The sequence below is a fragment of the Ruminococcus flavefaciens genome, from assembly GCF_900143025.1.
GTDB classification, from domain to species: domain Bacteria; phylum Bacillota; class Clostridia; order Oscillospirales; family Ruminococcaceae; genus Ruminococcus; species Ruminococcus flavefaciens_I.
The window spans coordinates 1-57,671 of sequence record NZ_FRCT01000008.1 but is presented as its reverse complement, the minus strand read 5'-3'; the positions used below and the strand labels follow the sequence as shown (position 1 = coordinate 57,671).

The following is a 57,671-nucleotide window of genomic DNA, read 5'->3' as shown; positions in this document are numbered from 1 at the left end:
CTCGGCGTGGCGTCTTCCGCGGTAGACTATCTCAGCAAGCACCTTGTCGTCGTTCTCAAAGGGTATGCTCTCCTCGCGGACTATGATTATATGATTTCGTGAGGCTGTATCGGGAACGAGATATGGTCTGCCGTCCTCGAATTCGATCTTTCCCGTAAGCTGTGAGCTGCCGAATTCAAGTATATCCAGCACTTCGCCTTCGGGTTCGCCCGAACGTGAAGCAATAGGGGAGATGAGCACTCTGTCGTTTGGCATAGCTCCAAGCATACATTTGCCGGGGATAAAGTATTCAACGCCGTCGTCGGTCATAGCAAAGCCGAAGGTGCGGCTCAGCCTTGTGACAGTACCCGGATATACCTTTACCCGCGAACACAGAGCCACCTTCATGCCCTTTTTCATCATCAGTACGCCCTCTGTGCGGAGCTGTGAGAAAGCCTCGGTGAAGTTCTCTCTGCCTGATTTCTTGGTCTTGCACTTGGACTCAAGCTCGCTCAGCGGCATGGACTTTTTGCCGTATGCCTTCAGGAAGGTGACTATTTTATTTTTATAGCTCTCCACCGAAACTGTGGAGCCGCTCTTTTTTACGATCTGCTTCTTTTTACTTTTTTCAGACATATATGTCTCCTTTTGCAGTTTATCCCATAAAAATTTAAGCCCCATGACTTTTAGTCACAGGGCAGCTTTTCTTACTTTGTGAAGATCGGAACGATATTGACAGCGAGTACAGCAATGAAAAGGAGTATCGCAAGAGTTCTTGTTATCTTAGCGAGAATAGCTTCCTTTGTTCTGCCCTCGTTCTTGCCGTAGAACGAATCAGCACTTGCGCCTGTGAGAGCGGCTGTCATACTGTCCTGTGATTTCTGCTCCTGTGAAAGGCAAAGTATAATTACAAGAAGGCTTATCACGAGTATTGCGATTCCGCCTACGATTTCTAATGTTGACATAAAAACTACCTCCGAAAATTCAGTTATGGATTACGGCATAAGCCGATACATTTCAATTAGCTATACTATTATATCACAGTCGAAGCCGATTTGCAAGGGTTTTCACTGAAAAAGCAAGACAAAAATTGCAGCCAAAATTGTTGAAATCATACAACTTATTGGCATTAGAATAAAAAAAGCAGCTCCGAAGAGCTGCTTTTCGATGTTCGATTTAAGATCAAACGTTATCTGTTGGTAACATAACAAGACCGAGGAGGTACTTCTGGATAGCTAATGCATCGTTAGAAGTTACACCGTTGCCTCTCTTGTGAACGTCAGCGTTTGTCCAGCCCTGTGCTGAGATGTGGTGACGATCTGTACCCTCAACGCCGTACTTGTTTGGATTTGCAAGTGCCTGCATGATGATAACAGCGTCTGAAAGGTCGATAGTACCGTCGTTGTTAGCATCGCCGAGGATAGTTGGATCAAGAGGAGGATCTGTTACTACATATGGCTGTGTTACAACAGGAGCTGTTGTAGTTGTAGTAGTAACTCTCTGAGTTGTAGTTGTTACTCTCTTGGTTGTTGTAGTTGTCTTTTCAACAGTAGGTGTGCTGCTGCCGTCCATGTGGAGAACGATCTTCTCGATAGTAACATCGTCATCGTGTGGCCACCAAACCATAGCCTTGATTGTTGCACCTACGTTTGAAGGAACCTTATAGTCGATAGCTACAGTCTTGTCAGAGCCTACCTTAACGCCTGAGAACTCTTCCTGCTCCCATTCGCCTGTCCATGTACCGAAACCGCCTGATACCTCAGTATCGCTTGAATTTACCTTGAGGTACATTGTAACTGACTTAGCACCCTGTGGCTTGAACTCAGCAACATTGTTGATAGCGCCGTCAGTCTGGCTCTCTTCCTTCTTAGCGTTGAGGCTTGAACCCTCGAGAACGATATCCTTGCCGTTTGTTGAAGGTGTGCTTGGGTTATACTTTGTTGTAGTTGTAACTACAGGAGGATTTGTCTTTGTAGTTGTTGTCTGAACAGAAGGTGTGCTGCTGCCGCTCTTGTGGAGAACGATCTTCTCGATAGTAACATCGTCATCGTGTGGCCACCAAACCATAGCCTTGATTGTTGCACCTACGTTTGAAGGAACCTTATAGTCGATAGCTACAGTCTTGTCAGAGCCTACCTTAACGCCTGAGAACTCTTCCTGCACCCATTCGCCTGTCCATGTACCGAAACCGCCTGATACCTCAGTGTCGTTTGAGTTTACCTTGAGGTACATTGTAACTGACTTAGCACCCTGTGGCTTGAACTCAGCAACATTGTTGATAGCACCGTCAGTTTGGCTCTCTTCCTTCTTAGCGTTGAGGCTTGAACCTGTGAGAACGATATCATCGTCGTTTGTTGAAGGTGTGCCGGGATTATACTGTGTTGTAGTAACAGTAGGTGTGCCCGGATTGTACTGTGTTGTAGTTACAGTAGGTGTAGAAGGACCGGGTGTGCTGCTGCCGCTGTAGATCTTTGTTACACCTGGGATAGATTTTTCGATAGAACCTGTCTTATAGAAGTGGTAAAGACCTGCTGCTGCACCAACGAAACCTGCGTTATAGTCAACAGCGACCTCGTTGCCCTGATAGTCGGAACGGATATCCTGATATGTTCCGTTAGCATCTAAAGGACCGCCGCAAAGAGCGCCTACGAGGAGGTTTGCATTTGGTGTTCCGTCGTTCTGCTTGCTTGCGTCTGCGTTAGGAGAAGCAGCTCTGTGGTGTGGGTTCTTTGAAGAATTTGACTTGAAGCCAACTACGAGACAGTGTGTCTGTCCGTTAGCGAAAGCCTTGTCACCTGTGAGGTATTCCATCTGACCCTTAGCCCATGAGGAGTCTGCCTTATTGTACTTAGCAGCTACGAGAGAACAGAGCTGAGCTGTTGCATTGTGTCTTGCGCTGCCCCACTCGTTAGCGAAGTAGTAGTTGTTGCCCTGGAACTTGCCGAGCTCTGCTGCGCTGCCCCAGTCGCCTGTGATCTCACCCTTGAGGATAGCAGCACCGAGCTGTACGCTTTCCCATGAGTGAACTGAATAAGCTGTAGGACAGTTCTTCAGGTCGTTGAGGTAGCCCTGATCCTTTGTAGCAAGGTAGAGCCAGCCTGCTGCCCAAGCCATTTCGTCTGATGAACCTGTCCAGTGAGCATCATAGAAAGTACCTGCTGAATAATAGCCTGTATCCTTCTTTGAGAACTCATAGAGAGCCTTAGCGTACTTGAGGTCCTCTGTGTTGCCGAAGTTTACGTAGTTAGCTGCGAGAGCTGCTGCGTATTCAGCAGTAACGTTAGCTGCACCGCCGCTTACCCAGAGCATACGGCCTCTGCCGTTCTGATTTTCGGGAGCGCCCCAGTAGCTGTGGTCGATGTCGCCCTCACCTTTTTCGATGAGTACCTGTGAAACTGTATTTCCGTTGAGCTTTGTAGCTTCACGGAAGAACTTAGCGAATTTGTCTGTTATAACTTTAAGATGAGCACCCTGTCCTGTAGCTTCATAAGCGTCCTTGAACTCGTAGTATGACCAGCCGAGAGTAGAAGCTGCGTAGCCCTGTGGCTGACCGAACATTACGTGGTCGCCTGCGTCATGGAAGCCGCCCGGAACGTCATCGTTCATATGGCAGTTGCCTCTCCATGAGATAGCGCAGTCAGAATTGTCGCCGCACATATTTGCGTCATAGAAATAGAGGGAGTACTGAAGGAGCTTTGCGTAGTTATCACTGTCTGCCGCTGTTGCTGAGAGAGAGGGAGCAACCATCGAAGTGAATGGGGCAGCAAGTGATGTGAGAGCTACAGCTCCACCGATCAATGCAGATTTAAACCTATTGAGTTTATGCATATTATCACACTTCTTTCATAATACTTTGCCTATAATATGTCTCATAGAACATTATACAGGGTTTAAACACAAAAGTAGTTACAAAACGATGACGAAAATATTACAATTTGGTAAAATATGACTATAAATGGTCAAATTCAGCATAGTGCGCAAAAAATGCACGTTCCCATTGGTTATAATCACGATGATTTTTTGCATTTGCAGGTGGACAAAAGAAAGGAGCAGGATAGTGATATCCTGCTCGCGATTTTGATATAAATTTTTATTTTCCTCTGTAGGAGTAAGGTATGCTGTCGATACTGTGGAGCAGATAGAGCTGCAATACCATAGCATCGTTGACGGTTATGCCCTCCGAAGAGATGTCAACGTCGGCATTTGCCATACCTGTTTCTGTGATATGCGTCGGGTCTGAACCGTTTTCGCCGTATTTATTCGGATTAGCCAGAGCCTGCATTATAAGTACAACGTCCGAAAGGTCTACCTGACCGTCGCAGTTTGCGTCGCCGGGGTCAACATATGTTATAACAACGACCCAGAGGAACTTTGTCTCGCCTGTAGGTGCAGTGAAGGATACCTTTGTATTGCCCGTTTTCAGTGCCTTGATAGTAAAGGTATTATCCGCATTCTTATCCATTGAGATGATATTTTTGTCGTAGTCGAAGTTGCCGAAGGGGATAAGGTTTGCGCCCTTGGAGAAGGAAAGTGTAGCAGTTTCGCCGATATAAAGCTTATCGCGGTTTATGCTCAGTTCAAAATCAGAGCCGTTTAAGCCTGTTGTCGGAGTTGTGACTACAGATGTTGTAGCTGTGGTAGTAGTTACAACAGGAGTGCTGTTACCGAATTTGAAGTCTGCATTTATCTCGTTTGCGCTCTTTGCAAGTGTCGGCATTGCAGTTGCGTCGCCGCCGTAAAGATTTGCAATACCTGCGCAGGCGATAGCGAAGCAGCCATTGTAATCGAGAGCACCCTCTGTGTACTGGTACTTGTCTGTCTGATCCTGATAGCCGCTCTTGTCGTCACCGCCTACGAGGAGACCGTAAGCTGTGTACTTAGCGGAAGGATTTCCTGAAGCACCTGTGCTGTCCGTGCCGGGGTTAGCTGCACGGTGGTGTATATGTACAGGCCACTTGTCGCCGTATCCGAGGAGGAAACTATAGCCTAAGCTGTTGTCTCCGAGGATGTGATCCATCTGATACTTTGCAGCCTTTGCGTAGCTCGACTCAGGGTCGCCCTTTGCAAGAGCGAGTGCGTCCATCTGCTTAGCGCAGTTGTAACGTGAAGCTCCCCAGCCGTCAGCGTTGTAGGTGCCTACTGTAAGGTCACCCTGCTTCTTGAGCTCGGTAAGAAGTTCGTCTGCAAAAGCCTGTTCGCCTGTTTCCTTATACATAAGTGCTGCATATCCCTGCCAAACCTTGTTCCAGCAGTATATCCAGCCGTCATACTGATTGTCGCCGTAGTTTGCGTCCTTTGGTACGCGGGTAGGCTTGTCAGCTGCGCCGTTTATCCAGAGCCATGCGTTTGCCCATGCTTCCTCGTCCTGATACTGAGCTTCGGTATCGTAGAATGGGGATAGACCGCTGGTGTTGTTTCCAACGTTTTTCTTGCCGAACTCATATATAGCCTTTGCGTATTTCAGGCACTTTTCGGCATAGGTGGGGTCGGACTTCTTTACAACGTAGGCGGTACCTGCCAGAGCCGCAGCCATTTCGCCGCATACGGCGGAATTGTTATTGCCTGCTGTAAGCCAGTAGGCAGGTCTTTCATATGTCTGAGTCTCAGGCGGACCCCAGAAATCGTGGTCATTGCCGCCTGCTACAACGTGTGCGATAGCAGCAACATTTCCCGAACTGTCGAGGAATGTTGTTTTCATAAGGTAATCTGCGCCCCATTTGAGCTCATAGATAAGGTGGTCCTTGCAGCCTGCCTTTTCGTAAACTCCCGGGTTGAGGTAATCGGAGAGCGCAAGGCTCGACATACCGAAACCTATGGTGAGATTGAACTTGATGTGGTCACCTGCATCGTGGAAACCGCCCGAAAGGTCTACCTTTCCGTCACCGTCAGGGTCGACGATGGATTTTGCAGAGCCGTCGAGGGCTCCGACAGCGCAGGTGCTGTCGTATGTATGACAGTCGCCTCTCCATGTAAGAGGACCGTCGGTAATTCCCTTGCCGCAGGCATTGGCGTCGTACATATACAGCGACATTGCCAGGGCTTTGTAGTAGTCCTTATCCTCGGCGTTTGCTACGGTCGGCACTGATACTCCCAGTGAGGTCAGAGCCATGACAGCTGATGCTGCCGCAGCAGTCAGCCTTTTGGATAGCTTCTTTAAATTCTTCATTGTTAAAAACTCCTCTCATAAATACGTCTTTTAAAGAAGGCGTAATTCCTCATCTATCATTATAACACTTTTTACATCGTTTTTGTGAACAATTTGTGTAATTTCTCACAAAGGGCGGCAACTTTGGAGATTTCGATAAAAAAGGTATTTGTTAATTGTTGGATTTTACTATCATAAAAAATTGATATCATGTATATACTATTGTAAAAAGAAGTCCCCGAAGTTATCGGGGACTGAAATGTCATTATTTTCTTATTAATTGTTGTATTGTGCTATCTGCTCGTCGATGACGGGAGAGAATGTATTCTTGATAGCCTCCCAGTCCTTGCCGACTTCGGTATCGGTTATGCGGTACATAGCGCCTCTGGTGTCATTGGTGTATGCTCCGTAGCCGGTCATAGCGTCGCCCATGCCGTATCCGTAATCGAAAACGGGAGTTACCTTTGAAAGGTCGGTGTACTCCATAAGTGCGTCATACTGCTCCTCGGTAACGAAGCTCCTGAAGGTTCCCGACTGATTTTTATGGACTGTTGTAGCGTATTCCTTTGTCTTTTTCTTCATGGTCTCGTCTGAGGCGGCAAGACGCTCACACTTGATATATGTAGCCACAGCATTGCTGTTGTCGGAATTCTTTACCAGCATACGGGCGTCAAAGTTGCAGGAGATGTAGTTCTTGTCTGCATTGGGCTCTTTGGGGAATGGCACTATCATAAGGTCTGCCTCGGGATTTGCTGCGTTGGATATAGGGAGAGTCCAGTCGGTAGACGCCAGGAACAGGGTATTGAAGTCGGTAGGGAAGGTATCGCGCCAGTTTGCGCTGTACCAGCCGTTGAGCAGTATATCGTTGGTAAGACTTACGGCGTTTGCTATTTCGGGGTCGTATATATTGTTTTTCAGTGTATTGCCGTCAAATTCCACTACTCTGTGACCTGTTGATGCAAGTGCAGCCTGTCCGTACCAGCCGTTTATACCTATTCTATAGGCACCGGGATTGTTTGACTTGAATTTCTCGATCATGGACTTCAATGCGTTCCAGTCCCATTTGCCCTCCTGCCAGAGCTTGCGCGGGTCGTCTATGCCCTCTGACTGCATGAGCTTTCGGCTGTATGTCAGCACGAACGGGTCTGATATCGAATAAGGCATTACATAGTGCTGACCTTTATAGGCAAACATATCTATAACGCCCGACATTTCGTCCCAGATGCCGCTGTCCATGCCCAGATCCTCGTAGTACGGGTCAAGCGGGGCAAAGAGGTCGCGCATAACGCCGTCGGGGAATACCTTTGCGTCGTAGGGGAACATATCCACTGCCGCACCTGCGTTTATCTGTGATGCAAGCTCGTTGTACTTGTCCTCGGCAGTTGTGGGAAGATATGTGACCTTTCCGTTGTAAACGTCCTCGAAAAGTGAAAGAGCTGTGGACCTTTTTTCGCCCTCCGCAGGGTTGATATCATAATCTGAGAGCCAGTATATCTCCATTGAGGTATCGGGCTTGCCTGCTGAGTCGGAAGTATCCTTTGCAGTTGTGCTCTCTGCGCTCTGACCGGCTTCCGTGGCTTTTTCTTTATTGCTGTCCTTCTTTTTGCTGCTGCATGAAACGGCAGTTGATATTACAGCCGCAGCGGCGATTACAGCCGCAGTCAGCCGTTTGAAATCTTTCATGTGCTTAACTCCTTTCATGACCGCTGTTGTTATCCTTATGCGGTATGAACCACTCTATATTATACTCGTTCGCAGACAAACTGTCAAGGCGGCAGCGAGGCTTGGTCTGCAAGCGAAAAAAATTGCTCTTTTGCAGTTAAAAGGGCGGATATTGCGGAGTGCTTTGTTAAAAAATGACAAAAATGAGCGGCGTTATATGTCAAGTTGTTAAAAAATTGCGGAATTGAAGTAAAATTGCGTGACATTTCAATGCTGCTATGCTATAATGTTAATAAGATTTTTATGCGGACATGAAGTTTATCCGTACTATTTATACAGAGGAAGGGATTTTATAATATGGACAACAACAGATACGATAGATATGATAGATATGAGTCACATCGTCCCCGTAAAAGAGTATCCCGCAAAACGCTGAGAAGAAGACAGCTCACTGCACTTTTCATTCTGGCATCCCTTGTGCTGATGTTCGTTATTCTCGTTGCCAACGCTTGCAAGGGCGATCCAAAGAAAGATGAAAAGGGCAAGGCTAAGACAAATGTCACTACAACGACTACGGTCGTTACAAATACAGACGCTCCTATAGTTACGACCGTTACCACTACGGCAACTCTCTCTGATCCCGTAAACAAGAGCGATTTCAAGCTTGACAAGTACTCTGTTTTCATTGAGGTCGGCGAGACCGATACACCTATGGTACAGCAGTACCCAGACGGTGCTTCCGAGGCTGATGAACGCTGGTCATCAGGCGACTATACTATTGCTACGGTAGACGATTACGGTCACATCAAGGGCGTTTCCCCCGGAACCTGCTACGTTACCCTGAGATCTGCAAAGGATCAGACACAGGAGGTAATGATAAAGGTAACTGTCCGCGGTGACGGAACTTCAAACAACGATACAGCTTCGCCTCAGTCCAACAGGACTGAGGCTCCAGAGCCCCCTGTTTATGATACAGAGGGGCTTACTTATGTAGACGGGGTTTTGATAGCGAACAAGAGCTACAGCCTTCCGTCAACTTTTGATCCCAAGCTTGAACCGCTGGTATATGAGCAGTTCCAGAAGCTTTCGGGCGACGCTTCAAAGGAGGGGCTGAAAATATATGTGGGTTCGGGCTATCGTTCATACAGCGATCAGGAGAAGATCTACGACAACTACGTACAGCAGGACGGCAAGGACGCCGCTGATACCTATTCCGCCCGTCCCGGATATTCCGAGCATCAGACAGGACTTGTTATCGACGTGAATACGATAAACGATGAATTCGGATATACTCCCGAGTCAGCATGGCTTGCAGAGCACGCTCACGAGTACGGCTTCATAATCCGCTACCCACAGGGCAAGGAGGCTTATACAGGCTATCAGTACGAGCCGTGGCATATAAGATATGTAGGCTCAAAGCTTGCAACAAAGCTCTATAACAGCGGTCAGTGCCTTGAGGAATATCTTGGCATAGACTCGAAATATAAAGAATAATTGCTCCCCTGTCAGTCGACGGGGGTATTTTTATTGACTAATCTGCTGATATGTGTTAAAATCAGAATACAGACTGAAATATAAAGGCGGTGCAGTATGCCAAGATTTTTTACGAATGAGCTTGATGAGAATAATATAGTGCTGAGGGGCAGCGACGCAAATCATATAGGACGTTCTCTGCGCATGAGAGCAGGGGAAGAGGTCACAGTCTGCTGCAACGGCATAGACCATCATTGCGTTATAAGGAGTATAACTCCCGATGAGGTCTATCTTGACCTTGTGGACAAGCAGATATGCGCAGCAGAGCCTGATATCGAGGTCACTTTGTTTCAGGCTGTGCCAAAGCTGGACAAGCTTGAATATATAATCCAGAAAAGCGTTGAGCTGGGCGTGTCGAGGATAGTTCCCGTGCTCACAAGACGTTGCGTTTCGCGTCCTGATGAAAAGGACTTTACAAATAAGAAGTTACCCCGACTTAACAAGATTGCTGAGGGAGCTGCAAAGCAGTCGGGCAGAGGCATTATCCCTGAGGTAACATCTATGGTCAGCCTTAAAGAAGCTCTTGAAATGATGAAGCAGCTTGACCGTAATATCCTGCTCTATGAGGAGGAGGGAGGAGTGCCGTTCGGCGATGTTGAGCTTGACGGCGCAAGAACAGTTGGACTGTTTATAGGCAGCGAGGGCGGCTTCGATAAGGAAGAGGCGGAAGCAGCGGTAAATATCGGTGCTGCGCAGGTCTGGCTGGGCAAGAGAATACTGCGTTGTGAAACTGCACCAATAACAGCCCTTTCAATTTTGATGTTTTTAACAAATAATATGTAAAGAGTTGAAATCAGAAAAAAAGTATGATATAATATTTATAGATTATCGTAATCCGGTCGCAAGCGGTTCGGTAAGTACTAATTCTTGCGGAGAAAAGAGGAAAATAAAATGAATAAATTTTTAGTTGCTATTTTAGCTGCTACTGCAGCAACCGCCGTTGGATATGTCGCAGCACAGGCTCTCAAGGATAAGAGCTCGGGAAATGATTATGATGATGACGATTACGATGATTTCGATAATTTCGATACAGATGAGAGCATCGACTTCGAGATCAATGATGATGCTGTAAGCGACGCTGCTGAGGAGATCAAGGACAAGGCAGAGGATATCAAGGACGCTGCTGAAGATATTGTTGACGATATCAAGGACTAATGACTTTGGAGGGAGCTTGAAGCTCCCTTTTTTGTCACTTTGATAATATATACGCGGAATAGTGTTGAATATTGTGCAGTTATACAAAAACTGAAATTTAGTCTTGACAATCCCATATTGCTTTGATATAATATAAAAGCTGTTTATCACGGATACAGCTTCTGAGTGTCCGAGGCGTAACTCAGTTTGGTAGAGTGCTTGCTTTGGGAGCAAGATGCCGCAGGTTCGAGTCCTGTCGCCTCGACCAGAATTTTTTTGAAAAAACTTCAAAAAAGTACTTGACAACTCGGAAATAATGTGATATAATAATTAAGCGTTAAACGCTGGTGTAGCTCAGTTGGTAGAGCAGCTGATTTGTAATCAGCAGGTCGGGGGTTCGAGTCCGTCCACCAGCTCCATTATTTTGCCTTGATGCAAAAACAATCTAATCAATGGGAGAGTTCCCGAGTGGCCAAAGGGGGCAGACTGTAAATCTGTTGCTTTTCAGCTTCGATGGTCCGAATCCATCCTCTCCCACCAGAAGCGCCCCGAAAATTCGGGGCTGTTTTTGTTTACGACTATTCACCACACCAACCTTGCAAATTCCCTGCAAGGGCTTTTTTATGCCCGAAAAAAAAGAGGAATTGCACGGAAACACAGCGGCTTTGTTAAGAATTTTATAAGTAATGTAGGAGGGTTCAATGTGAAGATCGAAGTAAAAAATTATGATATCAAGCATTATTCTGCCCTTGTAAAGAATGCGGAAGTATTTAAAAAAATGAAAAAAGTTACTGTGTTTGCAGGTGCCATGTTTGTTCTCATAGCTGTATTAACTATATTGGTAACTCTTTCGACACGCTCGGTCAACGGAATAATGCTGACCTGTCTGACGATCATATTTGCAATGTTTATGTCTTTGGGCTACAGGCTCAGAAAGCTCGATCCTGTAAAGGGCTTCAAGCTCTTTTGCAGCAAAAATCCTAATTACGGCATAAATGTTTCATTTGAGGAAGATGATATCGTTCTTGATACACATACTGATGTTTCCGAGTCTCACAGCTCATATAAATACGTCCGCGTTGTCAGTGCTGAGGAGAAAGAAGGCTTTTTCAGCGTGTTGATCGACGGCTCGGGATATATCGTTTTCAATGAGAGCGAGATAGTTGAGGGAACAGCAGAGGAATTCAGAGCTTTACTGCGCAAGAAAATAGGAACAAAGTATAAGGAGAAGTAATATGACAGTATGCAGATTAGACGATGCCGACAGAATTGATGCCACATATCAGCAGAAAATGTCGGGCGGCACAGGAATTACAATAATTCTTTCAGTTTTGATATTATTTGTCGGACTTGTAGTGTACGGCTTTATCGCACTTTCAGACAACGACATAAATCCATTGTTCATTCTTATATTGATACCTGTACTCATCGGACTGATTTTGGTTCTGAGAACAATTAGAAAGATAAAGAATACAGGCTATTTCATGGCTTATGTTATTGACGAGTCGGATATATATCAGATAGATATACTCAAAGCCTGTACAAACGATACCCTTTTCGGTTCGCAGTACAGCTTCCTTGTGGGCGGAAGCCTTGCCCGTGCAAACCGTATAATAAAAAACCTGAAAAAGCTTCCCTCTACTTCATATGTTGAGGAATTCGTCTGCAACAGACAGGTAGCCGAGTACAGCGGAAGCGTCATAGATAAGGTCTTTTCGATCAATGAGGGAAAGGAATTCCTCACAGTAAAGGCACAGCTTACTGTCGTGAACAAGAATTCCGCATTAGTTCCCACACGCAAGAAAACACTCTATATCCCGCGAACATTCACAAATATAGATACACTTCGTTCGCGTCTGGAATATCTTATGTAAAAATCGGCGCTTTTGCCGTTTACATATAAAGAAACAAAGTTAATGATAACTTGGAGGAAAGAAAATATGATAAGAGAAGATTTAAGAAACATCGCCATTATCGCGCACGTTGACCACGGTAAGACGACCCTTGTTGACGAAATGCTCAAGCAGGGCGGCGTGTTCCGTGAAAATCAGGCAGTTGCCGAGCGTGTAATGGACTCAAACGACATCGAGAGGGAAAGAGGTATCACTATCCTTGCGAAGAATACCTCGGTAATGTACAACGGAATAAAGATCAACATTATTGACACCCCAGGCCATGCTGACTTCGGCGGCGAGGTAGAGCGTGTACTTGAAATGGTTGACGGTGTTCTCCTGCTTGTTGATGCAGCAGAGGGTCCTATGCCTCAGACTCGTTTCGTACTTTCAAAGGCTCTTGAAATGGGTCACAAGATAATCGTAGTCGTAAACAAGATAGACCGTCCCGATGCCCGTCTTGACGAGATCGGCGATGAAGTATTAGAGCTTCTTCTTGATCTTGATGCAAACGAGGATCAGCTCGAAAGCCCGCTCCTTTTCTGTTCGGGCAGAAGCGGTACAGCTTCTCTCAGCCAGTACGAGGCAGGTACAGACCTGAAGCCTCTTTTCGATACTATCGTAAACTACATCGAGCCGCCTAAGGGCGAGGAGAACGATCCTCTCCAGATGCTCATTTCCTCTATCGACTATAACGAGTACGTAGGACGTATCGGTATCGGACGTATCGTAAGAGGTAAGATATCCGTAAACCAGCAGGTAACTGTCTGTGATTACACAGGCTCAAAGAAGAACTACAACGCTAAGATAGTTTCACTTCTCCAGATACAGGGACTTAACCGTGTACCCGTACAGGAAGCTCAGATGGGCGATATCGTATGGATATCGGGTATCGAGAATATCACTATCGGCGATACTATCTGTGCAACAGATGCTCCCGATCCGCTCCCGTTCGTAAAGATAAGCGAGCCTACAGTTGAAATGACATTCTCGGTAAACGACAGCCCCTTCGCAGGACGCGAGGGTAAGTTCGTTACTTCCCGTCAGCTCCGCGAGAGACTCTTCAAGGAGCTCCTCAAGGACGTTTCTCTCCGTGTAACAGAAACAGATTCCACAGATGCGTTCCGCGTTGCAGGCAGAGGAGAGATGCACCTTTCTATCCTTATCGAGAATATGCGCCGTGAGGGCTATGAGCTCGGCGTATCAACTCCAAGAGTACTCTTCAAGCAGGACGAGAACGGCAGAAAGCTCGAACCGATCGAGCGTCTTGTTATCGACGTTCCCGAGGACTGCGTTGGCTCTGTAATGGAGAAGATAGGCGCACGTAAGGGCGATATGGTTGATATGCACCCACAGGGAAGCCGTATGCGTATCGAGTTCCTTATCCCTGCAAGAGGACTTTTCGGCTATAAGAGCGAATTCCTCACAGATACAAAGGGCGAGGGCATCATGAGCCACGTATTCGACGGCTATCAGCCATACAAGGGCGATATCGAGCGCAGAAACACAGGTTCTCTCGTATCCTTCGAGACAGGCGAGGCTGTTACATACGGTCTTTACAACGCTCAGGAGCGCGGACAGCTCTTCATCGAAGCAGGTACTCCTGTATATGAGGGCATGATCGTCGGTGCTTCACCAAAGACAGAGGATCTCGTTGTTAATGTCTGCAAGAAGAAGCACCTCACAAATACCCGTGCAAGCGGAAGCGATGACGCTCTTCGTCTTGTTCCTCCGAGAGTGCTCAGCCTTGAGGATTGTCTTGAGTTCCTTGCTGATGATGAGCTCCTCGAAGTAACTCCCGAGTCACTCAGAATAAGAAAGAGAGTGCTCAGTAATACTCAGAGAGCTAAGGACAGAAGTAAAAAAGCTTGATTTTTTCACAGAATGAACACATATAAACCATATAATTTGCAGATTTTGAGGTTATAATATGAAAAAGTTTGTTTTGACATCGCTGACCGCGGCTATGATCATAGCTTCAACAGGGTGCGGAAAGAAAGTCAGCGGCAACGAAAAGCCGTCACAGAAAGAAACGACTTCCGCATCTGCTGCCGAAGATACAATTGAAGCAGATTCAGATGAAGAACTTGCTACAGTCCGTGAACGTGATATAGTTTCGTCAGATATCCTCGATTACGAGATATACAACGGCGGAGTCATTATAACAAAGTATAAAGGCAAGGAATCAGCAGTAGAGATACCTGCCGAGATAGAAGGGACTCCTGTCAGGGAAATAGGCTTCTTTGCATTTGAAGCCAATGAGAAGCTCACCTCTGTGGCTCTCCCTGAAAGTGTCCAGACTATCGGTGAAGGCGCGTTTATCGACTGCACCTCGCTGACAGAGATAAATTTACCCGCAGGACTCACCGTAATAGAGAGAGGTGCTTTTGCAGGCTGTACATCTATAACGGAGATGACCATACCTGAGGGAGTACAGAGCATACATAACGGTGCTTTTGCAGGCTGTACTGCTCTTACTGCAATGACGGTGCTCAGCCGCGAACTTAAATATGAGAACTGGGGATTGGAAGAACTTCCGAATTTGGTGATATATGCACCTGAGGATTCAGCAGCTGCTGAATGGGCAGGCGCAATGGGAAAATACACCATATACTAAATTTTTTTAATCTGGGAGGAAAACCATGAAAAAGATGAAGATTACAGCAGCAGTTCTTGCAGCAGCAGCAGCACTCCAGTGCTTCGCAGGCTGCGGAAAGAAAGATGAGATCAAAGTTCCTGATACAACTAATTCAACAGCAGACGGAGAGAATGTAAACAACTTCGATGCTGAGGGTTACTACAACAAGGTGCTTGAAAAAGTTCAGAGCGCAGAGGTAGGCACAGACGCACCTCAGCTCGGAAGCCTCGGAGATGTTGTAACACCTGAGGCTGATTCTGCGGAGTCTAATTTAGGCACATACCGCGTAAGCAGCAATGGTGTTAAGCTTTATTTCAACGAAGAGGAATATGCAAGCAATCTTCTGCTCACACTTGAGCAGTACTTCCTTTCATATCAGAATGCTGACTATACTAAGTATACAAGCTGTGTGTTCCCAAGCTTTATTGACGAAATGGGAACATATCTCCAGAAGGATTACGGTTATGATTTCAAGACCTCATTCGCAAAGCAGTGCGCAAGTCTTGCAAATATAATGCACGGTGATTATAAGATAACACGTATCAGAGTTGAAAAGCCGAAGCAGCATACAGAGGGCGTAGATAACCTTGACAGCTACTTCAAGGGCATGGACGAGCATTTCGGCAAGGCATACCACGAGCAGGTAAAGGGCGAGTGCAATAATCTTATCGACGCTTGCTTCTATGTAATGGGCGAGGATTCAAACGGAAACGAGTCTGTAATAGTAAACGGATACGAAATCGTTTTTGCTGAGAAAGACGGCAGATATTATACATTTGGTTAAGAGGCGACCATTTAATGAATAGGTTTATTACAAGTGCGGCAGCTCTTACATTGGCTGCGTCAATAGCATTTTCAGCCGTATCATGCGGCAGCAAGAAGGACGAGCATGACCACCACGATCATAATATGGTAGGTGTAAATGTACCCGATGATGTTGATATTAGCTCAGATGAACTGGGCTACGGTGCAACACAGAAGGACGAAAAGCCTGAGGACTCAGACGTTCCCATAGGTGTCAGCTATGACCCGAGGTATATGACCCATGACGAAGCAGTCAAGGTAGTAGATTACTTCTATTCGCTGTCAGCAAGAGATGCAAGCAGGCTTGAAAATGCGGTATATCCGCCTGTTCTTAAATATGATCTTGAACATTTTGAAATAGCTTCATCGCAGGAATTCCTTAACAGTCTGTATGATATGTATAAGGAAGATCTCCAGACTGATTTCGAGTTCACCTATGTGCTCGTAGAGGATATACTGGAGAATGAAGATAAGAATGCAGAATGTGCGGTATTTGATGAAATACTGAAAAAGGCTGCACCTGACGCAAATGTTACTGACAAAAAGCTGTTTAAGGTAAACTGCACATACAAAAAAGCAGGCGGTCACGGCTCACTTTTACTTTATAAAAATGAGCAGGACGATGCAACCGTAGCAGTATATACCATAGACGGTGTACCCTATATTATCTCTTAACATTACAAAAAGGACGGCATTATGCCGTCCTTTAAAACTTTATTTACCAATAAAAAGGCGGACATTAAGTCCGCCTTTGTGTTATATCTGAGTTGAGTAGTTAGGAGCTTCCTTAGTGATATAAATATCATGTGGGTGGCTCTCTTTAAGACCTGCGCCTGTGATGCGAATGAACTTAGCTTTTTCGTGGAGAGTCGGGATATCCACGCAGCCGCAGTAACCCATACCCGAACGGATACCGCCAACGAGCTGGAAGATAGTATCAGCAACAGGACCCTTGAAAGGTACACGACCCTCAACGCCCTCAGGAACCAGCTTCTTAGCGCCTTCCTGGAAATATCTGTCCTTAGAGCCGTTTGCCATAGCACCGAGGCTTCCCATACCTCTGTATACCTTGAACTGACGACCCTGATATATCTCTGTTTCACCTGGAGCTTCTGCACAGCCTGCAAGGAGTGAGCCGAGCATTACAACGTTGGCGCCAGCAGCCAGAGCCTTAACGATATCGCCTGAGTACTTGATACCGCCGTCAGCAATAACAGGGATACCGTACTTCTGAGCAACACAGGCAACATCATAAACAGCAGTGATCTGAGGAACACCGATACCTGCAACTACACGGGTAGTACAGATAGAGCCTGGTCCGATACCGACCTTGAGGCAGTCTGCACCTGCTGCGATAAGAGCCTCAGCAGCCTCAGCAGTAGCGATATTACCTGCGATTACCGGTATCTCAGGGAATGCTTCCTTGACCATTTTCAGGCACTTGATGATGTTTGCACTGTGACCGTGAGCAGAGTCGAGCACGAGAACGTCAGCCTGAGCGTCGATAAGAGCCTTTGCTCTTTCGAGTACGTTAGCTGTTACGCCGATAGCAGCACCGCAGAGGAGTCTGCCCTTGCTGTCACGAGCGGAATTAGGATACTGAACTGACTTTTCGATATCCTTTATAGTGATAAGTCCCTTGAGGTAGCCTGCCTCATCAACGAGAGGGAGCTTTTCGATCTTATGTGCACGGAGAATTTCCTGAGCCTGTTCCAGAGTAGTACCAACAGGAGCTGTAATAAGGTTGTCCTTAGTCATTACCTCAGAGATCTTAGCCTTGAAATCTGTAAGGAAGCGCATATCTCTGTTAGTGATGATACCAACGAGCTTGCCGTTTCCGTCAACTATCGGAACGCCTGAGATCTTGAATTTACCCATAAGCTCGTCAGCGTCGGCAACGATATGATCCTCGGTAAGTGAGAATGGGTTAACGATAACGCCGTTTTCGCTTCTCTTTACCTTGTCGACCTCTTCTGCCTGCTGTTCGATTGACATATTCTTGTGGATAATACCGATACCACCCTCACGAGCGATAGCGATAGCCATACGAGAATCTGTAACTGTGTCCATAGCTGCGGTCATTATAGGAGTATTAAGACGGACGGTTTTTGTGAGCTGTGTACCGATCTGGATCATGTTGGGAGTAACATTGGACTCAGCTGGTATCAGCAGCACGTCATCGAAGGTAAGACCTTCCTTCTGAAATTTGCTGTTCATGTCGGTCAGCATAATAAAATTCCTCCTTGCATTGATATTAACTTTAATGATACTATTTTTCGCGCTCTATGTCAATAGTTTGGACGATTTATGAACGTTAAAAATTTATGGTCAAATATGGTCGGGTTTTGGCGAAAAAAGCAATGCGTTATATTAAAGTAACAGGGTGTTAAAGCGTCTGCACTCTTGCGTACTCGGCAAGTATGGCAGAAGCGTCCACAGAGTCCACCTTTTCATCACCGTTCCAGTCCGCAGCCTTAGACTGCGCCTCGGTAAATCTGCCCTTGCCCTTCGATGAGAGCAGAGCATATTCAGCAAGTACAGCGGAAGCGTCAACGGAGTCTATTTTACCGTCGCTGTTCACATCTCCTCTGCTGTCCCTGCCTGTAAGGAAGCTTATTTTCTGCTCGGAGGCGTACTTTTCCGCAGCCGAGCCCTTTTCTCCTCTTATCTGAAATCCCGAGATATTTTCGGAGGCATTGGAACGGGTATCGTATCTTTTGCCGATAGCGTCCCTGCCGATAGTTTTTACAGCAGAGGGGATATAAATACCGCTTATGCCTGCACAGCTGTAAAAGGCATCATCACCTATAGAAGTGACATTATCCGTAAATGATACTTCGCTGAGAGAAGTGCAGGAATGGAAGCAGTTTTCGGGTATCTCGGTCACTGATTTTCCGAGGTTGACGCTTTGCAGGGAGTTGCAGCTCATAAAGCAGCCCTTTCCCAGCTTTGTCACAGAGTCGGGGACAGTTATCCTTTTCAGAGAGAGACAGCCCGAAAAAGCGTGGTCATCTATAGTTTTAACGCTGTTCGGCAGAGTGACCGAGGTTATATCAGCCTTGCCGAAGAAAGCGCCCTTGCGTATAGCAGCGGTCTTTTCGTATATTTTCGCGTTCTTATCACCTGCGTACAGCAGAAGTGTGTCGCCGTTTTCGTAGAGACAGCCGTTTATGTTGCTGTAGGTGGGGTTTTTCTTGTTTACGTCGATATACAGCAGCGACGGGCAGGCAGTAAAGGCGTAATCGTCTATTTTTGCGACATTGCTGCCCAGAGTGATAGTAGTCAGGTTAGGGCAGGCGCTGAAAGCTTTTGCACCGATAGCCTTTACGCTGTCGGGTATCATGCAGATGCTTATATTTTTATTGCCCTCAAAGGCGTTTTCGGCAATGGAAGTAACGGGGCAGCCCTCAAGCTCAGAGGGTATCTGAAGCATGACATCATTACCCTTGCAGCCTGTTATGCTGACCTCTTTGTTGCTTACGGTATAGCTGAGAACGAAGCCTTCGTATATATTTTCTGCATGAGCAGGAGCCGCCGTGCAGACTGTGCTGAAAACAACAGCAGCGGCAGCAAAAGCAGAAAACAGCCTTTTCATATCATACCTCCCTGCGGCAGATATCGCCGCTCACCATTACGAGTACGGGTTCGCTCATAAGGTCGAGAGGATTTTCGCCCTTTCGGTAGAGCTGCAAGTCAGCGTCCTTGCCCTCTCTCAGCGAGCCTGTTATATCGTCGATGCCGAGTATCTCGGCAGGGTATACGGTAATAGTCTTTACTGCCTCATCGAAGCTGAGACCGCCCTTTATCGCAGCCTGAGCCGAAAGGGGCAGATACTGTATTGGTGTAACAGTATGGTCTGTGCATATAGCTATTTTAACGCCGTTTTCATGGAGTGCGGAGGCGTTTTTCAGTTCAAGCCCGCGCATTTCGGGCTTGCAGCGGTCGCACATTACGGGACCGCATATCACGGGAATCTTTTCCTCTGCGATTATATCGGCTATCTTGTGACCCTCCGTGCCGTGGATTATAACTGAGTCAAGGGCAAATTCCGAAGCAATACGCATAGCCGTGCAGATATCATCTGCGCGGTGGCAGTGGAAGAAAGCCTTTATCTTGCGCTCCAGCAGGGGCATAAGAGCCTCGCACTTGATATCGTATTCGGGTGGATCGTAGTTTTCGCTGTCGGAGTAGTAACTGTCCATATCGTGAACGTAGCGGCGGGCCTTGTAAAGTCCCTCGCGTATAAGAGCGGTTATCGCCATTCGCGTAATGGGAGTCTCCTCGCGTCCGTTGTATACGTTCTTTGGATTTTCTCCCAGAGCGAATTTGATGCCGCATTTCTTTATGAGCATATCGTCAATGCGCCTGCCATTGGTCTTTATGGCAGCTATCTCGCCGCCGCAGGGGTTTGCGCTTCCGGGGCTTGAAGCCGCAGCGGTTATGCCGCGCATACGTGCTTCCTCGAAGCAGCGGTCAAAGGGATTGATACCGTCGATAGCTCTCATCTGAGGAGTAAACGGGTCTGTTGACTCGTTGCAGTCATCGCCCTCAAAGTCCAGACCGTCCTCGATTATTCCCAGGTGGGTGTGAGCGTCGATAAATCCCGGCATGAGAATACCGCCCTCAGCGTTTATGCTGTCCTCAGGGATAAGGTTTGGAGTACCTTCGCCCATATTCTTTATTTTGCCGTTTTCGGTATCTATCCAGCCTTTTGCGATGACTCCGCGGGAGTCCATAGTATGAATTTCAGCATTATAGATAAGCATATCCTGCTCACTTTCTTATGACTTCGACTATCCTGTCCGCGTTTTCAACGGGACTGCCTGTGCAGTCGAGCCTTACGGTAGAATGTCTGAGGTATATCTCTTTTCGTGAGTTGTAAAGTGTCTCAAGCTCTTCCTTTGTTGACTTTACAACGATAGGACGGTTCGTGTCGTCCTTAATGCGCTGATAGCAGGTCTCAAACGGGACATCGAGGAATATGACAGCCGCACCTGCGTCCTTTGCCGCCTTTGCGGTATCGGGATTGAGCATGGCACCGCCTCCGCAGGCAGCGACAGTAGTCTTGCCGCAAAGTGATTTTACTATCTCCGCCTCGGTCTGACGGAAGAAGGGCTCGCCCTTTTTCTCGAATATCTCGGGGATAGTCATTTCGAGAGTCCTTACGATTATGTCATCGGTATCACAGAAGCCGCAGCCAAGCTTTTTAGCCGCAAGCTTGCCTATAGTTGATTTTCCGCAGCCCATAAAGCCGCATAAGAATACAGTCATATTTTACTCCTTTTTATTTCTGAGCCTCAAAGAATTCGAGCACCAGTTCATTTGCATCAAAGCCGTTGTATTTCTCGGAATACCACGAATGGCTGCCGCCCTTTACGGTAAGCTCCCACACCTGTTTGTGAGTATCAGAGCATTCGTACTTATTCAGCACCGAGCCGCCTTTCAGCTCACAGCTTTCCGATATATCTGCGTTTATGGAGCTTATGCGGTACGCCATTACCTTTTCTATGGACGGAGCAGGATTAGTTTCCGCGGTACCGTCGCTGTCCTTTGGTACAAAGTCGTCTTTTTCACCTGTAAGCTGGAAAAAGCTGACATTGCTGCTTTTTCTGCTGTCCCAGATGCTTTTCTGCATATATCCCGCATCACACACAAGAGCGGAGAAGGTATCATCAGCTTTTTCGGCAAGAGTATGCATCATGCAGGCACCGCTGCTGAAGCCTGCGGCATATATCCTGTTTTTGTCCAGGGAATACTTCTTTTGCAGATATTCCGCAAGAGCTGTGAGAAACTCCGTATCCTTGTTGTCGTCGGGAAAAGCAGCCGAATTCCAGCCGTTTGCAGCTGTCCTGTCCTTTTTTGAGGCAGCTCCCGTAACGTATACAACGGCATATCCGAGAGGATTTGCAGCCTCCTCGAAATGGATACCGTTCCGCATACCTTCGGCGGAATCTCCGTAGCCGTGAAGAATTATCACAAGGGGAGCATTTTCGGTATTATCGGGCATATCCAAGATAAAATCATGCTTTACACCGTCGAATGTGCAGGAAAAGCTGCCGCCGCCTTTGAGCATTACATTTTTTAACTGAAGCTTTTCGGTATCTTTTTTTACACAGCCCGAAAGCAGAAAAAATGAAACTGCGGTCAGAGAAACGGCTTTTTTAAAGGGGTTCACGGTTTTGCACTCAGTGCCATTTTAGAAAGTGGCACCTTTTCGTCATCTATTATTTTTTCTCCCGTAAACTCGAATCCGTGATGCTTATAGAAAGCCTTTGCACGGATATTATATTCAAGCACCCAAAGCCATGTTGCGCCAAGTTCTTTTACTGCATAGTTGAGAAGAGTCTGTCCGATGCGGAGATTCTGGAATTGCGGTTCGACAAAGAGCTTTTCTATCTCGCCGTCCTTTACGCGGACAACGCCCTTGACTACGCCGCAGTCATCGTAGACCCATGTATTTTTCAGAGCTTCCGAGCCTGCTTCGTATTCCGAAGCCATATCAACTACGTTCAGCTCATTGAAGTAGTAGTCGTCGTTAAGAAAGTAGGGATAAAAATTCACGCGGTAGTTAGTGATTATTATTTCAGCGATTCGTGAAGCATCGCAGGCTTTTGCAGGTCTTATCATATTATTTGTTCATGCTTTCAACAGCATTCTCCACATCGGTGATTATTTTTGCAATGTCCTCAGCTGCAAACTTCCCGCCGTACCATATCTCATGTGCCTTTACAGCCTGATATACAAGCATGGAAGCGCCGCCTACGGCAGTTTTTCCGAGAGCACGAGCCTTTTTCATAAGCAGGGTCTCGATAGGATTGTAGATAACGTCGAATACGCTGCCGCTGTTTTCGATGACAGTATCGCTTACTGCGCAGGCATCTGTCTTTGGATACATACCTACGGGAGTTGCATTTATGAGCAGATCAAAGCTGCCTTCAAGTGTGGATATCTCGACTATCTTGATCGAAGCACCGCTGCACTTTGACATTATCTCAGCCATAAGGAGCTGAGCGTTTTTGAAGTCCTGAGGGATAACTGCGAGAGTGATATTGCCGCCGTGACGGGCTACCTCTATCGCTATCATTCTGCCGACACCGCCGCAGCCCAGTATAGCTACATTTCCGCCGATAGGGAGATTTTCCGCAGAGCGCAGGAATCCGTCGCAGTCGGTATTGTAGCCTGTGAGCTTTCCGTTATCGTTGTTTATGCAGTTTACGGAGTTGTAACGGAGAGCGCTTTCGGCAAGCTCGTTCAGAAGCGGTATTACTGCCTGTTTGTGGGGGATAGTTACATTGAGTCCGCGGAGACCTTCAAGAAGTCCGCGGCTGTTTGCCATATCCTCGGGAGCTATGTCTATAAGCTCGTATGAGCTGTCTGAAAGTCCGCTGAGAGCGAACAGCTTTTCGTGGATAAGTGGAGACATCGAGTGTCCGAGGGGGTGACCTATAAGTGCAAATTTATTCATGATAAAGCTCCTTCGAGAGTTTCAAGATTTTCTACATTTACGGCTGTTATGTCTTTAAGAGTCTTTTTTACGAGTCCTGTGAGAGTTCTTCCGGGGCCGAATTCAACGAACTTGTCCGCACCTGCTTCCTGCATAGCAGCAAGCTCTGATGTGAAGCGTACAGGAGAAACGATGTGCTTTGCAAGCATAGTTGCCATATCCGAGAAGTCAGTGAGCTCGCCGCCTGTGAGATTTGAGTAATACTTCACCTGCGGAGCCTTGAAGGTTATAGTCTTTGCGGTCTCATAGAATTTATCGGCAGCAGGCTGCATGAGCTTTGAATGGAAAGCACCTGCAACGTTGAGAGGGATAACTCTTGCCTTCATGCCTGAGAATATCTCGCTTACCTCTGCGATACCCTCGGGAGTTCCTGCGATAACTGTCTGTACGGGGGAATTGTAATTTACGGCAGTAACGTATTCCTTAGCCTCGCCGCATACTCTTTCTACCTCCTCGGGAGCTATCTTCATTATAGCTGCCATTGCGCCCTTGGTTGAAGCTGTAGCCTCCTCCATAGCGGCTGCTCTTGCCTTGATAAGGCGGAAAGCGTCCTCAAGGCTTATCATTCCCGAAGCGTACATTGCAGCGTATTCGCCCAGAGAATGACCTGCAACGCCGTCAAATGCAAAGCCCTTAGCCTGAGCTGCTTTCAGACATACGATAGATGTAGCCATGATAGCAGGCTGAGAGTTTATGGTTCTTGAAAGCTCGTCAAGGGGAGCATTGAAGCATATATCCTTCAGTTCAATGCCGAGTATATCCGAACCTGTTTCGTAAACTTCTCCAAGTTCAGGCATAGCTTCCGCAATATCCTTTCCCATGCCTTCATACTGCGAACCCTGTCCTGAAAATAGTGAAATTGTCATAATTGATAACATCCTTTCTGTGTGGTATACACAAATCAATGGTGAAAATATCTGAATGTCATATTGCAAATTTGTGAGAAATGACGATATTTTGTTTTTGGATTGTCAAAGTGACAAAATATCGTTGCAAAAAAACTCAAAATGCTTTACAATATATTATGTGTGGTATTATGTCCATATAGGGGAGAGTTCCCTTTGTTCATGTACCAACACTACTACTATAACACAAATTTTTGGTTTTTACAACCATGTTCACATAATTTTTATTGATTCTAAGGAGCTTTTTTAATGGGTATCAGCATTTTGGGAATGGGCAGATATGTGCCCGAACAGATATTGAAGAACGACGATCTCACCCGTTTTATCGAGACCGACGATGAGTGGATAAGAACAAGAACGGGCATAACAGAGCGTCCTATGGCTGGCTGGGAGCCCACATGGTACATGGGAAAGCAGGCATCTCTGAAGGCTATAGAGGCAGCAGGCATTGACCCTGCTCAGATAGGTCTGGTAATATCATGTACGATCACCTCTGATTTTCTTACTCCGAGCATGGCAAGCGTTATACAGCATGAGATAGGTGCTGTTAACGCAGCAGCCTTTGATCTTGGTGCTGCCTGTTCGGGCTTTGTTTACGGTGTCGATACCGCAAGACGCTTCCTTGAAACGGATAATTCGCTGAAATACGTGCTTGTTGTTGCAAATGAAGCTCTTTCACGCTTCCTTGATTTCAGTGACCGTACTACCTGTATACTGTTCGGTGACGGTGCGGCAGCTGCTGTACTCGAAAGAAGCGACAAGCTCTTTTCATCTGCACTTTTCTCAGACGGCAGCGGTGCAAAGCATCTTTTCGCAAGATCGCTCCGTCCTGTTCCTGAGGTTGCGATAGAGCATGATTTTGAGGATCCTATCCCTGAGGGACCAACGAATAAGCTCTGTCAGAACGGTAAGGAAGTATACAAATTCGCTACACAGGCACTTCCGAAGGCATTTGAAAGTGCAGCCGAAAAAATCGGCATTACAAAGGACGAGATAGACTGGTTCATACCGCATCAGGCTAATATAAGGATAATCGAGACAGCTGCAAAGAAGCTCGATGTTCCTATGGAAAAATTTATCATCACCCTTGACCACTACGGAAATACTTCCAGTGCGTCTATACCGCTGGCTCTTTCCGAGGGCATTGAAAAAGGACTTATCAAACGCGGACAGAAGCTTGCTCTCATAGGCTTCGGAGCAGGTCTTACCTACGGCGGAATAATACTTGAATACTAATCTTAGCCGTCAGCCATTAGCCGTTAGGCAATGTGCTTTTTGATAGATGTCCGTAAGGGCATACCTCAGGCTAATAGCTAAAGGCTAAGGGCTATATAACAAAAGGAGAACTATTATGAAAACACGCATTACTGAACTTCTCGGCTGCGAATACCCTATAATACAGGGCGGTATGGCTTGGGTAGCCGAGCACACACTCGCTTCCGCTGTTTCCAACGCCGGCGGTATCGGTCTTATCGCAGGCGGCAGCGCACCTATCGACTATCTTCGTGAGCAGATACGTCTCTGCAAGGAAAAGACAAACAAGCCCTTCGGCGTGAATATCATGCTTATGAGCCCTAATGCCGATGACCTTGCTCAGCTCTGTATCGACGAGGGCGTAAAGGTCATAACAACAGGTGCAGGAAATCCCGGTAAGTACATGGCTGCATGGAAGGAAGCAGATATAAAGGTAATGCCTGTTGTACCGTCAGTAGCTCTTGCAAAGAGAATGGAAAAGGCAGGGGCTGACGCTGTTATCGCTGAGGGAACAGAGTCGGGCGGTCATATAGGCGAGAATACAACAATGTGTCTCGTACCGCAGGTAGTTGACGCTGTTGAGATACCTGTTATCGCAGCAGGCGGTATCGCTGACGGCAGAGGTATGGCAGCAGCCTTCATGCTGGGCGCAGTTGGCGTTCAGATAGGTACACGCTTCCTTGCTTCCGAGGAATGTCAGATACACCCGACTTTCAAAGACCTCGTAATAAAGGCAAAGGATACCGATAATATCGTAACAGGAAGATATACAGGTCACCCTTGCAGAAATATCAAGACAAAGTTCGCAAAGAAGCTGGCTATGGGCGAAAAGGACGGTACACTTACTCCCGATGAGTTTGAGCAGCTCACACTGGGCGCACTCCGCAGAGCTGTAGTTGACGGCGATGTGGACAGCGGTTCATTCCTCTGCGGTGCTATTTCGGGTATGGTAAACGACATAAAGCCATGTGCCGAGATAGTTAAGGAGATAAACGACGGAGCAGAAAAGCTTCTTAAAATATGAACTATAAGTACATGAGAATGAAAGCGGCTATCGGAGGTGTCTATTACTGTGATATCGAGGACAGGAAACTGTCTCCCCGTCAGGTGATAAACGAAATGGCTGCTCTCGGATACAGATATGCGGGAAATGTTCCCGTAAAGCTGGGGGCTTACGGTGCCCTTATAGAGTACGACATGATATTTGAGGCTTGAGACAGAAAAAAGTTACATTTGTAACATCGAAAGTGACATTTCTCACGTTAACAAAACATGAGAAAGATGATAAAATAGAGATACAAAAAACAACATAACGGAGGTATGCAATATGGCAACAGCAATAATTACAGGCGCATCACAGGGTATAGGTGCCTGCATCGCAAAAAGACTTGCACAGGACGGTTTTGACGTAGTTATAAATCATTATCCCAGTGACGGCGACAAGGAAAAAGCTCTTGCAGTTGCTGAGGAGTGCCGCGCTTTAGGCGTAAAGGCTGAATGTTATGCGGCAGACGTTTCAAAGTTTGACCAGTGTGAGGCTATGGTAAAGCAGGTAAAGGCTGATTTCGGCACTATAGACGCACTTGTAAACAATGCGGGAATAACAAAGGATAAGCTCCTTGCAAGAATGAGCGAGGAGGAATACGATGCAGTTATTGCTGTAAACCAGAAGAGCGTTTTCAATATGACAAAGAACGTAACAGCTGTAATGATGAAGCAGAGACACGGCAGGATAGTAAATGTGGCTTCTGTTGCAGGACTCTACGGAAATCCCGGACAGATGAACTACTCTGCATCAAAGGCAGCTATCATAGGTATGACCAAGACAACAGCAAAGGAGTTCGGCTCACGCAATATCACCTGCAATGCCGTAGCTCCGGGATTTATACATACCCCGATGACAGATGTGCTTTCTGAGGAGCTCAAAGCAAAGATGATCGAAGCTATCTCTCTCAAACGCTACGGTGAGCCTGAGGAGATCGCTTCAGTTGTATCCTTCCTTGTATCCGACAATGCTTCTTATGTTACGGGGCAGGTCATCGAGATATCAGGCGGACTTGCTATGTGATATCGGTAATATTCGCAGTATGGAGCACAGGCTCTGATCACACTAAATTACAGAGAGGTTAGGAAAGGAAATAATATGAGCAGAAGAGTTGTTATAACAGGTATGGGAGCAGTTACTCCTCTTGGAACAGGAGTCAAGAAATTCTGGGAGGGCATCAGAGCAAACAAGCTGGGCATCTCCTTTATAGATATGTTTGAAACAGAACGTATAGGCGTTAAGATAGCAGGAATGGTGCGCGACTTCAATGAAGAACAGTATTACGACGTAAATGGCTGCTTCGACAAGAAGGAAGCAAAGCGCATGGATACATTCACAAAGTATGCCGTAGTTGCTGCACACGAGGCTCTTGAAGATGCGGGAACAGACTTCAAGGACATTGACCCTTACAGAGTAGGCGTTCTTGTAGGCTCGGGCATCGGCGGCGTAGACCTTACTCTTACAGAGCATAACAAGTATCTTGAAAAAGGTCCGGGAAGAATGTCTGCATTCTATATCCCTATGATGATAAGCAATATGGCAGCAGGCACTATCTCCATGAAGACAGGCTTCAGAGGGGCTAATTACGATGTTACGACTGCCTGCGCTTCGGGTACACATTCTATCGGTGAAGCCTTCAGAAAGATAAAGGACGGTTACCTTGATGCTTGTCTGGCAGGCGGTACAGAGTCCACAAGAGTAGAGTTCACATTCGGTGGCTTTGCAAATATGAAGGCTCTTACAAAGAGCGAGGACCTCACAAGAGCTTCTATCCCCTTCGACAAGGAGCGCAGCGGCTTCGTACTGGGCGAGGGAAGCGCAGTTCTCGTGCTTGAAGAATATGAACACGCAAAAGCAAGAGGCGCTAAGATATACGCAGAGGTAGCAGGCTATGGAGCTACCTGCGACGGTTACCACATGACATCACCTATGCCGAGCGGTGAAGCCGCAGGCAAGGGCATGAGCCTTGCAATGGAGGAAGCAGGTCTCACACCTGCTGACATAGATTACATAAATGCACACGGCACATCAACAGGTCTCAACGACAAGTATGAGACAGCCGCTATAAAGCTTGCTTTCGGCGACGAGGCAAAGAACGTGAAGATAAGCTCGACAAAGTCCATGATAGGACATCTTCTCGGTGCAGCAGGTGCAGTTGAGGCTGTAGTCTGCGCAAAGAGCATAGAGGAAGGCTTTATCCACGCAACAGTCGGCTATAAGGTGCCTGACGAGGAGTGCGACCTTGATTACTGCGGAAACGGTAATATCGAGCAGGAGGTAAACGCTGTTCTTTCAAATTCACTGGGATTTGGCGGACACAATGCTACTCTTTGCTTCAAGAAGGTAAAGGATTGAGGAGGACATTAAATGGAGAAATTATACGGTCAGTTTGACCTTGAAACAATAGAAAAGCTGGCAGACATAATCAATAAGAAGGAGCTCTCGGAGCTTACTATTTCAAGCGGTGACAATACTATCACTATCAAGGGCAAGAAGAGTATCCCTGCAATGCCTGTTCCTATGGCAGTAGCTGCTCCTGCTCAGTCAGCACCTATCGACAGCACACTTGCTGCAAGTGAGGCTTCAATGGCTGAGGAAGTCAGCGGAAAGATAGTTAAATCACCTATCGTAGGTACATTCTACTCTTCACCTTCACCTGACAAGCCGCCTTTTGTAAAGACAGGCGACGAGGTCAAGAAGGGCGACGTTATCATGATAATAGAGTCCATGAAGCTTATGAACGAGATACAGTCGGAATACGACGGCGTTGTTGAGCAGATACTCGTATCAGACGGTCAGGCAGTAGAATTCGACCAGCCTATCATGGTCATAAAATAATGGAGTATAAGTACATAACTCAGGACATTATAGATTCGGGAGGAAGGAATATAACCTCTCCCGAAATGTTCGCGGAAGCCCGTGTATATAACATCGAGGCCATGAAGAACAACATTAAACGCCGCCGTGTACACGCTCTGTTCAATACATGGGTAATAACCCAGTATGTTCTTGTTATCTGGTTCATGTTCTCGCTTATAGCGGTATATAGCAATGATTATGTACCGACCTGGCGTATAATTCTGGCAGCGTTAGGATTTCTGGGATATCTTATACTGGTAACGTATTTCATATACATTAAGAACTGCCGTGAAAGGTATGTATTATGCCTTGTATCGCTGCCTGCCATACTGGTATCCTTTATCTTCCTGTTATTCCCTGTGGCGAATTTCGGGATTGGCTGGTATTACAACAACGAAGAGAACAAGCTCTCAAAGGAACTGGGGTATCCCTCCTTTCCGAGACTCCTGATAACTACTGTAAACAGCGATGCTGACAGCGTAACGAACCTTACTTACGACAGCATACGCGAAAAGGCTAAGAGAGACCACCCTCACGACGGTACATTTCTTTGATACTATGGAACTTAAATACATAACTCAGGACAATATAGACGAGTCGCACATCAATATCACTTCTGCTGAGATGTATACGGAATTCAAGGAATACAATCAGCATATGCTGGATATGCAGAAGAAACGCTGGGCATTCCTCCGCGATTTCTGGGCGTTATGGATAATGAATGCCATACTTCTCCCTGTTGGTATAATGACTGCTTTGATGTGGAAGGGCTCACTGATATACATGGCAAGCGGAACGTTCATGCCCTGTTGGCCGCTTATAGTTTTTTACCTGTTTCTGATGATATACTTTATAGGTATACGCAAGCTGCACAGCTGGAAGGCAGGACTTCTGATATCCGCTGTACTGATACCTGTAAACCTTTCGTTTATAGCCCTTGCTGTTGCAAATGCCGTTGTTATCTATTTAATGGAGAAGGAGGACGGCAGCATCAGGAACGAGATAGGCTATCCCCATTTCGCACAGCTTGTAGGCTCGTTCAAGAGCTTCGTCAAGGACGGCGAGGTCTACGGAGTAGAAGAAGGCGTTGTTTACGGAGCAGGACTTCAGTCCGAAAGCGCAGAGCAGGTACCCGAGGATCCCTTTGCAAAGTACAGGATAAACCCCGAAGACGATATGGGTATGCTTGCAGATAACGATATAAATAAGGAGTAATCAAAATGGCTGATATACTTATGAATAAAGAACAGATAATGGAAATAATCCCTCACCGCGATCCGTTCCTTCTCATAGATGAGATAGTGGAACTGGAGGTAGGCGTGAAGGTACACGCAAGAAAGTACATCAAGGAAGAGGATTTCTGGTTCAAGGGACATTTCCCCGGATATCCTGTAACTCCCGGTGTGCTTATGATAGAGATGCTTGCACAGGCAGGAGCTGTATGTATGCTCTCAAAGCCTGAATTCAAGGGCAAGGTAGGTCTTTTCGGAGGCATCGACAAGGCTAAGTTCCGCAGACAGGTAGTTCCGGGCGATGTGCTTGATCTTGAGGTCGAGATGATACGTCAGCGCGGACCTGTGGGAACAGGCAAGGCTCTTGCATCGGTAGGCGGAGAAAAGGCTGTATCATGCGAGATAACCTTTATTGTTGCAGATAATAAATAAGTGACACAGGAGATCAGTATAAATGTTCAGAAAAGTTCTTATCGCCAACAGAGGCGAGATAGCTGTACGAATAATAAGAGCGTGCCGTGAGCTGAATATACGCTGCGTGGCAGTTTATTCCACTGCCGACCACAATTCGCTCCATGCTCAGATAGCAGACGAGGCTGTATGTATAGGACCTGCTGCGACAAAGGACAGCTACCTTAACATGAACGCTATTGTACAGGCGGCGTTGAATACGGGGGCTGACGCTATCCACCCGGGCTTCGGATTTCTTTCGGAGAATGCAGAGTTTGCAAAGCTCTGCGAGGCAAACGGAATAGTTTTCATCGGTCCGTCATATAAGTCTATAGAAATGCTTGGCGACAAGGCTGCTGCAAAGGAAACTATGGCGGCAGCAGGAGTGCCTGTTATACCGGGCTCAAAGGGCGCAGTAAAGTCCCTTGAGGAAGCCCGTGAGATAGCCGATAAGGCAGGCTACCCCGTACTTGTAAAGGCTTCGGCAGGCGGCGGCGGACGCGGTATACGCCGTGTTGACAGCGCAGACGAGCTTGAAGCTCAGATGACAGCCGCACAGCAGGAGGCTAAGAACTTCTTCGGCGATGATGCGGTATATATCGAGAAATTCCTCATAAATCCGCATCATGTTGAGATACAGATAATCGCCGACAAGCACGGCAACTATATACACCTCTGTGAGCGTGACTGCTCTATGCAGCGCCGCAATCAGAAGATGATAGAGGAGTGTCCCAGCCCTATCGTGGACGCAGAGCTCCGTGCTAAAATGGGCGCAGCAGCAGTTACTGCGGCTAAGGAGTGCGGCTATTACAACGCGGGTACTATCGAATTTCTCGTTGACGAGAACCATGATTTCTACTTTATGGAAATGAATACCCGTATACAGGTGGAACACCCTATAACCGAGGAAGTTACGGGATTTGACATAGTAAAGGCACAGATAGAGATAGCAGACGGCAAGCCTCTGGGTGTAAAGCAGGAGGACATAGTTATGCGCGGTCACGCTATCGAGTGCAGAATTAACGCAGAAGACCCTTCTCACGGCTTCAGACCGTCACCCGGTACTATCACGGCACTTTATATGCCGGGCGGTCCCGGAATAAGAATTGACGGAGCCGTATATCAGGGCTATACCATAACTCCTTTCTACGATTCTATGATAAGCAAGCTCATCGCTCACGGCTCTGACCGCGAGGACGCTATCAACAAGATGAGATGGGCACTTTCAGAGTTTATCGTAGAGGGCGTTGATACAAATATAGATTTTCAGCTTGAAATGATAAGAAATGCTGATTTCAAGGCAGGCAATTACGATATCGGCTTCCTTGGAAGGTACATGGAAGAAAAGAAGAACTAAGAGTGAATGGGGAGAAAACAATTGTTTGAAGATTTTTTTAACGTTGTAAAGAAACGCTTCAATGACGGTGAGGAAGAATACAAACCGCCTATGTTCAAATGCCCGCGCTGTCAGGATACAAGTCCTCTGTCGAAGTACGAGGAGCTTCACAGAGTATGTCCTAAGTGTAATTACCACGGCAGACTGTCATCAGCAGAGCGTATAGCTATAACCGTTGACAAGGGAAGCTTCAAGGAGCTCAACGGCGGCATGAAGAGCGCAAATCCGCTGGATTTTCCTGATTATAGCGAAAAGCAGGCAGAGCTTCGTGCGGCTACAGGTCTCAGCGAGGCAGTCATCACAGGTACGGCTACTATCAAGGGCTCGCCTGTGGTCATCGGAGTTATGGACTCACGCTTTATGATGGGCTCTATGGGAAGTGTAGTAGGCGAAAAGATAACACGCGCCTTTGAGTATGCCACAGAAAAGGGACTTCCTGTAGTTATGTTCACAGCTTCTGGTGGTGCGCGTATGCAGGAGGGCATAGTTTCTCTCATGCAGATGGCTAAGACATCGGGAGCAGTTAAGCTCCACAGCGATGCAGGCGGACTTTATATAGCAGTAATGACAGACCCGACAACAGGCGGCGTTACCGCAAGCTTTGCGTCACTTGGTGATATAATCATCGCAGAGCCGAAGGTGCTTATCGGATTTGCAGGCAGAAGAGTTATCGAGGGAACTATCAAGCAGAGACTTCCCGAGGACTTCCAGCTTGCCGAATTCATGTACGACAAGGGCTTTGTGGATATGATAGTAGAGCGCAGAAAGATGAGGAGCGTACTCTCACATCTGCTGAAGATCCACGGATTTTACCCTAAGGAGGCGTGAGCATGGAAGACAAGAGAACAGCGTGGGAACGCCTTCAGCTCATTCACACTAAGGGCAGACCCACAATAAAGGACTATATACCACAGGTATTCACAGACTGGTACGAAATGCACGGCGACCGTCTTTTCGGCGACGACAGAGCTATTATAGGCGGTCTCGCAAGACTCGACGGCGAGCCCGTTACAATAATCGCAGAGGTAAAGGGCAGAGACCTTAATGAGAACAAAGCCTGCAACTTTGCAATGCCGCACCCCGAGGGCTACAGAAAGGCTCTCAGGATAGCACGTCAGGCTGAAAAGTTCCACAGACCTATCATATGCTTCATAGATACACCGGGCGCATTCTGCGGAGTTGCGGCTGAGGAGCGCGGACAGGGCGAGGCTATCGCCAAGAATATCGCGGAGTTTATGACTCTCCGTACACCTATTATATCAATAGTTCTGGGCGAAGGCGGAAGCGGCGGCGCACTTGCTCTCGGCGTATGCGACGAGCTTGCAATGCTTGAGAATGCAGAATACTCCGTATTATCGCCAAGAGGATTCGCAAGCATACTCTGGAAGGACGCTTCACGCGAGCAGGAAGCAAGCGAGATAATGAAGATAACGGCTGAGGATATGGTGCGTTTAGGTGTTGCAGAAGCCATAATCGAGGAGCCTCTCGGAGGCGCACATAACGATTTAGACAAAATTTCAGAAAATATACACGAATATTTGTCACAGAAAATCCCGGAAAAATGTAAAAAAGATATTGACGTTTTGCTTAAAGAACGCTATACTAAATTTAGAAAAATCGGAGCGTTCACAGAATGAGCCGATTTTGAGAAAAAATAAAGAAAAATGGAGGACCTTGTAATGATTTTTGAAAAACTCAAAGATATTATTGCAGAACAGCTCAGCGTAGAGGCAGATGAGGTTAGCCTCGATTCTAATATCCAGGACGATCTTGGTGCAGATTCACTCGACGTTGTTGATCTTATCACAACTATCGAGGACGAATTCGACATCTCTATCCCTGATGAGGCTGTAGAGGAGATAAAGACAGTAGGAGACATCGTTAACTACATTGAAAAGAATACAGACGCTGAATAATTGAGCGTATAGCTTCCCCTGACTTTATAGTCAGGGGATTTTTTCATTATTGCGGCATTATAAAAAGTATGGTATTATATAAAAAGAAAAAATTTTTTGTTTTTTGCAGCACTTTCGTTTTTTTCGGCGAATGTTATTTATGAAAGGTCGATCTTCACTATATAGAAAAGGAGGGAAGAACATGACAGGGAATGAGCTGAGAGAGCTTCTCGGTACCTCTCCTGCGGAATGTCACAGGAGACTGATGAAGGAATACGGCAGATACGTATATGCGATAGTATTCAACAAACTGAGAAGCTGCGGCACAAAAGAGGACATAGAGGAGTGCTTCTGTGATGTGTTCACGGATATATTCCTGAAGTTTGATTACGATGAGAAATACACAAACGATATCAAGGGATACATAGGAACTATCGCAAAGCGCACGGCAATAGACCGCTTCAGAAGGCTTTCTGCCGAAAACAGCCATAATGCATATACAGATGATGAGGATATGGCGGAGCTTGTTTCCGATTTCAGCGTGGACGACCACGTTGACAGTTCTGAACTCCGCATCATACTCCTTCAGAAGATAAAGGAGCTCGGTGAGCCTGATTCGACCATACTTATGCAGAAATTCTATTATAACCGCAAATCGTCGGAGATAGCAAAGACTGTTTCCATGACGGCATCGTCCGTCCGCTCACGATGTACAAGAGCTATGGAGAAGCTTCGCGGAAAGCTTGCCGAAGTCGGTATCACAAAGTAAAGGAGGAGCAGCTGTGAAAAAGATAGATCTATTTGAGACATTTGAAAACGCAGAGGACGAGCTTATGGAAGATCTTACTGATATGAGCCCCGAGATAAGCGACGAGAAGCTTGAAAAGCTGCTCGCGGTGAGCGAAAGGAACTACAAAATGAAAAAGGAAGAAACAGAAGGAACAAGGAAAGAAAAATATAAAGAGGACGAGAGCACAGTAAGCGGAGTTGAACGCGTAAAGAGAACTGTGTGGCTCAGACCTCTTACAATGGCTGCATCACTTGTGCTGATAGGAGCTACAGTGGCAGGCAGTGTTGCCCTGCTCAACAGGGGCAAAATGACCAAGACAGATGAAACAACAGCGTCAGACATAGCCGGCGACAAGGAAGCCCTTAAAGAACTCTGCTCCAATGCGCCAAGTCACTATGACAAGCTGAAGGCTTCATACAAAGTCGTTCGCATATATGACGATATTACTGATGTCCTTGATGCTCAGGTGGAGTATGATACAAAGGAAGACAGCGTTTTTGTACATAGGCAACAGGAAAACAGCAGTGAAAGCGGATATGACAGCTGGAACATGAAGGAATTCATTTACAAGAATAAAATTGCGACTATTGATCTTGATAATAACTGGTATGACGTTTTGCCGTATGACATAAGCAATGAACATCTGGTAGCCGTAGAGAATTTCTGGGACCCGAAAGGCGTGTTTGATCTCGATTATCCCTGGTTAGGAATTGCAGAGCGTCTATGGAGCGACTGGGATATAATCGGAAAGGATACGGTATGCGGCAGAGAATGTACAGTAATAGAACAGCTGACCGATAATGGCAAGCTGACAGCTTATTTTGATGCCGAGACAGGAGTAGAGCTTAAATATTCATACGAAGGCATATCGGTTCTGGGCGATTCGGACGGAATAGAAAAAACGCATACAGCAAAGACTGAATTTGAAGTAACAGATATAAAATATGATGACGACGCAGGACACCTTATCACTCCCCTTGAATTCAGACAGATGATAGAAGAGGGCGGATACAGAAGCGAGATCAGGGAAAAGGACAGATACGGCAATGATGTAGACCCTGAAAGTGCAAATGACCTCAGCTATCTTGGCGTTTCTGATATATCGGTCACAACAACCACTGTTACCTCAGAGCAGACAACAATGACAACAACAACTGATGATACAGAAATTATTTTTACAACTCCGGTCTTTGAAGAGCCTGATGCGGAGAATATGTCATTTGACGCGGAACTTGGCAAGATAGCGCTGGCAATGGTCAAAAAAGAAGAAGCAGATGTAAAGTTCAAGATCAATATGGCGGCTTTAAATCTTGCGGACGAATATCTCGAATTTTCTGTTGATCCTGAAATAGCAGAGGAATGGGATGGTATTCTGTGCTCTCCTGTAGACGGTTCTTCGGGATTAACCGATAAGGTGTATTATTTACTCGTGGATGAGCCGGAGTTTTCTAACATTAAGGAAATGAGAAGATTTGGAAGGAGCGTATACTCAGCAAATAGCATTGATTTGAAACGTTTAAACAAAATGACAGCATATCTGCCTGATGATCTGGAGCAGGGGGATATGATTAGCAGGGAACAGCTGCGGAAAATAGTCGAATACAGAGGAAAGCTCTATAAATTATACTATTATTTGGGCATAGGTCATCTGTCCCCTGTATATTTCGAGGATTATCCTGTTATAATAGCTGACAGGACAAATACCTCATTCAGAGCATTTATCCCCTTCGACATTAATTACAATATTGAGCCTGCAACAGAGGAAGAGCTGCAATTCCAGGAAGTATATTTCGTGTTTGATACGGAGTATAACGACTGGCGAATAGAAAGAGAATATGATCGTTATGACGCAGGAGTGTACAAGAAGCTTGCCGACAAGGTAAGAGGTCAGTAATAAAATAAATACTTCGAAGCCCCGATTTATGTCGGGGCTTTTGCCTGCTTTCACAAAAATCATATCGTTGAATGTTAAAAATTCCACTTGCAATTGATTGTTTAAAGTGGTATAATATAAGTTGTAGGATTTTTCACAAATGAATCAAGAGGATATTTATGAAGAATATTAAGATAATCACAGGTCACTACGGAAGCGGAAAGACCAATTTTTCGGTAAATCTTGCGGTAAAAGCCGCAGCTGAGGGAAAGTCCGCAGCCATAGTCGATCTTGACATAGTAAACCCATATTTCCGAACAGCGGATTTCCGCGATCTGTTCGAGGAAAAGGGCATAAGGCTCATAGCTCCCGATTTTGCAAGGAGCAACCTCGATATCCCGTCAATACAGTTCGATGTTGTCGAGCTGGCAACTGATGAGGACTGCCTTATAATAGATGTTGGCGGCGATGACGCAGGTGCGGTGGCACTGGGACGCTATGCCGACGATTTAGAGCAGTTCAAGGACAGTATCGAGATGTATTATGTCATCAATCAGCGCAGATACCTCACCAATACAGCAGAAGAGGTAACAAAGCTGATGTATGAGATAGAGGCTGCATCACGCATGAAGCATACCGCTATCATAAACAATACAAATCTTGGAGTTGAGACAAGCCTTGAGATAATCGAGCAGTCCCGCAGCTTTGCTGAGGAGACTTCAAGGCTCACAGGACTTCCTGTATTATATACTGTATATCCCGAGGATATCGCTGTGCTTTCGGATAAGCCCGATGTATTCCCAGCTAAGATATACGTAAAGCCCGTCTGGGGCTGATAATGTTGATTCGGAATGCGGAATTCGGAATGCGGAATCGAGCTTTAAATGCTTGATCTCGGATTCCGAACCCCGAATTCCTTATTATACCATAGTATTAATCAATCTGAAAGGAGCGAAAGGTGTATGGAAAAAATGACAGTAATTACTGAACGCTGCAAAGGCTGCGGACTGTGTACAGCTGCCTGTCCTAAGAAGATCGTTGTTCTTCAGAAGGAGCACCGTAACAAGAAGGGCTATTTCTATGCAGAGTGTACCGACCAGTCAGCTTGCATAAGCTGTGCAATGTGCGCAACAATGTGTCCTGACTGTGCTATCGTTATTCAAAAATAATTTATATTCGTTGAAAGGAGCTGTTTAGCTTTGGAAAGAAATCTTATGAAGGGTAACGAAGCACTGGCAGAGGCTGCTATCAGAGCAGGCTGTAAATGCTTCTTCGGCTACCCGATCACTCCTCAGACAGAGCTTGCCGCTTATATGGCAAAGCGTATGCATAAGGCAGGCGGCGTATTCTTACAGGCAGAGTCCGAGATCGCTGCTATCAATATGGTACTCGGCGCTGCATCAACAGGTGTTCGTGCAATGACATCATCATCTTCACCCGGAATTTCTCTGAAGAGTGAAGGTATATCATATATCGCAGGTTCAGATCTTCCTGCTGTAATCATCAACGTAGAGAGAGGCGGCCCTGGTCTCGGCGGTATCCAGCCATCACAGGCTGACTACTGGCAGGCTACAAAGGCTCTCGGCCACGGCGACTTCCAGCTCCTCGTATATGCTCCTGCATCAGTACAGGAAATGGTAGACTACGTTGTAAAGGCTTTCGACCGTGCTGACAAGTACCGTATGCCTGCAATGATCCTTGCAGACGGACTTCTCGGACAGATGATGGAGCCTGTTACATTCCCTGAGATCAATCCTGAAGCTTACGATAAGAGCGGCTGGGCTGCAAACGGTCATAAGATGAAGAGAGAGCACCACATCATCAACTCACTCTATCTTAAACCTGACGAGCTCGAAAACTCTATCATAGAGCGTTATAAGAAATACGATATCATCAAGGAAACAGAGACAGAGGCTGAGTCATACCTCACAGAGGACTGTGACATACTCGTATGTGCATTCGGCGCAACAGCAAGAGTCGTAAAGTCTGCTGTAAACGATGCAAGAGCACAGGGCATCAAGGCAGGTCTCTTCCGTCCTAAGACACTGTGGCCATTCCCTGTAAAGGAGATCAACGAGGCTGCTAAGAACGCTAAGAAGCTTCTCAGCGTAGAGATGTCAATGGGACAGATGATAGATGATATCAAGCTTGCTATCAACTGCTCAAAGCCTGTAGAGTTCTTCGGAAGAACAGGCGGCGTTATCCCTTCACCTGCTGAGGTACTGGGCGAGATCAAGAAACTGGGAGGTACTCTCTGATGGCTGTAGTATTTGAAAGACCAAAGTCACTTATTGACGTTCCTACACATTACTGCCCCGGCTGTACACACGGTATAGTTCACAGAATACTCTGTGAAGTCATTGACGAAATGGGCATCGAGGGCGATACAATAGGCGTATGTCCTGTTGGCTGCTCTGTAATGGCATATGATTACTTCAACTGCGATATGATCGAGGCTGCTCACGGCAGAGCACCTGCTGTAGCAACAGGCGTAAAGCGTACAAATCCGGATAAGTTCGTATTTACTTATCAGGGCGACGGCGACCTTGCTGCTATCGGTACTGCCGAGACAGTTCACGTTGCAACAAGAGGCGAGAATATCGTCGTTATCTTCATCAACAATACTATCTACGGAATGACAGGCGGTCAGATGGCTCCTACAACACTTCCTGGACAGGTAACACAGACAACACCTTTCGGAAGAAGCCCTGAGCTTGCAGGCTATCCTGTAAAGGTATGTGAGATGCTTTCACAGCTCACAGGTACAGCTTATGCTGAGCGTGTTGCAGTTGACAGCGTACCTCACATCAAGGCTGCAAAGAAGGCTATCCGCAAGGCATTCGAGAACCAGAAGGCAGGAAAGGGCTTCTCTATCGTAGAGGTACTTTCAACTTGTCCTACAAACTGGGGACTTGCTCCTCTTGACGCTATCAAGAGACTTCAGGACGAAATGATCCCATACTATCCTCTCGGCGTATACAAGGACGTTGAAGAGGGCGTATTCCCAAAGACAGAAGGAGGTAACGAGTAATGGCTACTACAGAGATCCTTCTTGCAGGCTTCGGCGGACAGGGTATCCTTTTCGCAGGTAAGATCCTTGCATACTGCGGACTTATGGACAATAAGGAGCTTTCATGGCTCCCTTCATACGGTCCTGAGATGAGAGGCGGTACTTGTAACTGTTCAGTTACTATTTCCGATGATCCGATCGGTTCACCTCTCGTACTCACACCACATCTCCTCATCGCTATGAACCAGCCTTCATTTGACAAGTTTGTAAGCTGTGTACGTCCCGGCGGTAAGGTATTCTTTGACAGCACAATGATCGAGCCTGAGACTGACAGAACAGATATCGAGCTTTTCGGTATCCCTTCACAGCAGATGGCTGATGATAACAACCTCAAGGGCGGTTCAAACATCATTCTTCTCGGCAAGCTCCTCAAGGAGACAGGTATCTGCTCACTTGAGACAATGCAGAAGGCTATCGAGAAGGTCGTACCACCTAAGAAGGCTGCACTTATCCCTAACAACTTCAAGGCTATCGACCTTGGTATGAACGCATAAGATAACAAAAAGCTCCCGATTTATCGGGAGCTTTTTTGCAGCCGTCTGCCATTAGCCGTTAGCTTGTAGGGGCTGGCGTCCTCGACAGCCCAATGATTTACAATGAAATATGGGTTTATTGACAAACTAAGGGCACACTGTAAAAAGTGTGCCCTTTTTTAACATTCGATCTTTCGCAGGATCATCTGTGATGAACACCGCCGCCGTGGCTTCCGCCATGGAAACCGCCGCCGCCGCCGCCGCGTGAACCGCCGCCACCGCCGCTGCTGGTCTCGATCTTGTGCTTTGTCACGTATGAACGTATAAGGGTATCCGATTTTTCTGTGAACCTGACATTATCCGGTGTAAGGTATATGCTTGGGTTGGTCTTGTTCTTGAATTTGTAGTTGTTCTTTGCCACAAAGTAGGTTATAAGACCTACAATACCTCCTATAGCCAGACACACAAGGAATATGTACATCCAGAGCATGAGCGGCTTTTTAGTGGTTATCATCAGTTCGCCGTCCTGATAGTAGATATATCTGCCTGTATTCTTGTCGTGGTAATAGGTGAAGGAAGACGGCTGATTCTCGGAATAATATCTGAGCTGATTTAAAAACGAGTCTACAGCGTTGTAGATATCGCTCTCATATATTGCCTGTTCCGAGGACGGGAGGTAGTTGTCAAGGTGATCGAAGATCTCGTCCTTGCTTTTCTCATAAAGCAACATAGCCTTTCCTGCGGTAGAGATACAGTCTCTTGCAGGCGACTGACCCGAAAGGTCTATATAATAGAGTATACCGTCGGTATCATTTCCGAATGTCATGTCATAGGTGTCATTGCAGAAGCTCTGAACTGCGTCATCGCTGTAAAAAGCGTTTCCGCCTATGTATACGAGGATATTCATTTCAAGGTCTTTTGCGCAGGTTTGGATCTTCTCCTCGAGAGTATCCCTGTTATCCTTTGAAAAGAGTCCCGAGCCTCCGTATTCTTTATCCACAAGCTTTGAAGCTCTCCAGTTGCCGTCCCAGCCCTGATAGTCGTTGTCGGCAGCGTGAGCGTCGAGCACCGAAAGCGGCAGGAGACACATACATATAACGAAGGCTGCTATAAGTGAAAATAGTCTTTTCATCATAGGATAGCACCTCCGATAAGAGTGAGTATGCCTGCGACAATTATTCCTATGCTTGCGCTGAACAGAGCAAGCTTACCCTTTGAAAGGGGCGGAGTACCCGCAAGCTTTCCTGTCTGACCGTTTACAGCGAATTCGTATACCTTGCCCTTGTAGTTGTAGGATAAGAACCACACAGGCAGCATGGTGTAATTCCAGTCGGTGCTGGTGATATTATACTGCTGAACAGAGGGCATAACAGAGGAATAGCCGCTGATAGTGCTGTTTATGAGAGAGGTGCAGGCTTGGGTTGAGCGCACACGTATACGCGGAAATACCGCAGCCTTGTCCACATCGTATTTATCTGCATAGAAGCCGCTGAGATAGGACATGGAGAAGTCCTTCATCTCGCGGTAGTCAAAAGGTTCGATAGCCTCCATGAGCAGGTCCTCTATCTTGGTCTCGCCGTCGGCAGGAATACCTTTTGTGACCATATTGCCCTGACGGATAACGCGGAATTCCTTTGTTTCCGTGTATCTGTAGCTGCCCGAGGTCCAGCTTCGTATCTGTTTGCCGATAGCGCGGTAATCTGCATTTACATGGCAGTCAGCCAGCCAGAAGGGAACGTACAGACCCGTTAGCTTTTCCACCTGCTGCTCCGATTTGAAGTCTGTGGGTACGAACCAGCGTTTGCCCACCCATTTCTTGAAGCAGTTGGTAGCGTCTTCTTTAGTGAGCTTGAAGCCGATGACCTTATCCGGCTTGAATTCACCGCCCATTTTACCCGAAAGGATAACGGGGTTATGGCAGTAATAGCAGAAAAGAGCGGTCTGCTCGCTGTCAGCCATTATTTCTGCACCGCAGCTCTTGCAGCGGTAAAGGTGAGTGTTATTTTCAAAATCCTCTTTCAGCTGTACAGCCTCGGGAGGGATACTGTTTTCTGTATTTGCGCAAAGCTGCTGAACTTCTTCTACAGTGAAGGAACTGAGGCAGTATTCACAGTCCAGCTTTTGTGTCTGAGGGTTGAATTTAAGGTCCGCGTTACAATTGGGACATTTGTATTCTACAGCTTCCAAATAATCATCTCCTTATCATAAACGGTCAGTGACCGACAAATATATATTACCATAATGCGCATGATTTTTCAAGAGAAAAGGGTGAATTTTGTTGATAAAATAAATATTTTGTTTTGTAAATACAAATAACATTTTGTAGAGCCTTGACAAAATTATCAAAATCTAATATAATTGTAATATGCATATTTATTACTACAAATCGTAAAAGAAAGGGATGACGATACATGAGATACAAATTTTCAGAACTTACTCCGGAAATAATCCGACTTGCTGATATGTCGCTTGACGGCTACAGAATTGACCCGGAGCTTTACACTCAGTATGACGTAAAGCGCGGATTAAGAGATATAAACGGCAACGGCGTAGTAGCAGGTCTTACAAATATAAGTACCATAAAGGTCCTTGATATGGGCGATGGTATGCCAAATCACGGCGACGGCAAATTATACTACCGCGGAATAGATGTAGAAGATATTGTAGCAGGCTTTATAAAAGAGAAGCGTTTCGGCTTTGAAGAGACCGTGTATCTGCTCCTTTTCGGTAAAATGCCTTCAGAGACAGAGCTTGGCGAATTCAGGACGATACTTGCGGAATTCCGTGAGCTGCCGTCCAATTTTATGAGAGATGTCATAATGAAAGCCCCGACGGATAACATGATGAATACTCTTGCAAAGAGCGTTCTCGCGCTGTATTCCTACGATAACAGGGCTAATGATATATCAATACCAAACGTACTGAGACAGAGCATAGAGCTTATAACTCTTTTCCCTGTGATATCAGTTTACGCTTACCACGCATACAAATATGCAAGACTTGGCGGAAGTCTTTTCATACACAGTCCGCAGCCCGAGCTTTCCATAGCGGAAAATCTGCTGTATATGCTCCGTGAGGACAGAAAGTATACCGAGCTTGAAGCGCGTATACTTGACCTTGCATTAGTGCTCCACGCAGAGCACGGCGGCGGAAACAATTCAACGTTCACCGTCCATGTTGTATCATCATCGGGTACTGATACCTATTCCGCAATAGCTGCGGCTCTCGGCTCGCTTAAAGGACCGAAGCACGGCGGCGCGAATATCAAGGTTGCGATGATGTTCGATGATATGAAGAAGAATGTAAAGGACTGGACTGACGAGGAGGAGATAAAGGGCTATCTCCGCAAGCTTCTTCACAAGGAAGCCTTTGACCGTGCAGGACTTATCTACGGTATGGGTCACGCTGTATATTCACAGTCAGACCCGAGAGCAAAGGTGTTCAAGGGCTTTGTAGAAAAGCTCAGCTCCGAAAAGGGCAGACACGATGAATTTGCTCTGTATTCGCTGGTAGAGCGTCTTGCTCCCGAGGTAATAGCAGAGGAGCGCCGCATATACAAGGGAGTCTGTGCAAATGTGGACTTCTACAGCGGCTTTGTATACAGAATGTTAGGCATACCCGATGAGCTGTTCACACCGCTTTTTGCAACAGCCAGAATATCGGGCTGGTCTGCACACAGAATAGAGGAGCTCATCAACTCCAACAAGATAATACGTCCCGCATATAAAGCAATATCACCTATGCGCGAGTATACCGACATGGAGAATCGTATAGACTGAAAATGAAGAAAAAGGCTTTAACAAGGTTTTTCCTTATGGGATTATGTATCCCTCTGGCGATATTTCTGACATTTGACCTGCTTGATATCCTTACTCGTGAATACTTGGTATGGGGACTGTGGATATTTGAAGCGGCGTTGCTTTTTATACTGCCGATAAGGATACTTCGTGAGGAGAAAAGGATACCCGTGAAAGCTCCTATGAAGCTGTCTTCGGTGATGTTTTTATGCGGCTATGCAGCGGCAGTGATAGCGGCTCTTATAATACAGGCAACTATCGAGAATGTGGATCTTGCAGAAAAGCTTCTGCCACACGGATTTCTGAGCGGTATAGGGCTCACAGTCATATGTATGATACTGGCAGGCGGCTTTTTCTGGGCAGTCATCTTCCGCGTAGCAGTAGCAATAGCGCGTTTTTCGCGGGGAGCAAGGAAATAATATCGGGGTTAAGCCATCGGCACTGACGGCTTTAGATAAAAAACAAAAAGGAATGTGATCAAAATGGCAAACACAGCAGAATTATTTGAATGGAAGGGAACTACCTGCGTGAAGCTCAGCGCAGGCGGTTATGAAGCGTGGGTGGCTAACGAGATAGGCTCAAACGTTATCCGACTCCGCGACAATGTGAACGGACTGGAGTTTTTCCGCTTCAGCGATGACAATACAGCCGATACCATAAAGCAGTCCGCAGAGGTATGGGGACTTCCCACACTCTATCTGCCAAATCGTTTCGCAGATGGTATACTTAAAACTTCTGATGCTGTATATCACCTTCCCGTAAATGAGAAGGCACCGTACAATAACCATATCCACGGTTTTATCCACAGAAGAAAGCACGAAGTCGTTGAATACAATGCAGACGACAACTGTGCATGGGTAAAGACACGCTACGTATACGATGAAAAGGACGAGTTCTTCCAGTATCTTCCTGTAAGATTTACAGCTGAATATACATTCACGCTGTCCGCACAGGGATTGGAGCAGAATATACGCTTCATCAATACAGACGGCACAAAGGTGCTTCCTATGTCGCTTGCATCGCATACCGCTATCAGTTCGCCATTCGTAGACGGCGGAAAGGAAGAGGATATCCGTCTTACAGTACCGATAGGAAAGAGATGCGAGCTCAACGAACGCTGTCTCCCAACAGAGCAGCTGAAAGCTCCCACAATGCACGACCTTGAGTACAAAAACGGCGTAAAGAAGCCTGTATTGCAGGTAGTTGACAACGAGATGTACTTCGGTGAGTATACAGACCTTGACGGTGAGAAGTTCCACGGAATCATCGCTGAGGATACTGCAAGCGGCAAGAAACTCTGTTATGAGGTATCCGAGGAGTACGGCTTCTGGATAATCTGGAACGACCGCGGCTTCAACCACTATTTCTGTCCCGAGCCGATGACAGCAATGATAGACGCTCCGAATCTGAGCCTTCCTGCTGACGTTACAGGCTACCGCGAGGTAAAGCCCGGTGACACCTTCGAGACACACGAGAGATTCTTCACTAAGAAGTGATTAGTGAATAGTAATTAGTTAGGGAATGCCTTCTGAACGCCCGTGTATAGTATAAATGTGCTGTAAGCGATGTATAATTATCGTTATTGATAAAAGTAAGCGAGTTTACGAGCGACAACGTGGCAAGGGAGCGCAGGCTCTGCGCTGTAGGGGCGGATATTATCCGCCCTTCGTGGTTTTATCGGATACAGAAAGGAACATACTATGAGATCGTTCAGAATAACTGCATTATTATTTGCGGCAGTAATGTTATCATTCAATACAGGCTGTACACAGGAGTCTCCCGAGTCAAAAGTTGACGAGCCTACCGCTGTTGCCGCAACCGAAACAACTGCTGAGTCAAAGGAGCTGGACCTGAGTAAGCTCAGTACCTTTGAACTGAGTTCTGAGGACTTGCACGATGGCGTATGGGACACGGTCATAACCAAGACTGCAAATGGCGAGAACCGTTCTCCGCAGCTCTCATGGAAACCTGTTGACGGTGCTTCCTGCTATGCTGTATTTATGATAGACACTTCCGCAGGCAACTGGCTGCACTGGAAGTCAGTGACCGACAGCGAGACCGTTCTCCCCGCAGGCTGGGCTCCTCAAAGCGAGTATGTAGGGCCCTATCCGCCCAGCGGAACTCACGATTATGAGATATACGTACTTGCACTCAAAGAAAAGCCCGAGAGGATAAAGGGCGCATTTGACAATTCAAATCCCAAAATGCTGGAATATGCCAAGGAAATAGACGGTAAAAACGAGGATAATATCATATCCTACGGTCATCTTATGGGAACATATACCCACGGGGAATAAATTAGGGCGGATATTATCCGCCCTTTTTGGTTTGTTCGATAAATCGGACATTTTTTGTTGAGGTGTGATAAATATATCACAAAAGCCAAAGCCGTTGATTGTGCACTCTTCCAAAAGTGATAAATTCATCACTTTTTCTGTTGACAAACGGATATGCGAGTGATATAATTGTCACAGAAAGTGATGAATACATCACTCCAAGGAGGGAACATTATGAAAAATAAAGGACGGAAAACGCTTTCACTGAAGGCACAGGCAGTATCAGAACTTATATCAGCTATGATAATGATAGTGCTTTTTATTGGAAAAATGTACGAAAACATATTCCATAGTCGTGCATTGCATAATATTATCAATTATGGTGCGCCGTTTATAATCATTGCAATATCAGCAGTTTTTGTGATCGCTGTAAAATTCAGATACCAGCCCAATGACGAGCTTTCACGTGAACTCATGCTGAAAGCGACAGATATCGCAGTAAGAGTTGAGCTTGGTACAGCATTGCTGGTTGGTATCATCATGCATTTGCACGGAAACCACAGGCATTTTGAATATTACAGCATCGAGGGCAGTGATGTGTGTATATTCGCTGTCTTTTTATGCGGAGTATTCTTAGCAGCCAAGAATATTGCTTTTCTGTGGCTGGACAGAACACCCAAGGCAGAGGAGGAAGAATGATATGGAAAAGAATAATTACCGCAATATCCATATAATCAGTATAATAAGTATCGTAGGTGTAATGCTGGTTTATATTTTATGTGATATTTTCCCGAATAAAAAGTGGGTCACGCTCGTTATCTCGTTAGCTAATATAACTCTTATCGGCAAGTTCGGCGGACCATATGAAAATAAAGATGAGCTCACAAGGCTCACTCTCGGCAGGGCTAACGGGATAACTCTTATCGTTGTCATAGCCGCCTTGTTCGTAATAAGCCTTATTGGTCAGAATTCCGCAAACAAAGAGCTGTTTGCAGGCGATGTATATGTATTTACTGCGTTGGCTGCACTATTATTGAGAAGTATTCTGTTCCTGTTCTTTGACAGAACACCCAAGGCTGAGGAGGAAGAATAATGGAAAACAAAAAGAAAAAATTCTCATACACAAACTTTCATACCCTTGTATTCGTAATAGCTTTTACGCCCATTACCCTGTATGCTTTTTGCAAATTTCAGGGCAGGGCATACGGCGATAAGCTTTCCATACTCATAGGAATGGCTGTTTTTGCGGTATTGCAGGCGTTTGTTCAGTCACGGTTCTACACATTGGAGAAAAAGGACGAAATGGTGCAGTACAACCTTGCAAGAGCCAACAAGATAACGCTGTACACTGTGCTGACCGTGCTTTTCGGAGCAGTCCTTGTTAACGACTATCTGAAAAAGGGCTTTATATGCTCCGATCTCTGCTGGATAACGGTAATGGGAGCAATAGCACTGAGAAGCCTTCTGTTTACGCTGTTTGATGCACCTTCCGCTAAGGATATGGAGGACGAATAATGCCCGAGCTCAAAACAAAACTTAAAGAATATCGTGCAAAGCACGACATGAAGCAGGGAGAGCTTGCGGAGCTTGTGGGAGTCCGCCGCGAGACCATAATCCGCCTTGAAAAAGGACTTTACAATCCTTCGCTGAAGCTTGCTATGGATATTGCGAAGGTGTTCGGCACCACAGTCGAGGAATTGTTTTCCTTTGAAGAATGAGCATAAGTCAATATGCACAAAAAACGACCATAAAAAAATACAACGCAATTTTTGATAAATCTATTGTATTATATGCAAAAATATGGTATAATAAATCAAATGCGGTTGTTTTGACCGCCTTTGTCACCAAAAATAAAGGAGTATTATTATGAAGTTCGGATTTTTTGACGACGCTAAGAAGGAATATGTTATCAATTCCCCAAGAACTCCCTATCCGTGGATAAACTACCTCGGAAACCAGGGCTTTTTCTCACTTATTTCCAATACAGCAGGCGGCTACTGCTTCTATAAGGACGCTCGCCTCAGACGTATCACACGTTATCGCTATAACAACGTACCTCTCGATATGGGCGGACGTTATTTCTATATCAACGACAACGGAACTATATGGAACCCGGGCTGGTCACCTGTAAAGACTGAGCTTGATTCATACGAGTGCCGTCACGGTATGGGATATACCGTTATCACAGGTAAGAAGAACGACCTCAAGGCTGAGGTAACATTCTTTGTACCACAGAACTACGACGGCGAAGTACAGCAGGTAGTTCTCACAAACGAGGGTAAGGAAGCAAAGAGCTTCTCTATCTTCTCAATAGCTGAATGGTGTCTCTGGGACGCACAGGACGACTGCACAAACTTCCAGAGAAACTTCTCTACAGGCCGTGTTGAGATAGAGGGTTCAACTATCTACCACGTAACCGAGTACAGAGACAGACGTAATCACTATGCTTTCTATACAGTTAACGATACTATCGACGGCTATGATACAGACCGTGATTCCTTCCTCGGAAGCATCTACAACGGCTGGGACAATCCTGAGACAGTAAAGGCTGACAAGCCTGCAAACTCATTTGCAGACGGCTGGTCACCTGTAGCTTCACACTACAAGAAGGTAACTCTTGCTCCGGGCGAGTCAAAGACTCTCATCTATATTCTCGGTTATGCTGAGAACCCACAGGACAAGAAGTTTGCTGCTGAAAAGCCTGCTGACCTTCTTACAAGAGAGACATGGGTACTCAACAAGGAAAAGGCTTATGCAATGATCGAGAAGTATAATACTCCCGAGAAGGTAGCAGCAGGTCTTGAAGAGCTCCGCAACACATGGACTGAGCTTCTTTCTATCTTCAATGTTAATACACCTGATGACAAGGTAAACAGAATGGTAAATATCTGGAACCAGTATCAGTGTATGGTTACATTCAACCTTTCACGTTCCGCTTCATACTTCGAGAGCGGTATCGGCCGTGGAATGGGCTTCCGTGACTCTAACCAGGATATCCTCGGATTTGTACACCAGATTCCTGAGCGTGCAAGAGAGAGACTGATCGACATCGCATCAACACAGCTTTCAGACGGCGGCTGCTATCACCAGTACCAGCCACTTACAAAGAAGGGCAACGCTGATATCGGCGGCGACTTCTCAGACGATCCGCTCTGGATGATCCTTTCTGTAGCAGCATATATCAAGGAGACAGGCGACTGGGGTATTCTTGATGCAAACGTTCCTTTCGACGACGATCCGAACGGCAAGCACACAATGCTCGAGCACCTCAACGTTTCCTTCTATCATATCGTAAACAACCTCGGACCTCACGGTCTCCCGCTTGCAATGAGAGCTGACTGGAACGACTGTATCAACCTTTCATGCTTCTCAGATACACCGGGTGAGTCCTTCCAGACATACACCAATCCTAAGTTTGCAGCAGAGGGCGGCTATTCAAAGGTTGCTGAGTCCGCATTCGTTGCAGCACTCTTCACATACACAGGTCCTGCATTCGTAGGCATCTTAGAGCACCTCGGCAAGAAGGACGAAGCTGCAAAGGCTCAGGCTGAGATCGACAAGATGAAGAAGAATGTTATGGAATCTGCATTCGACGGCGACTGGTTCATCAGAGCTTACGATGCAAACGGTGAGAAGATGGGCTCCAAGGAGTGCGAGGAAGGTAAGATCTTCATCGAGCCACAGGGCTTCGCAGTTATGTCAGAGATCGGTAAGGATCAGGGTGCAGACATCAAGACTCTGAATTCTATCGACAAGTACCTCAACTGTGAGTTCGGTCTCGTTCTCAATAACCCTGCATTCACAAAGTACTATATACAGTACGGTGAGATCTCCACATATCCCGGCGGATATAAGGAGAATGCCGGTATCTTCACACACAACAATGCATGGATAATCTGTGCTGAGGCATATGTAGGACGCGGTGACAAGGCATTTGAGTACTACAGCAAGATAGCACCTGCTTTCACTGAGGAAACATCTGATATCCACAAGACAGAGCCTTATGTATACGGTCAGATGATCGGCGGTAAGGACGCAAAGAACTTCGGTCAGGGCAAGAACTCATGGCTCACAGGTACAGCTGCATGGAACATGGTAGCTATTTCCCAGTACATTCTTGGTGTACAGCCTGTATTCGACGGACTCAAGGTAGATCCTTCCATTCCTCACGAGTGGGACGGCTTCACAGCAGTTCGTAAGTTCAGAGGTGCAACCTTTAATATCACAGTCAAGAACCCTGCTCACGTATGCAAGGGCGTAAAGTCTATGACAGTTGACGGCAAGGCAGTAGAGGGTTGTGTAATTCCTGTATGCAATGGCGGCACACACGAAGTTGAGATCGTAATGGGCTAAAACATTAAAGGGCAGGCTCCAACGAAGTACTAATACAGAATTTTATATTTATTTATCGGGGGGAAGCCTTTCTGAAAGAAGGTTTCCCCCCGAACCTTTTTAAGGTTCTTTAATAATAAGCATAAAATATCTGTATAAGTATCACGTTAAAAGCCTGCCCTTTTCATTGATCGGCAGGGGAATATTTATAAGGTTTAACGGCTGAGATACTGCACCGCCCAGTCGAGCTCATAGTCCTGACCGTCACAGAATATCTTCATTGCCGCGTCATAGTCAAGAGGTATGCGGACTTCAACAGCGTTTCGGCTTACGCGGTCTCCGCGGGGATCTATCTTAGGCTCGCCGTTTTCATCAAGGGTCAGTCCTGTAGGATACGTAACACCGACCAGTTTATCGGAAAGCACACAGCAGCCGCCTGTGTACTGACCGCTGCCGTTAGGGTCGGTAATTCCTGCAAGAGTGACGTTAGGCAGCCTTGAAAGATACAGCGAAGCTGCGTCGCCTCCGCTTATACATTCAAGGTTAGTAAGTGCCACTATCTTCAAGTCTGCAAACTCTCCCGTACCGCTGATATAATAATCAGCTGTACTGATGTATTCACCGTTCTTGCGTATGCCGAGTCCCTGAGCGTACCATTTATCATCGGTGAGAAGTTCGCACAGAGCTGTCGTAGGCGCATCACAGCCGCCCATATTGCATCTCAGGTCAATGACAAGGCACTCCATGCCCTGTTTTTTCAGGTCGTTGAGCTTTTTGCGGAACATATCCTTAGCCCATTTGCAGCTTCCGCTGCTGAATTCGCTGAATATATCACGCAGTCCGTTGCCTGTACTCTGAACGTTCAGCGTCAGATAACCGCATTTGTCGCTGAGCATTTTCGTACTGAAATTCGGCTGGTCTGTTTTCTGTATCTGAGTAAATGCGTCATAAGCCTCGCAAAAGGTATGGTTTTCGCCCATATCATGGAGTGTGACAGTCTGCTCCTTTCCGTTTTCGTCAAGGAATGACACCTCCACCGTATCTCCTCCCACAGTTGAAAGATACAAAGCCGCAACGCGGTCAGCGTTTGCCTTTACGGACTCACCGTGGTCGGGTACGTCCTCTGCGGCTGCCTGCAAAACAGGCTTGCCGTTCCACCTTGTAATTACTGTACCGTCATCAATGCCAAGCTTCTGCACTTCATCGTCAGTGCATACAGCTATGACCTCACCGTTGTCAAGCTCTATCATTGCAAGACCGTATTCGTGCATTCCGAATACCGATTCATACTTATCTGTATCGAAATTACAATGCACGCTGATATGCCCGTCGTGTAGCTCATAGCAGAACATCTCCACAGCGTCCGCGAATTTCCCAGGGTCTTTATCCTGCTCTGCTTCCTTTACCATCGGCATATATTTCGCTTCAAGGGCGGAAAAATCCACTTCCTTCCATTCCTTTAACACATAAGACCTGTCCATTTCCTGCGCCAGCGCGTGAAAGGACTCGGTATAGCTTTTTCCCGAAAAATTACGAGTAATACCCGGCATCATAATACAGCACCACACGCCTAAAAAAGCCGTCATAACTCCCACTATGGGAGCTGCTATCCTGTATCCCTTCCTGTCCCTTCCGCACATCGCAAGCACAAGCGCAATAACTGCAATAAGATACATACTCGTATAAGGTTTCAAAAAATCAGAGTCTCTTACATATATGCAATAGTGGATTATTGTTATAAGGAGCGGTATAGCGCAGAGCTCCTGCCATTTTTTCAGCTTCTGATCGTAAAAACGCCAGCGATGATGCAGCACTGCAAGTATCAGCATTGTAACTATGATCGCTCCGAGCCATACGATATGCGTCATATTACCTGCTGCGATATTATGTCTTATCAAGCCCCAGAATGTATCCATCAGCTTTCCCCTTTCCAAGCGTAATTTTTTCTAATTATAGCACGTCCCCCCGAACGTTGTCAAACTCGCTTCTTGACAACATATTCGGCTTTGGATTATAATTTTTATATCTTTTCGGAATTTGCTGTAATATTATTATGGAAACAGGTACTAATATACAGATCGATCAAACATTACAGTATAACGGAGGTGATGCCTGTGGATGTTTTTGAAGATATTTTTCGGAAATTCCAGCCCGATGTATACAGATTCCTGTGTCGTCTGACTGCATTCGATATCCCTACAGCAGAGGAGCTTACACAGGAAACATTCTATCAGGCTTTTCTCTCGCTGAGCAGGTTTCGGGGCGAATGTTCCATGAAAACATGGCTGTTTCAGATAGCCAAGAATACGTATTACAAATATATACGCAAGGAGACAAGACAGCGCGATATCATACAGGATATGCCTGCCGTATCTTCTCTTGCAGAAATAGCAGAGCAGCACGAAATGCTGCGTTGTGTAAGCTTATTGATAGAACAGCTCGAAGAACCTGCACGTTCGGTAGTGCAGTACCGATTATATTCGGAGATAAGCTACGCAGAGATAGCACAGTTGCTCGATATACGCGCGAATACGGCAGCGGTGATATACAACAGAACAATGACAAAACTGAGAAATACACTGAAAGAGAGGTACGGCTATGAAATATGAACACGATGTCATAAAGGACCTTATGCCACTGTGCATTGACGGTATAGCTTCGGAAAAAAGTACCGAAGCAGTAAAAGAGCATATCGCGGAATGTGCAGACTGCGCAAAGGAATGGGAGTCCATGCAGAAGCAGACGACCATAAATACAGAAGAGAATATGAAACCTGATACAAAGCAGTACGTAAAGACCGCAAAACGCCTTAAAAAGCACAAACGCTGGCTGATACTGAAAATAGCTCTCCTTGTTGCCTTTATTTATGCAGGAGTCTTTGTAGGTGTCAGGTGGTTTGTAGACGACGCACGCTTCACCGTGAAGGGCGTAGTCAAGGAATACGTCAAGGAAAATTTGTACAGCGATTACATCTATCTTGGCGATGTGAAAAGCGATGACGGCAAACTTGCAGAGGCGTATATCATCGCCACATCATCTTCCACAGGCAATAAAAATCTATGTATTGTAGACGCAATAGGTTTTTATGATCCCCTTAACCTTATGATGGAATATTTCGGCGGTGGATCTTCACCGCTCGATGATATGCCTGTATGGGAACTGAGCGGAACTTCTGTAGAATTATATGATAATACCACCTTAGAGGTCAACTGTATAGGCTTCCTTGCTTCAGACAGTGAAGTCAAGTCCATAGAGTATACCGCAAACGGCGTAACAAAGACAGTTACCCTTGACAAAAACGGCTATTACTGCAAGAAGTGCTCCTCAGGCGAAAACGATATAACCGCAGGAAAGGCGCTGGATAAGGACGGAAATGTACTCTATACCTTGCAGGAGCGCACAGACGGCAAGGACGGTCACACCTATTCCGTCTGGGACAGACCGCAATAACGATATAAAACTCGATTTTTTGGAACGCCGTTTTCGGCGTTCCTTTTTCTTTTGCGGTTCACTTGACACAGCTCCGAAAAAGATATATAATTTCAATGATATTTTCGTCTTAACGGAGGTGCTTATGGACACCATTTCCACCGATATCCGCACTGTTTCCACACCCTGCGGAGAGATAACCTACACATTTGAGCGCAAAAAGGTAAAGAACATAAATCTGCGCGTGAAGCATGACGGAAACGTGTATGTTTCCGCACCTAAACGAGTGCCTGCGAAAACTGCCGATGAGTTCGTGATAAGCAGGAGCAGCATGATACAGCAGGCTGTAACAAGCTTTGCGGCAATGGAGCTTATGAAGGAGCGGCAGAAAAATCTGTCCGACGACAAGGCAGTTATACTTGGCAATGAATACAGCATAAGGACTATGGCTGACCGCCGCGAGTACGCAGAAATATTCGGCGGCTCTGTAATCATACACATGAAAAATACAGCCGACTCACAGCGCAGGATAAGTATATATACCGCATGGCTGAAGAAGTACACGGAGGAGGTCTTTCTAAGAATAATGCATGATGTACACGAAAAGTTCGTACCCCTCGGCATTGCCTTTCCGCAGCTGAAGATACGTTCCATGACCGCACGCTGGGGCAGCTGCCACACCTACAAGAAAATGATAGTTCTCAACAGGCGCATGATAGAAGCTCCGCTGAACTGCATCTCCCATGTAGTCACACACGAGTTCTGCCACTTCATACACCCCGACCATTCAAGGCAGTTCTACACCCTTCTCGATAAGATGTGTCCTACATGGCGCGAGGATAAGAAGCAGCTCGAAAAGCTGGTCATACTGTAGAGCGTGAGATCCTGTTACTGGATCTATTCTGCTTGACACTCATATAAACAACTGTTATAATTATTAATATACCAAGCCATGAAGGGAGCCTTGCCATGTCACTTTTCAGTAAATATTTCATAAAGATGTGTACCAAAAGCGATACTGCCCGTGATGCAGGACTTACAACTCCGCCCGAGATAGAACGATTTAACGATATACAATACGGAAGTGACCCGAAATGGCATCTGCTGGACGTTTACCGTCCAAAGGCACAGAGCGGAAAGCTGCCTGTGATAGTCAGTTTTCACGGCGGCGGCTGGGTCTACGGCAATAAGGAGGTATATCAGTTCTACTGCATGGACCTTGCAAAACGGGGCTTTGCCGTTGTGAACTACACCTACCGCCTTGCACCGAACTTCCGCCACCCTGCTCCTATCGAGGATACCAACCTCGTATTTGGATGGCTGCTTGAAAACGCGGAAAAATACGGCTTTGACACTGATAATATATTTGCTGTCGGCGACTCCGCAGGCGCAACGGGAATAGCAGTATATGCCTGTATTCTGACGAATAAGGACTACGCTGAGAATTACAGCTTCACCGTTCCCGAGGGACTGAAAATAAAGGCGCTCGGACTCAACTGCGGCATATATAACATAAGTGAGAACGACAATTTCAAGCTCTGGTACGACTATCTCCCAAGGCATAAATTTAGCGAATACAAGGAACAGCTCTGCGTGCGTGATATAGTTACTGCGGACTTTCCTCCCAGCTACATCATGGCAGCGAATATGGACGAACTAAATGTACAGTCGCCCCTGCTTGCAGAAAAGCTTGAACAGCTGGGCGTAAAGTACGTTTATAAGGTCTACGGTGACGAAAAAGCACCTGTCTATCACGTTTTTCACTGCAATATCAGGTCACCCGAAGCCGCAGTGTGCAACGATGAGGAGTGCGCATTTTTCAGGGAATACATAAAATAACAACAGCCGCATTGCGGCAGAATAGAGGATAATATGAAAACATCGGCAGTTATTGTCTGTGCAGGAAATTCAACAAGAATGGGCGGTGTCAACAAGATACTGCTCCCGCTTGGCGAAAGGAAGGTCATAGGCGTGACCATGCAGGCTTTTGAGCAGTGCGAGAGCATCGCGGAAATAGTAATCGTAGCCCGTGAGGACGATATCCCTGCAATACAGGAAGAAGCAAAAGCCGCAGGCATAACAAAGCTTGCCTGCTGTACAACAGGGGGCTCCACCCGTCAGGAAAGCGTTATCAACGGTATAAAGAAGATATCGAAGGAGACCGAGCTCGTAGCGATACACGACGGTGCTCGTCCGCTGGTAAAGCCCGAGCACATCGAAAAAGTAATAAAGGACGCATCTGTATTCGGCGGAGCGACTCTCGGCGTACCCGTAAAGGATACTATCAAGACAGTTGACGGCGGACTTATCATAGATACTCCTCCGAGAAGCTCACTTTATATCACTCAGACTCCGCAGATATTCAAGAGAAACCTTTACTTTGAGGGAATAGACTTCGCACTTGAACACGGACTTGACTTCACCGATGACTGCCAGCTTGTAGAAGCTATCGGCGGCAAGGTAGCAATGACCGTAGGCGATTATACCAATATAAAGATAACGACTCCCGAGGATATAGCCATTGCGGAGGTATTATTGAAACAGCGATAAAACGGGAACTGTGCAATAGCTCAAGTAAACGTATTCATCACTCCGTGTGAGCAGACTCGAAAGGAGAGAAGATGGCTGTAGTATATACTATAATATTTCTGGGAGTAATTCTGTTGGCAATTGGCTTTGTAACATGGTATTACGGCAGGGTGTTCAGCGGAGAGCTTGAAGAATGTGAATCGAGGATAACGGCTTTGAAGCCCATGACTTCGCAGCCGTATAATATCATGGTATGTCCCGAGGCTGAATACAGCATAAACGGCAGGCTTGTCCGCGGACATTATTACACCCATGTACTTGAAAGCGCGGCAAATATAAAAGTCGGAGATACGGTGAGGATACAGGTAAATCCCAGACACCCGAAGGTGTTCAGAATAGAGGATATCGAGAACTCCATGCCAATGAAAAAGACTAAGAGCAGCGCACCGTACTTTGCGATAGTCGGAGCAGGACTCATAGCCATAGGAATAATATTTGCATTTTATAAATAATAAAAAGGCGGACATTAACCTTGATACCCATATAGCAGTTTTGTAGTATTTATTGAGAGAACCCCTTTTGAAAAAGGGGCTTCTCTCAAACTCTCTCCCTAAAACTTTCAGTTTTATTTTTTCTCAGATAGGGCACACCCTGCATTACTTGCGGGTTTTTTTTATTTTCGGTGTGCCCTATCTGAGAAAAAATCAGCTAAAAAAGTCTTTGGAAAGGGGTTCGGGGGAAAGCCTTTCTTCAGAAAGGTTTCCCCCGATAAATA

At 46.3% G+C, this 57,671-nt stretch carries 60 protein-coding genes and 3 tRNA genes (1 of these 63 running past the window's edge); 47 read left to right on the top strand and 16 right to left on the bottom strand.

The window, feature by feature from the left end; all coding sequences use genetic code 11:
* From rnr to BUB28_RS09845, 5 genes are all read right to left on the bottom strand, one after another.
* Positions 1-615 carry the start of a ribonuclease R gene (rnr, locus tag BUB28_RS09865; protein WP_072951066.1) on the bottom strand. The gene continues 1,563 nt to the left of window position 1, outside the view, so the window shows 615 of its 2,178 coding nt (coding positions 1-615); the start codon lies at positions 613-615; the stop codon falls past the left edge of the window.
* A 71-nt stretch (positions 616-686) separates the two neighbouring features.
* Entirely contained in the window at positions 687-944 is a 258-nt protein-coding gene (gene secG, locus BUB28_RS09860) for a preprotein translocase subunit SecG (RefSeq protein ID WP_072951065.1), read from the bottom strand.
* A gap of 217 nt (positions 945-1,161) precedes the next feature.
* The gene (locus BUB28_RS09855; protein WP_072951063.1) at positions 1,162-3,807 is read right to left on the bottom strand and encodes a glycoside hydrolase family 9 protein; all 2,646 of its coding nucleotides are present in this window, start codon (positions 3,805-3,807) and stop codon (positions 1,162-1,164) included.
* Positions 3,808-4,069: 262 nt separating this feature from the next.
* On the bottom strand, positions 4,070-6,145 hold the full coding sequence (locus BUB28_RS09850) for a glycoside hydrolase family 9 protein (RefSeq protein WP_072951061.1): 2,076 nt from the start codon (positions 6,143-6,145) through the stop codon (positions 4,070-4,072).
* Positions 6,146-6,400: 255 nt separating this feature from the next.
* Positions 6,401-7,807 carry an ABC transporter substrate-binding protein gene (locus tag BUB28_RS09845; RefSeq protein ID WP_072951060.1) on the bottom strand — a complete coding sequence of 469 codons (1,407 nt, stop codon included), beginning with the start codon at positions 7,805-7,807 and terminating at the stop codon, positions 6,401-6,403.
* Positions 7,808-8,143: 336 nt separating this feature from the next.
* On the opposite strand from BUB28_RS09845, the gene BUB28_RS09835 reads away from it, so the two are divergent.
* From BUB28_RS09835 to BUB28_RS09780, 12 genes are all read left to right on the top strand, one after another.
* Complete coding sequence (locus BUB28_RS09835) at positions 8,144-9,280, top strand: D-alanyl-D-alanine carboxypeptidase family protein (RefSeq protein WP_072951056.1); 1,137 nt, start codon at positions 8,144-8,146, stop codon at positions 9,278-9,280.
* A 96-nt stretch (positions 9,281-9,376) separates the two neighbouring features.
* Positions 9,377-10,102 carry an RsmE family RNA methyltransferase gene (locus BUB28_RS09830; RefSeq protein WP_072951055.1) on the top strand — a complete coding sequence of 242 codons (726 nt, stop codon included), beginning with the start codon at positions 9,377-9,379 and terminating at the stop codon, positions 10,100-10,102.
* Positions 10,103-10,210: 108 nt separating this feature from the next.
* Positions 10,211-10,474 carry a hypothetical protein gene (locus tag BUB28_RS09825; RefSeq protein WP_072951054.1) on the top strand — a complete coding sequence of 88 codons (264 nt, stop codon included), beginning with the start codon at positions 10,211-10,213 and terminating at the stop codon, positions 10,472-10,474.
* 170 nt (positions 10,475-10,644) lie between these two features.
* A tRNA-Pro gene (locus BUB28_RS09820) sits at positions 10,645-10,721 on the top strand.
* A gap of 75 nt (positions 10,722-10,796) precedes the next feature.
* Positions 10,797-10,872, top strand: a tRNA-Thr gene (locus tag BUB28_RS09815).
* A gap of 35 nt (positions 10,873-10,907) precedes the next feature.
* Positions 10,908-10,993, top strand: a tRNA-Tyr gene (locus BUB28_RS09810).
* Positions 10,994-11,156: 163 nt separating this feature from the next.
* Positions 11,157-11,687 carry a hypothetical protein gene (locus tag BUB28_RS09805; RefSeq protein WP_072951053.1) on the top strand — a complete coding sequence of 177 codons (531 nt, stop codon included), beginning with the start codon at positions 11,157-11,159 and terminating at the stop codon, positions 11,685-11,687.
* Between the two features lies 1 nt (position 11,688).
* Positions 11,689-12,327: a hypothetical protein gene (locus tag BUB28_RS09800; protein WP_072951052.1), complete on the top strand. Its 639-nt coding sequence runs from the start codon at positions 11,689-11,691 to the stop codon at positions 12,325-12,327.
* A gap of 66 nt (positions 12,328-12,393) precedes the next feature.
* A complete protein-coding gene (gene typA / locus BUB28_RS09795) occupies positions 12,394-14,217 on the top strand; it encodes a translational GTPase TypA (RefSeq protein ID WP_072951051.1) in 1,824 nt (607 codons plus the stop codon).
* 58 nt (positions 14,218-14,275) lie between these two features.
* Positions 14,276-14,962, top strand: coding sequence for a leucine-rich repeat domain-containing protein (locus tag BUB28_RS09790; protein WP_072951050.1), 687 nt, complete (start codon positions 14,276-14,278; stop codon positions 14,960-14,962).
* A 25-nt stretch (positions 14,963-14,987) separates the two neighbouring features.
* The gene (locus BUB28_RS09785) at positions 14,988-15,767 is read left to right on the top strand and encodes a hypothetical protein (protein WP_072951049.1); all 780 of its coding nucleotides are present in this window, start codon (positions 14,988-14,990) and stop codon (positions 15,765-15,767) included.
* Positions 15,768-15,781: 14 nt separating this feature from the next.
* Entirely contained in the window at positions 15,782-16,462 is a 681-nt protein-coding gene (locus BUB28_RS09780) for a hypothetical protein (protein WP_072951048.1), read from the top strand.
* 81 nt (positions 16,463-16,543) lie between these two features.
* Here BUB28_RS09780 and guaB read toward each other — a convergent pair whose 3' ends face one another.
* The 8 genes from guaB to fabD form a co-directional block, all read right to left on the bottom strand.
* The gene (guaB, locus tag BUB28_RS09775; RefSeq protein WP_072951042.1) at positions 16,544-18,016 is read right to left on the bottom strand and encodes an IMP dehydrogenase; all 1,473 of its coding nucleotides are present in this window, start codon (positions 18,014-18,016) and stop codon (positions 16,544-16,546) included.
* Positions 18,017-18,173: 157 nt separating this feature from the next.
* Positions 18,174-19,382 (bottom strand): leucine-rich repeat protein, encoded by a 1,209-nt coding sequence (locus tag BUB28_RS09770; RefSeq protein WP_072951040.1) that lies wholly within the window; start codon positions 19,380-19,382, stop codon positions 18,174-18,176.
* Position 19,383: 1 nt separating this feature from the next.
* Entirely contained in the window at positions 19,384-20,553 is a 1,170-nt protein-coding gene (locus tag BUB28_RS09765; RefSeq protein WP_072951037.1) for an amidohydrolase, read from the bottom strand.
* Between the two features lie 7 nt (positions 20,554-20,560).
* The gene (locus BUB28_RS09760; protein WP_072951027.1) at positions 20,561-21,058 is read right to left on the bottom strand and encodes a shikimate kinase; all 498 of its coding nucleotides are present in this window, start codon (positions 21,056-21,058) and stop codon (positions 20,561-20,563) included.
* A gap of 13 nt (positions 21,059-21,071) precedes the next feature.
* Complete coding sequence (locus BUB28_RS09755; protein ID WP_072951026.1) at positions 21,072-21,962, bottom strand: CE1 family esterase; 891 nt, start codon at positions 21,960-21,962, stop codon at positions 21,072-21,074.
* Positions 21,959-22,414, bottom strand: coding sequence for a GNAT family N-acetyltransferase (locus BUB28_RS09750; protein WP_072951024.1), 456 nt, complete (start codon positions 22,412-22,414; stop codon positions 21,959-21,961). The genes BUB28_RS09755 and BUB28_RS09750 overlap by 4 nt, the downstream gene beginning before the upstream one ends.
* Position 22,415: 1 nt before the next feature.
* The gene (locus BUB28_RS09745) at positions 22,416-23,252 is read right to left on the bottom strand and encodes a shikimate dehydrogenase family protein (RefSeq protein WP_072951022.1); all 837 of its coding nucleotides are present in this window, start codon (positions 23,250-23,252) and stop codon (positions 22,416-22,418) included.
* Positions 23,249-24,157, bottom strand: coding sequence for an ACP S-malonyltransferase (gene fabD / locus BUB28_RS09740; RefSeq protein ID WP_072951020.1), 909 nt, complete (start codon positions 24,155-24,157; stop codon positions 23,249-23,251). The genes BUB28_RS09745 and fabD overlap by 4 nt, the downstream gene beginning before the upstream one ends.
* Positions 24,158-24,445: 288 nt before the next feature.
* On the opposite strand from fabD, the gene BUB28_RS09735 reads away from it, so the two are divergent.
* The 20 genes from BUB28_RS09735 to BUB28_RS09640 all read left to right on the top strand — a co-directional run bounded on the left by BUB28_RS09735 (position 24,446) and on the right by BUB28_RS09640 (position 40,554).
* Positions 24,446-25,432, top strand: coding sequence for a beta-ketoacyl-ACP synthase III (locus BUB28_RS09735; protein WP_072951019.1), 987 nt, complete (start codon positions 24,446-24,448; stop codon positions 25,430-25,432).
* Positions 25,433-25,547: 115 nt separating this feature from the next.
* Positions 25,548-26,474: an enoyl-[acyl-carrier-protein] reductase FabK gene (fabK, locus tag BUB28_RS09730; RefSeq protein ID WP_072951017.1), complete on the top strand. Its 927-nt coding sequence runs from the start codon at positions 25,548-25,550 to the stop codon at positions 26,472-26,474.
* Positions 26,471-26,665: a hypothetical protein gene (locus tag BUB28_RS09725; protein WP_072951015.1), complete on the top strand. Its 195-nt coding sequence runs from the start codon at positions 26,471-26,473 to the stop codon at positions 26,663-26,665. Before fabK ends, BUB28_RS09725 begins: the two co-directional genes overlap by 4 nt.
* Before the next feature lie 112 nt (positions 26,666-26,777).
* Positions 26,778-27,518, top strand: a complete 741-nt coding sequence (gene fabG, locus BUB28_RS09720; RefSeq protein WP_072951013.1) for a 3-oxoacyl-[acyl-carrier-protein] reductase — start codon at positions 26,778-26,780, stop codon at positions 27,516-27,518.
* Positions 27,519-27,593: 75 nt separating this feature from the next.
* On the top strand, positions 27,594-28,850 hold the full coding sequence (gene fabF, locus BUB28_RS09715) for a beta-ketoacyl-ACP synthase II (protein ID WP_072951011.1): 1,257 nt from the start codon (positions 27,594-27,596) through the stop codon (positions 28,848-28,850).
* A 12-nt stretch (positions 28,851-28,862) separates the two neighbouring features.
* Positions 28,863-29,333, top strand: a complete 471-nt coding sequence (accB, locus tag BUB28_RS09710) for an acetyl-CoA carboxylase biotin carboxyl carrier protein (protein WP_072951009.1) — start codon at positions 28,863-28,865, stop codon at positions 29,331-29,333.
* Positions 29,333-29,908 (top strand): DmsC/YnfH family molybdoenzyme membrane anchor subunit, encoded by a 576-nt coding sequence (locus tag BUB28_RS09705; RefSeq protein ID WP_072951007.1) that lies wholly within the window; start codon positions 29,333-29,335, stop codon positions 29,906-29,908. Before accB ends, BUB28_RS09705 begins: the two co-directional genes overlap by 1 nt.
* 4 nt (positions 29,909-29,912) lie before the next feature.
* Positions 29,913-30,569, top strand: a complete 657-nt coding sequence (locus BUB28_RS09700; protein ID WP_072951005.1) for a hypothetical protein — start codon at positions 29,913-29,915, stop codon at positions 30,567-30,569.
* Positions 30,570-30,574: 5 nt separating this feature from the next.
* On the top strand, positions 30,575-31,018 hold the full coding sequence (fabZ, locus tag BUB28_RS09695; RefSeq protein WP_072951004.1) for a 3-hydroxyacyl-ACP dehydratase FabZ: 444 nt from the start codon (positions 30,575-30,577) through the stop codon (positions 31,016-31,018).
* 22 nt (positions 31,019-31,040) lie between these two features.
* Positions 31,041-32,393 (top strand): acetyl-CoA carboxylase biotin carboxylase subunit, encoded by a 1,353-nt coding sequence (gene accC / locus BUB28_RS09690; RefSeq protein ID WP_072951002.1) that lies wholly within the window; start codon positions 31,041-31,043, stop codon positions 32,391-32,393.
* A gap of 21 nt (positions 32,394-32,414) precedes the next feature.
* Positions 32,415-33,260: an acetyl-CoA carboxylase, carboxyltransferase subunit beta gene (gene accD / locus BUB28_RS09685; protein WP_139277543.1), complete on the top strand. Its 846-nt coding sequence runs from the start codon at positions 32,415-32,417 to the stop codon at positions 33,258-33,260.
* A 2-nt stretch (positions 33,261-33,262) separates the two neighbouring features.
* Entirely contained in the window at positions 33,263-34,069 is an 807-nt protein-coding gene (locus BUB28_RS09680; protein WP_072950999.1) for an acetyl-CoA carboxylase carboxyltransferase subunit alpha, read from the top strand.
* 42 nt (positions 34,070-34,111) lie between these two features.
* Complete coding sequence (gene acpP, locus BUB28_RS09675) at positions 34,112-34,348, top strand: acyl carrier protein (RefSeq protein ID WP_072950997.1); 237 nt, start codon at positions 34,112-34,114, stop codon at positions 34,346-34,348.
* 181 nt (positions 34,349-34,529) lie between these two features.
* On the top strand, positions 34,530-35,096 hold the full coding sequence (locus BUB28_RS09670) for an RNA polymerase sigma factor (RefSeq protein WP_072950989.1): 567 nt from the start codon (positions 34,530-34,532) through the stop codon (positions 35,094-35,096).
* Between the two features lie 13 nt (positions 35,097-35,109).
* Entirely contained in the window at positions 35,110-37,011 is a 1,902-nt protein-coding gene (locus BUB28_RS09665; protein ID WP_072950988.1) for a hypothetical protein, read from the top strand.
* A 158-nt stretch (positions 37,012-37,169) separates the two neighbouring features.
* Positions 37,170-37,826 (top strand): cobalamin biosynthesis protein CobQ, encoded by a 657-nt coding sequence (locus BUB28_RS09660; RefSeq protein WP_072950986.1) that lies wholly within the window; start codon positions 37,170-37,172, stop codon positions 37,824-37,826.
* A 126-nt stretch (positions 37,827-37,952) separates the two neighbouring features.
* A complete protein-coding gene (locus tag BUB28_RS09655; RefSeq protein ID WP_019680241.1) occupies positions 37,953-38,159 on the top strand; it encodes a 4Fe-4S dicluster domain-containing protein in 207 nt (68 codons plus the stop codon).
* 45 nt (positions 38,160-38,204) lie between these two features.
* The gene (locus tag BUB28_RS09650; protein ID WP_072951170.1) at positions 38,205-39,248 is read left to right on the top strand and encodes a 3-methyl-2-oxobutanoate dehydrogenase subunit VorB; all 1,044 of its coding nucleotides are present in this window, start codon (positions 38,205-38,207) and stop codon (positions 39,246-39,248) included.
* The gene (locus tag BUB28_RS09645; protein ID WP_072950984.1) at positions 39,248-40,021 is read left to right on the top strand and encodes a thiamine pyrophosphate-dependent enzyme; all 774 of its coding nucleotides are present in this window, start codon (positions 39,248-39,250) and stop codon (positions 40,019-40,021) included. The genes BUB28_RS09650 and BUB28_RS09645 overlap by 1 nt, the downstream gene beginning before the upstream one ends.
* Positions 40,021-40,554 carry a 2-oxoacid:acceptor oxidoreductase family protein gene (locus BUB28_RS09640; RefSeq protein ID WP_072950982.1) on the top strand — a complete coding sequence of 178 codons (534 nt, stop codon included), beginning with the start codon at positions 40,021-40,023 and terminating at the stop codon, positions 40,552-40,554. The genes BUB28_RS09645 and BUB28_RS09640 overlap by 1 nt, the downstream gene beginning before the upstream one ends.
* A gap of 181 nt (positions 40,555-40,735) precedes the next feature.
* Here BUB28_RS09640 and BUB28_RS09635 read toward each other — a convergent pair whose 3' ends face one another.
* Together BUB28_RS09635 and BUB28_RS09630 are read right to left on the bottom strand one after the other, a co-directional pair.
* On the bottom strand, positions 40,736-41,668 hold the full coding sequence (locus tag BUB28_RS09635; RefSeq protein WP_072950980.1) for a hypothetical protein: 933 nt from the start codon (positions 41,666-41,668) through the stop codon (positions 40,736-40,738).
* Positions 41,665-42,720, bottom strand: coding sequence for a TFIIB-type zinc ribbon-containing protein (locus tag BUB28_RS09630; RefSeq protein ID WP_072950978.1), 1,056 nt, complete (start codon positions 42,718-42,720; stop codon positions 41,665-41,667). Before BUB28_RS09630 ends, BUB28_RS09635 begins: the two co-directional genes overlap by 4 nt.
* A 224-nt stretch (positions 42,721-42,944) precedes the next feature.
* Here BUB28_RS09630 and BUB28_RS09625 point away from each other — a divergent pair, with 224 nt between their 5' ends.
* From BUB28_RS09625 to BUB28_RS09585, 9 genes are all read left to right on the top strand, one after another.
* The gene (locus BUB28_RS09625; RefSeq protein WP_072950976.1) at positions 42,945-44,312 is read left to right on the top strand and encodes a citrate/2-methylcitrate synthase; all 1,368 of its coding nucleotides are present in this window, start codon (positions 42,945-42,947) and stop codon (positions 44,310-44,312) included.
* Positions 44,313-44,347: 35 nt separating this feature from the next.
* Positions 44,348-44,749, top strand: a complete 402-nt coding sequence (locus BUB28_RS09620) for a hypothetical protein (RefSeq protein WP_139277542.1) — start codon at positions 44,348-44,350, stop codon at positions 44,747-44,749.
* A gap of 63 nt (positions 44,750-44,812) precedes the next feature.
* Positions 44,813-45,826: an aldose 1-epimerase gene (locus BUB28_RS09615; RefSeq protein ID WP_072950973.1), complete on the top strand. Its 1,014-nt coding sequence runs from the start codon at positions 44,813-44,815 to the stop codon at positions 45,824-45,826.
* 204 nt (positions 45,827-46,030) lie between these two features.
* Entirely contained in the window at positions 46,031-46,627 is a 597-nt protein-coding gene (locus BUB28_RS09610; RefSeq protein ID WP_072950971.1) for a YbhB/YbcL family Raf kinase inhibitor-like protein, read from the top strand.
* A gap of 213 nt (positions 46,628-46,840) precedes the next feature.
* A complete protein-coding gene (locus BUB28_RS09605) occupies positions 46,841-47,305 on the top strand; it encodes a hypothetical protein (protein WP_072950969.1) in 465 nt (154 codons plus the stop codon).
* Position 47,306: 1 nt separating this feature from the next.
* Positions 47,307-47,699: a hypothetical protein gene (locus tag BUB28_RS09600; RefSeq protein ID WP_072950968.1), complete on the top strand. Its 393-nt coding sequence runs from the start codon at positions 47,307-47,309 to the stop codon at positions 47,697-47,699.
* Positions 47,699-48,121 carry a hypothetical protein gene (locus BUB28_RS09595; RefSeq protein ID WP_072950966.1) on the top strand — a complete coding sequence of 141 codons (423 nt, stop codon included), beginning with the start codon at positions 47,699-47,701 and terminating at the stop codon, positions 48,119-48,121. Before BUB28_RS09600 ends, BUB28_RS09595 begins: the two co-directional genes overlap by 1 nt.
* Positions 48,121-48,324 carry a helix-turn-helix transcriptional regulator gene (locus tag BUB28_RS09590; RefSeq protein ID WP_028517164.1) on the top strand — a complete coding sequence of 68 codons (204 nt, stop codon included), beginning with the start codon at positions 48,121-48,123 and terminating at the stop codon, positions 48,322-48,324. Before BUB28_RS09595 ends, BUB28_RS09590 begins: the two co-directional genes overlap by 1 nt.
* 148 nt (positions 48,325-48,472) lie before the next feature.
* Positions 48,473-50,959 carry a glycoside hydrolase family 94 protein gene (locus BUB28_RS09585; RefSeq protein WP_072950965.1) on the top strand — a complete coding sequence of 829 codons (2,487 nt, stop codon included), beginning with the start codon at positions 48,473-48,475 and terminating at the stop codon, positions 50,957-50,959.
* 194 nt (positions 50,960-51,153) lie between these two features.
* Here the strand turns inward: BUB28_RS09585 and BUB28_RS09580 are convergent, their stop codons facing one another.
* Entirely contained in the window at positions 51,154-52,854 is a 1,701-nt protein-coding gene (locus tag BUB28_RS09580) for a S41 family peptidase (protein ID WP_072950963.1), read from the bottom strand.
* Between the two features lie 198 nt (positions 52,855-53,052).
* Here BUB28_RS09580 and BUB28_RS09575 point away from each other — a divergent pair, with 198 nt between their 5' ends.
* The 6 genes from BUB28_RS09575 (at position 53,053) to BUB28_RS09550 (ending at position 57,408) form a co-directional block, all read left to right on the top strand.
* Positions 53,053-53,547: an RNA polymerase sigma factor gene (locus tag BUB28_RS09575; protein WP_072950961.1), complete on the top strand. Its 495-nt coding sequence runs from the start codon at positions 53,053-53,055 to the stop codon at positions 53,545-53,547.
* Positions 53,537-54,388 carry an anti-sigma factor family protein gene (locus BUB28_RS09570; RefSeq protein ID WP_072950959.1) on the top strand — a complete coding sequence of 284 codons (852 nt, stop codon included), beginning with the start codon at positions 53,537-53,539 and terminating at the stop codon, positions 54,386-54,388. The genes BUB28_RS09575 and BUB28_RS09570 overlap by 11 nt, the downstream gene beginning before the upstream one ends.
* 124 nt (positions 54,389-54,512) lie before the next feature.
* Complete coding sequence (locus tag BUB28_RS09565) at positions 54,513-55,241, top strand: M48 family metallopeptidase (RefSeq protein ID WP_072950958.1); 729 nt, start codon at positions 54,513-54,515, stop codon at positions 55,239-55,241.
* A 95-nt stretch (positions 55,242-55,336) separates the two neighbouring features.
* Positions 55,337-56,206: an alpha/beta hydrolase gene (locus BUB28_RS09560; RefSeq protein ID WP_072950956.1), complete on the top strand. Its 870-nt coding sequence runs from the start codon at positions 55,337-55,339 to the stop codon at positions 56,204-56,206.
* A 33-nt stretch (positions 56,207-56,239) separates the two neighbouring features.
* Positions 56,240-56,917 carry a 2-C-methyl-D-erythritol 4-phosphate cytidylyltransferase gene (ispD, locus tag BUB28_RS09555; RefSeq protein WP_072950955.1) on the top strand — a complete coding sequence of 226 codons (678 nt, stop codon included), beginning with the start codon at positions 56,240-56,242 and terminating at the stop codon, positions 56,915-56,917.
* A 71-nt stretch (positions 56,918-56,988) separates the two neighbouring features.
* Complete coding sequence (locus tag BUB28_RS09550) at positions 56,989-57,408, top strand: DUF3592 domain-containing protein (protein WP_072950953.1); 420 nt, start codon at positions 56,989-56,991, stop codon at positions 57,406-57,408.
* Positions 57,409-57,671 lie beyond the last annotated feature (263 nt).

Coding starts and splice junctions, on each gene's coding strand:
- BUB28_RS09580 (WP_072950963.1), bottom strand. CDS start 52,854: ATGGATACATTCTGGGGCTTGATAAGACATAATATCGCAGCAGGTAAT.
- BUB28_RS09645 (WP_072950984.1), top strand. CDS start 39,248: ATGGCTGTAGTATTTGAAAGACCAAAGTCACTTATTGACGTTCCTACA.
- fabZ (WP_072951004.1), top strand. CDS start 30,575: ATGGCTGATATACTTATGAATAAAGAACAGATAATGGAAATAATCCCT.
- BUB28_RS09830 (WP_072951055.1), top strand. CDS start 9,377: ATGCCAAGATTTTTTACGAATGAGCTTGATGAGAATAATATAGTGCTG.
- BUB28_RS09770 (WP_072951040.1), bottom strand. CDS start 19,382: ATGAAAAGGCTGTTTTCTGCTTTTGCTGCCGCTGCTGTTGTTTTCAGC.
- BUB28_RS09655 (WP_019680241.1), top strand. CDS start 37,953: ATGGAAAAAATGACAGTAATTACTGAACGCTGCAAAGGCTGCGGACTG.
- BUB28_RS09745 (WP_072951022.1), bottom strand. CDS start 23,252: ATGAATAAATTTGCACTTATAGGTCACCCCCTCGGACACTCGATGTCT.
- BUB28_RS09650 (WP_072951170.1), top strand. CDS start 38,205: ATGAAGGGTAACGAAGCACTGGCAGAGGCTGCTATCAGAGCAGGCTGT.
- BUB28_RS09680 (WP_072950999.1), top strand. CDS start 33,263: ATGGAAGACAAGAGAACAGCGTGGGAACGCCTTCAGCTCATTCACACT.
- BUB28_RS09760 (WP_072951027.1), bottom strand. CDS start 21,058: ATGACTGTATTCTTATGCGGCTTTATGGGCTGCGGAAAATCAACTATA.
- typA (WP_072951051.1), top strand. CDS start 12,394: ATGATAAGAGAAGATTTAAGAAACATCGCCATTATCGCGCACGTTGAC.
- fabF (WP_072951011.1), top strand. CDS start 27,594: ATGAGCAGAAGAGTTGTTATAACAGGTATGGGAGCAGTTACTCCTCTT.
- guaB (WP_072951042.1), bottom strand. CDS start 18,016: ATGCTGACCGACATGAACAGCAAATTTCAGAAGGAAGGTCTTACCTTC.
- BUB28_RS09635 (WP_072950980.1), bottom strand. CDS start 41,668: ATGATGAAAAGACTATTTTCACTTATAGCAGCCTTCGTTATATGTATG.
- fabG (WP_072951013.1), top strand. CDS start 26,778: ATGGCAACAGCAATAATTACAGGCGCATCACAGGGTATAGGTGCCTGC.
- BUB28_RS09625 (WP_072950976.1), top strand. CDS start 42,945: ATGAGATACAAATTTTCAGAACTTACTCCGGAAATAATCCGACTTGCT.
- BUB28_RS09615 (WP_072950973.1), top strand. CDS start 44,813: ATGGCAAACACAGCAGAATTATTTGAATGGAAGGGAACTACCTGCGTG.
- acpP (WP_072950997.1), top strand. CDS start 34,112: ATGATTTTTGAAAAACTCAAAGATATTATTGCAGAACAGCTCAGCGTA.
- BUB28_RS09605 (WP_072950969.1), top strand. CDS start 46,841: ATGAAAAATAAAGGACGGAAAACGCTTTCACTGAAGGCACAGGCAGTA.
- BUB28_RS09620 (WP_139277542.1), top strand. CDS start 44,348: ATGGGATTATGTATCCCTCTGGCGATATTTCTGACATTTGACCTGCTT.
- BUB28_RS09565 (WP_072950958.1), top strand. CDS start 54,513: ATGGACACCATTTCCACCGATATCCGCACTGTTTCCACACCCTGCGGA.
- BUB28_RS09835 (WP_072951056.1), top strand. CDS start 8,144: ATGGACAACAACAGATACGATAGATATGATAGATATGAGTCACATCGT.
- BUB28_RS09585 (WP_072950965.1), top strand. CDS start 48,473: ATGAAGTTCGGATTTTTTGACGACGCTAAGAAGGAATATGTTATCAAT.
- BUB28_RS09780 (WP_072951048.1), top strand. CDS start 15,782: ATGAATAGGTTTATTACAAGTGCGGCAGCTCTTACATTGGCTGCGTCA.
- BUB28_RS09570 (WP_072950959.1), top strand. CDS start 53,537: ATGAAATATGAACACGATGTCATAAAGGACCTTATGCCACTGTGCATT.
- BUB28_RS09855 (WP_072951063.1), bottom strand. CDS start 3,807: ATGCATAAACTCAATAGGTTTAAATCTGCATTGATCGGTGGAGCTGTA.
- BUB28_RS09670 (WP_072950989.1), top strand. CDS start 34,530: ATGACAGGGAATGAGCTGAGAGAGCTTCTCGGTACCTCTCCTGCGGAA.
- BUB28_RS09825 (WP_072951054.1), top strand. CDS start 10,211: ATGAATAAATTTTTAGTTGCTATTTTAGCTGCTACTGCAGCAACCGCC.
- BUB28_RS09590 (WP_028517164.1), top strand. CDS start 48,121: ATGCCCGAGCTCAAAACAAAACTTAAAGAATATCGTGCAAAGCACGAC.
- BUB28_RS09600 (WP_072950968.1), top strand. CDS start 47,307: ATGGAAAAGAATAATTACCGCAATATCCATATAATCAGTATAATAAGT.
- BUB28_RS09785 (WP_072951049.1), top strand. CDS start 14,988: ATGAAAAAGATGAAGATTACAGCAGCAGTTCTTGCAGCAGCAGCAGCA.
- BUB28_RS09595 (WP_072950966.1), top strand. CDS start 47,699: ATGGAAAACAAAAAGAAAAAATTCTCATACACAAACTTTCATACCCTT.
- BUB28_RS09550 (WP_072950953.1), top strand. CDS start 56,989: ATGGCTGTAGTATATACTATAATATTTCTGGGAGTAATTCTGTTGGCA.
- BUB28_RS09640 (WP_072950982.1), top strand. CDS start 40,021: ATGGCTACTACAGAGATCCTTCTTGCAGGCTTCGGCGGACAGGGTATC.
- fabK (WP_072951017.1), top strand. CDS start 25,548: ATGAAAACACGCATTACTGAACTTCTCGGCTGCGAATACCCTATAATA.
- BUB28_RS09850 (WP_072951061.1), bottom strand. CDS start 6,145: ATGAAGAATTTAAAGAAGCTATCCAAAAGGCTGACTGCTGCGGCAGCA.
- BUB28_RS09790 (WP_072951050.1), top strand. CDS start 14,276: ATGAAAAAGTTTGTTTTGACATCGCTGACCGCGGCTATGATCATAGCT.
- BUB28_RS09765 (WP_072951037.1), bottom strand. CDS start 20,553: ATGCTTATCTATAATGCTGAAATTCATACTATGGACTCCCGCGGAGTC.
- BUB28_RS09735 (WP_072951019.1), top strand. CDS start 24,446: ATGGGTATCAGCATTTTGGGAATGGGCAGATATGTGCCCGAACAGATA.
- ispD (WP_072950955.1), top strand. CDS start 56,240: ATGAAAACATCGGCAGTTATTGTCTGTGCAGGAAATTCAACAAGAATG.
- BUB28_RS09700 (WP_072951005.1), top strand. CDS start 29,913: ATGGAACTTAAATACATAACTCAGGACAATATAGACGAGTCGCACATC.
- BUB28_RS09560 (WP_072950956.1), top strand. CDS start 55,337: ATGTCACTTTTCAGTAAATATTTCATAAAGATGTGTACCAAAAGCGAT.
- BUB28_RS09800 (WP_072951052.1), top strand. CDS start 11,689: ATGACAGTATGCAGATTAGACGATGCCGACAGAATTGATGCCACATAT.
- BUB28_RS09725 (WP_072951015.1), top strand. CDS start 26,471: ATGAACTATAAGTACATGAGAATGAAAGCGGCTATCGGAGGTGTCTAT.
- fabD (WP_072951020.1), bottom strand. CDS start 24,157: ATGACAATTTCACTATTTTCAGGACAGGGTTCGCAGTATGAAGGCATG.
- accC (WP_072951002.1), top strand. CDS start 31,041: ATGTTCAGAAAAGTTCTTATCGCCAACAGAGGCGAGATAGCTGTACGA.
- BUB28_RS09610 (WP_072950971.1), top strand. CDS start 46,031: ATGAGATCGTTCAGAATAACTGCATTATTATTTGCGGCAGTAATGTTA.
- BUB28_RS09705 (WP_072951007.1), top strand. CDS start 29,333: ATGGAGTATAAGTACATAACTCAGGACATTATAGATTCGGGAGGAAGG.
- BUB28_RS09660 (WP_072950986.1), top strand. CDS start 37,170: ATGAAGAATATTAAGATAATCACAGGTCACTACGGAAGCGGAAAGACC.
- BUB28_RS09750 (WP_072951024.1), bottom strand. CDS start 22,414: ATGATAAGACCTGCAAAAGCCTGCGATGCTTCACGAATCGCTGAAATA.
- accB (WP_072951009.1), top strand. CDS start 28,863: ATGGAGAAATTATACGGTCAGTTTGACCTTGAAACAATAGAAAAGCTG.
- BUB28_RS09845 (WP_072951060.1), bottom strand. CDS start 7,807: ATGAAAGATTTCAAACGGCTGACTGCGGCTGTAATCGCCGCTGCGGCT.
- secG (WP_072951065.1), bottom strand. CDS start 944: ATGTCAACATTAGAAATCGTAGGCGGAATCGCAATACTCGTGATAAGC.